We start from the raw sequence: 57,671 nt of genomic DNA, 5'->3' as shown, positions 1-57,671 counted from the left end.
AGTTGATATAAAGATTAATATCTTCATCAGGATTTTCCGCTTCAAGGAATAATAATTGAGCAACAATTAAGTTAGCCATATTATCCTCTACTTGACCGTTCAGAAAAATTACACGTTCTTTAAGCAAGCGAGAATAAATATCGAAAGCACGTTCACCACGAGCAGTTTGTTCGACAACCATTGGAACTAATGCCATATTTTCTCCTATTTTGTAGCTAATCTTTTTAATCGTAAAAAGAATAGAAAAAGTGCGGTATAAAGATTAACCGCACTTGATGAATGTAGAATAATTTTGTGTTATAGCGCTATTTTCAAATAGTGCTATAGCCTATTCATTATGCACGAGGAGTGTTCATAATGTCGTCAAAAGATTTTTCAACTTCTGACACTTGCGCTTTAGCAAGAATTGCATCAACAGCTTGATCTTCTAATACAACGTTACGGATGTTGTTGGAAAGTTCTTTATTGCTACTGTAATAATTAATCACTTCTTCAGGTTGCTCATAAGCAGAAGCAATACTTGCGATCATTGATTTAACACGATCTTCATCTACTTTTAAGTCATTACCTGAGATAACTTTGCTAAGTAATAAACCGACTTTAACACGACGTTTAGCCTGTTCTTCAAAAATTTCACGTGGTAATTCAAGCGCTTGTTTAGCATTACCACCAAAACGTTGTGCTGCTTGTTGACGTAATACGTTGATTTCTTCATCAACCGCTGCATTCGGAACATCGATATTATTTTGCTCAAGCAAACCATCAAGAACTTGCTGTTTGATGTTTGCAGTTACTGCATTATCAAGTTCACGTTGCATATTTTTTTCAATTTCTGCACGAAGATCAGCTACAGTTTTGGTATTTGGTCCGAATTTAGCCACAAACTCATCTGTTAATTCAGGAAGTACCATTTTTTCTACTTTTTTCAAGGTAATAGCAAATTTAGCAGGTTTACCTTTTAAATTTTCAGCGTGATATTCGGCTGGGAAAGTTACATCAATGTCAAATTGTTCACCGGCTTTATGACCTACAATACCATCTTCAAAACCTGGGATCATACGCCCTTGTCCCATAAAGAGAATGAAGTCATTCGCTTTTCCGCCTTCAAATTCTTCACCATCAATAGAACCAACGAAATCTAAAGTTACACGACTGTCAGCCGCTGCTGCTTCAGTGGTTTCTTCCCAAGTTGCTTGTTGTTTACGTAATGTATCAACCATTTTATCAATATCTGCTTCATTGATTTTTACAACTGGCTTTTCAACTTTGATATTTTCTAAACCTTTGATTTCTATTTCAGGATAAACTTCAAAAGTTGCAGAGAAAGTTAAATCTTCACCAACCTTGTATTTTTCCGGTGTGAAAGTTGGACGGCTTGCCAAATTGATTTTTTCCTGCATTACTGCATCAAAAAAGTGACGCTGCATTACATCACCTAAAACATCCTGACGGGCAGAAGCTCCAAAGCGTTTTTCAATGATGCTTGGCGGCACTTTACCTTTACGGAAACCATCAATACGAGCAGTTTTAGCTACTCTTTTTAATTCTTCACGAACAGCTTGTTCGATCTCGTCTGCCGGTACAGTAATGCTAATACGGCGTTCTAATCCTTGAGTTGTTTCTACTGAAATTTGCATTTATGCTACCTCAAAAAAATAATTGTACTCGGCACTTTCTATTGCTACCGAACACGCAAAAAATACCTATTATTTAAAAGTAATACAAGCGTATTAAAAAGAACGCCCGATTATAGCCTATTCATTGGTAATATGTCGAGAAAGCGAACGATAAAAACGGATAGTTGTTTATTGTTCACTCAATTTAATTGCTTTTACTTCTTCCCTTGTGCTAAATAATTTAATTTTAAGCTCACATCAGATAACAAGAACATCTTATAGATCATTGACAAACCTTCAATGACTTATTTTTCTATCTACATTAGGGTAGATGACAGAGAACAATAGAAGATATTTGTAATATTGGAGTATTTTTAATTTGAGATTTTTATTAAATCAAAGACCCAGTTTTGAACTAGGTTTTTATCATTATTTTTAATCTTTATTAAAACTAAATTTAGTTTTTATTAAAGAAGATACTCCGCTGCTCTCACAACAATTTTCACCGCATTTTCTTCTGTCGCTTTCATTGTTGCCTCATTAGGAATTTCCTGTTGTGTGCGGTTAACAATTGCACCTGCAACCATACCAGCTCGTAACCCTAACGCTGAACACATTGTAAACAGCGTTGCCGATTCCATTTCAAAATTCATTACATTAAGTTCCTGCCACTGTTTCAAAGAGCCAGCAAACTTACGCCAAACTTTACCACTGTAAGTGTCATAACGCTCTTGCCCAGGATAGAAAGTATCCGATGAAGCCGTAATGCCGACATAAGTTTTGTTCGGATTTAACTCTTGTGCTGCACGATAAAGTGCTGTGGTACATTCAAAATTCGCCACTGCTGGATACTCTAACGGCGCAAAGTGTTGGCTTGCGCCATCCAAACGTACCGCACCGGTTGTGATCAGAACATCACCGACATTAATATGCGGTTGAATCGCTCCCGTTGTGCCGATACGTAAAAAGGTACGCACACCAAGCTGTGCCAACTCTTCAACAGCAATGGATACCGATGGGCCGCCAATACCGGTAGAACAAACAACCACGGCTTTACCGTGCAAATAGCCTAGCCACGAAGTAAATTCACGTGTAGATACTAAAAATTTAGGATTATCCAACAGCTTGGCAATAACCGGTACTTTTTCTGGTGCTCCCGGCACAATTGCAAGAGTAGCCCCATCTAAATCAGTTTTCTTTAAACCCAAATGGAACACATCAGACATACAGCCTCCTTATCTTATTTTTGTACGTTATGGTTTTATATCTCGGAGAATAGGATTTTGCATTGAGATCAAAGTTTCAGTTGATTGGATCTCATCAATTAGTTGAATTTTCGTTGCCAACACGTGATGCAATTCTTCGATAGTATGTGTCATCACCTTGATAAATATTGAATAATTTCCGGTTGTGTAATAAGCCTCTACCACTTCATCAAAATCTTTCAGCTTTGCGATCACTTTTTCATAATCTTTTGCACTTTTCAGGATAATGCCGATAAAACAACAAACATCATAGCCTAAACGTCTTTCATTAATTTTGACTTTTGTACCTTCAATAATGCCGGACTGTCGCATTTTTTCGACTCTAACGTGAATAGTTCCCGGACTGACACCGAAATTTTTCGCCATTTCCGCATACGGAGTACGAGCGTCTTGCGTTAACACACGTAAAATCTGTTGATCTAAATGATCAATATTGGTAACTGGTTGCATATTCAGCCTTATAAGTAATGAAATAATTAGATAATATATAATTTATCGATATGAAAAATAAATTTCTTCTAATGGTAAGAGAGTTACTAATTTGTTTCAAGGCAAAATCCATTTTTTTATCATTCTTCCAATAAAAATGTGAAGCAGATCAAAATTTCAAGCTAAATCAAAGAGATTTAACTGTCTAACTCGTTGTGGTAAATCCCCACTTAATCCGGTTGCTTGCTGAATAAATTGTTGCTTAATCGGCGAGAGTTGATTGGTTAATGATAACCCTACCCCTCGTATTAATTTTTTTAACGGTTGCTCACCGGCAAAAAGATCTTTAAAACCCTGCATTGCTGTCAATATTTTTAATGCCTCCGCCTTACGCCAACGTTCATAATGACGTAAATGACGATAACTGCCGATATCTTTATCCTGTGCTAAATGTTTATCCACCTCTTCCGCCAATGCCAACGCATCCATAAACCCTAAATTCACGCCTAAACCGGCAAGTGGATGAATAGTGTGTGCCGCATCGCCAACCAAAGCAATGCGCTGTGAGGCAAATTGTCGAGCAAATCGTGCTGTAAGTGGATAAACACTACGTTGCGTTACCAGCTTGCATAACCCCAATCTATTATCAAACGCTGTAGTTAAATAGCGATTAAACTGTTGCGGTTCACAACTCTTCATAGCCTCTGCCTGCACCGGATCCTGCGACCAGACTATCGAGCTTAAATTTGACTGATGTAACGGCAAAAAAGCTAAAATTGCGTTCGGGGAAAAAATTTGTCGACAAATTTGTTGGTGAGGTTCTTCTGTTTCCACATTACATACTAAAGCTGAATGTTGATAATCACGGAAAACCAGTGGAATATTTGCCTGTTGGCGTAACCACGAATTCGCACCGTCCGCGCCAACCACCAATTTTGCGACTAAAATTTCACCGTTTTCCAAGCCTAAAATCGCATTGTCCTGATTGACACCCAACGACACCGGTCTGCTCACAATCACTTCAGCATTTTCTTGAGCGACAACCGCTTGATATAACGCTTGTCTAATCAATTGGTTCTCCACAATATGCCCTAGATGCTCAACTCCAAGTTGATCAGTATTAAGATCTATTCGTCCAAAGCTATCCTTTTCCCATACCTGCATTTCTGCATAGGCAGTTACTCGCCACGATTTTAACTGTCGCCAAACATCAAATTGTCGCAACATTGCTTCAGAAGAAAGATTTAATGCGCTTACTCTATAACCAACATCAGAGAAGTCAAATACCGCATTATTTGCCTCAATCACAGCTATCGAACAGGCACTCTGTTTTAGAGCCTGTGCAAATGCCAAACCAACCATTCCGCCACCAATGACGACAATATCGAACGTTTTCATTAAACTCTTCCCAAAGTAGGTTGTACAAAACGATTTCGTAATAAAGCGCAGCTACTTAATCCAATTAAACCCAAATTGCGCAAAATTTGTAACGGTAACAATGAATTACTAAAAATTTGCACTAAATTATCTGTTAAGCCAATAATATGCTGTTGATCGGCAAGGCGCTGCTGCTGATACTGTTGCAACATTGCTGCCGAACCGATCTCATCTGCTTCCGCCACGATTTTCGCTAATGCAAAAACATCACGAATTCCTAAATTAAAGCCTTGCCCTGCCACAGGGTGCAGTGTTTGTGCTGCATTTCCGACTAACGCAATACGATCTCCGACAAAAGATGTCGCCCGTTTTAACATTAATGGATAGGCATAACGGCGACTAACAGCCTGAAACGCACCTAAACGCCAACCGAACTGCTGTTGTAAATGCGATATGAATTGTTCATCATTCATATTAAGTAGCTGTTCCGGCGCTTTCGTACAAAACACTAATGACATCATTTTGTCCGCTAACGGCAATAATGCAATTGGCCCTTGTGTCGTAAAGCGTTCAAAAGCTCGCCCGTTATGTGAGCTGGAAATTCTCACATTAGCAATGATCGCTGTTTGTTGGTAATTATGCACCGTTTCGGTGGCAATCTTTGCCAATTCAGCAATTTTTGAATCACTGCCATCCGCTGCGACCAGTAATTTTGCACTTAGCTGTTGTCCACTTTGTAATAATACGGAAATCTGTTGTTTTGATGTTTGTAACTCAACAATGCTATCCGGACAAATAAAATCAATATTCTGTTGAGCCTTTAACGCTTGGCTAAACATTAACCCCATTTCGCTTAATGGAACAACCGCACCGACTTGCGACAAATGCAACTCTTGAGCATTAATTTCGACAATGCCTGAATGGTGCTGCTCAGAAATATGCACTTGTTTAATCGGTTCCGCAAATGAACATATTTTATCCCACAATGAATAGTGGTCGGAAAAAGGAATTTTGGCTAACTTACGACAAGTCCCATCAGATAAAGCAACACAACGAGTATCAAACCCAACTCCTTGTTGCTCCTGCTGCAACCGTTTTTCAACCACAGCAATTTTTAATCGCTGCAATGAAAAGTGGGATAACGCCAACGCAAGCGTCAAACCATTCATTGCACCACCACCAATGATCACGTCGTAGTGTTGTTGCATAATCAATCCTTGTTAGTAGCTGCCATTAAGGCTTCGATTTCATCTATCTCTTTTGGTACAGCAGCAGTTAACACTTTATTACCATACTCTGTAATCAGAAGATCATCTTCAATACGAACGCCAATTCCTCGATAAGCTTGCGGAATATCTTCCTCATTAGGAATGTATAACCCCGGCTCAACTGTTATTACCATTCCTGGTTCTAGCTTACGACTACGATTTTCACCATATTCACCAACATCGTGAACGTCCAATCCAAGCCAATGACCTAAACCGTGCATATAAAAGCGCAAATAGGCTTTTTCGGCAATTAACTGCTCTACATCACCGGATAAAATACCTAATTTAACCAAGCCAGCAACCTTAATTTTCAACACTTCATCATTCGCTTGTTTGATGGAATTACCATTAACTAACAACGCTATCGCTCGCTTTTCTGCTTCAAGCACAATTTGATAAATATCTCGCTGTGCTTGACTGAATTTGCCATTTACTGGAAAAGTTCTACTAATATCACCTGCATACATAGCAAATTCACAACCGGCATCAATTAACACTAAATCACCGTCCTGCATTAAGCGATCATTTTCTGTATAGTGCAAAATACAGGCATTATCACCACTCGCAACAATTGAACCAAAAGATTCATATCTCGCACCGAAACGGTTAAACTCGTGCAACAATTCACTTGCCAATTCATATTCAAACCGCTGTGGACGAGCCTGCTTCATTGCACGCATATGTGCCAATGCCGAAATTTGCCCTGCTTGCTGCATTAAACGAATTTCGTTTTCTGACTTAAATAAACGCATTTCATCTAAAATTGGACGCCAGCAAATTTGTGTCAATGGTGCGCGCAATCCCTGACGCTGTTTAGCACGCATTAAAGACAATGTCTGACGCACAACTTCATCACCCCAAGTCTGAACTTCTTGCGCATAATAGAGTGTTTGCGTGCCGTTTAATAACAGCGGTAATTGTTGTTGCAAATCTTCAATCGAAAAAGCGACATCCAAATTTAGTTCTGTTGTTGCCTTCTCTACGCCCAAACGGCGACCATTCCAAGTTTCCATTAAGGGATCGGACGGACGCAAAAACAGAATAGTGTGCTGTTCTTTATTACTCTTTTTCAGTAATAGCACTGAATCCGGTTCGTTAAATCCGGTTAAATACCAAAAATAACTATCTTGGCGAAATGGATAGGTAGTATCCGCATTGCGCTTACACTCCAAACTTGAAAACAGAATAAGAGCGCTGTTATCCGACATTTGTTCCAATACACGCTGACGCCGTTGCTGAAACTCTTCTTTCGGCATTTCTGCCATATAACTTAAATCCATCAAATTCTTCCTTAATGCACAGTTTGGTGCATTGTTACCTGAGCCTGACCAAAATGGGAATAGAACAGCATTGCAATCGTTCTTAAATACTCAACAATCTCTTCAAAAGCTTGTTCCAGCCCCTCTTCATCATCACCGTCTTCATAGCCAAGTTGGCAAATTTCACGTAAATCAGATATTGCTTCAATAATATCTTCTTGTTTTTCTTGCTGTAAATTTGGTTGAGCTAATCCTAAGCCGAGTAAAAAATGATTACTCCATTCACTTAATGCATTGATATTTTGGAAAACATCGCCTGACTCGCCTAAATCAAGATCAAACTCAAATTCTGTAATATCAGCTAAATTTTTCTGTAGTGCTTGATAAAGTTCCGTGATCTTTGTTAATAATTGAATAGGGTAAGCGTGATCATCATTAGTAAATTTATAAAGCAAGGTTTTCCAACTTTCATCTCTAATACCGCCACAGATAAATCCGCTTAAAAGCCCGTGTAATTCAACACCGTTTAAGGCTATGCCTGCCTGTTTTAATTCATTGTTCAGTTGTTGAGCTGTTATTGCAACCATTCTATATTCCATCTGATCGTAAATGTTGTCATTCTATCACCAACCTTATATATCCACCAATAATCTATGACGAAACTTATTTGCTATGGCATAATACCGCCATTTCTATAATTTTATTATTTATCTAAGAGGTCTTTTATGTCTAAAAATATTGATTTGTATATTTTTGGTCAAAATCTGCGTTTAAGCTGCCCGGAAGATCAACAACAGGCATTAAGAGAAGCAGCTGAGGTTTTAGAAAAAAAGGTTTCTGAATTAAAAAATCGCACCGGAATTATTCAATTGGATAAAGCGCTCACTATTGTTGGTTTAAATTTATGCTATGAATTATTAACTCAGCAACAGCAAAATTCTGAACGAGAATATTTAATCAACAATAAAATTGAACAAATAGAACATTCTTTAAGCACTATTTTATCTAATATGCCTACCAGAAAATAAAATCTGATTTAAAACAAGAAATTCTAATCTCTGACTAGGCAAATTAAAAAATTTAAGGTACTATTATTCTCAACCTGGGGTGTTCGACAATGGGTTACGTCCCTGAGCCGATACTGATATTTTTTAGAGTTGGTTACCTACAGTCGGTGAGCATGCTTGTTATCAAGAAGCCTAATGATTGTAAGACTGACTCCCTTGAACCGTAGGGTTCAAGGACCGATCACCCACACCGGCACCTTGGGTTTCTAATTAAATTGAAACAAACAATGACTCTTCAATCCTCTATTGATATATCTGCAAATAAATCATATCAACGACAACAGTTGAGAAGATTTATTCGTCAAAGACGTTCCTCATTAACTTTACAACAACAGACAATGGCTGAACAGAAAGTTGCAAAAGTTGCTATGGATTTTCTAGCGCCTTTAAACGTAAAAAATATTGCAGTTTATTTATCTTTTGATGGGGAAATCTCAACGAGTTATTTAATTAAAACATTATGGCAGCAGGGTTACTGTCTCTATTTACCGGTATTACACCCTTTTAGCAAAGGGAATCTATTATTTCTTTCTTACACGCCAACAACAAAACTTGTTAAAAATAAATTTAATATTCTTGAACCGGAATTAGATGTCAGACAAGTTTTACCCCCTGATCGATTGGATATTATTTTTACCCCTTTAGTCGCTTTTGATCTGAAAAAAAATCGTCTTGGAATGGGAGGCGGTTTTTATGATAGAACTCTTGAAAATTGGCAAAATAAACCTTTTCTACCGATAGGATTAGCTCACCATTGCCAACAAGTTGAACATATTCCGACCGAAGATTGGGATATGCCTTTATTTGAAATTTTAGCCGTTTAATTCATTTCTTAATTTTCTATCCAAATAAAAAAGCCATACAAGCGACAAACTTGTATGGCTCTATGATTTTTCTGATTATCTATTCAGCTTTTGCTTGTGTCGGCTCCACAGTAGCGTGATCAATAGCAGTATGATAGCCTGCTGCGCCACGACCTCTAAAGCTATAACGTGAACCTTTCCATTCAACAATATTTAATAGCATCATTGGCAACTCATCAGCCTGCGCTAATGTCATCTCTGCCTTAATATGATGTACCGCTGAAAATGTACCTAAACGACCATCAAATCGATAATCAGACAAATAAGGCTTTATCTTATCTTCTTTTTTCTCCTCTGAAACAGCAGATGATTGCTCCATTGCCCCATATCGAACTGCTGCCTGTTCGGCTTGCATCGCTTGATTAATGCTGCTGTTTGGTTTTGATTTTGCTTCCTTACCGTTCGCTTCCATTGTCAACACAGCTTCCAACGGACGAGGGTTGCTTTCTCTACTCTCCACTGCTGAAATTACTGGTACTAAAGTGTCATTTTTATGTTGTTTTTGCTGTTCAAGCATTTCATCAACAGAAACAAAGTTATTATTTTTCTCTTTTTCTATGCGGTTCACAAATGGTAAATGAATTTTTCCACTTGCTAATTCCGGTGAGGCTACCGCCATAAACAATGGCATTGGGGAAACAGTTTCTTGATAATGACGACGTCTGCGACTGTTCATTCGTAAATGACGCGGTAAACGACGGGTACGATTATTTTCACGATGACAGATTTCATTCTCTTCCGCATCCTCTGTATGGGCATTTTCCGCTACCGTTTCACTCTTCTCTTCTAAAAGCTGAGATTGTATTTTTTGCTTATCGTCTTGTATCTGCTCATTTTTTTCTTGTATAACTGTTGTTACGCCACTATTTTCCTTAACAACCTCAGTGACATTGTTTATTTCTATTTTTTCAATAGAAACTTGAGAAACATCCTCCGATTCAACCGTTTTTTCAACACTATTTCCTTCTCTATTAGCATTAAGCTGCGGATTATTTTCAGATAAACGAACTTTCTTACGTAAATCACGGCGTTGACGACGCGAAGCTACCTGCTGTTCTTTACTGCTTTCCTTTGCTTCATCCACTTTCTTCGTGACAGAAACAGATTCATTCAGATCTTCCGCCACCTTGCGGTTAGCCCGTTTTGTGCGCTTAAGATCTTCTTTATTTGCAACATTAGCAGAATCTTTTGCTCGACGCTCTTCATTACGTCTGTCTTTCTGACGATTATTTTCTTTATCACTACGACGATGGCGTTTATTACCAGTACGGCTTCGATTCTGTTTCTCTTTTTCCTCTTGCGTATTATCAGCAAAAAACGCTTTTAATTTTTTCCATATGCGTGCTAATAAAGAATCTTTAATTTCTTCTTTTTTCACTAATGGTGCCGGCTCAGAAATAGTAATCTCCACCGCAGCCACTTCAGCTGCCGGATTAGCTGTCGTACTATTGGAAAGATCAATTGTACGATTGAGCAATGATTCTTCACTATCTGCATCTTCTTGAATATCGTGAAGTTTCGCCAAGTTATAACTTAAAGTGTGATTATCTTCCCCATCACGCAAGCGGAACACCGAGAAATGAGGAGTTTCCATTTGTTCGTGAGGCACTACAACAATTTGAACATTGTGGCGTTTTTCGATATCAGTAATTGCTTTACGTTTTTCGTTTAACAAATAAGTTGCAATTTTTACAGGTACAATTGTATGCACTTGTTTAGTATGTTCTTTTAACGCTTCTTCTTCCAACAAACGTAAAATAGAGAGTGACAACGATTCATTATCACGCACCTTACCTGTACCCTGACAACGAGGACAAATATGATGTGTCGATTCATTAAGCGAAGGACTTAAACGCTGACGAGACATTTCCAATAATCCAAAACGAGAAATACGGCTAATTTGGATTCTGGCACGATCTTGGCGCACTGCCTCACGCATTCTATTTTCCACTTCACGTTGATGACGAGCCGGTGTCATATCAATGAAATCAATAACAATTAAGCCACCTAAATCACGCAAACGCAACTGACGTGCGATCTCATCGGCTGCTTCCAAGTTTGTATTCAATGCTGTTTCTTCAATATCTCCGCCTCGAGTAGAACGGGCAGAATTAATATCAATTGCTGTCAATGCCTCTGTTACATCAATAACAATGGAACCGCCTGAAGGCAATTGTACTTCTCGTTGGAATGCTGATTCAATTTGAGACTCAATCTGGAAATGACTAAATAAAGGCACTTCTCCCTGATAAAGTTTAACGCGATTGATAAAATCAGGACGAACTAATTTAATATGTTCTTTGACTTTATCGAAAACCTTACGGCTATCAATTAAAATTTCACCAATATCACGACGCAAATAATCTCGAATCGCACGCACAATCACATCGCTTTCCTGATGGATCAAGAACGGTGCAGGACGAGATTCCGAAGCCTGTTTAATGGCTTCCCAATGATGAAGCAGCACGTGCAAATCCCATTGCAACTCTTCTGGAGAACGCCCCACTCCAGCAGTACGGACGATAAGCCCGACACCTTCCGGTACTTCTAAAGAACTCAGTGATTCTTTAAGTTCTAAACGCTCATCACCTTCAATACGACGAGAAATACCACCGGCTCGTGGATTATTCGGCATAATCACCAAATAACTACCCGCCAAAGATACAAAAGTCGTTAAAGCTGCGCCTTTATTTCCTCGCTCTTCTTTACTGACTTGAACAATAACTTCCTGCCCTTCCTGCAAAATATCACGAATATTCGGTCTTCCTTGATAAACATAACCTTCCGGAAAATATTCTCGAGCAATTTCTTTGAGAGGAAGGAAACCGTGCCTTTCTGCACCATAATCAACAAATGCAGCTTCTAAACTAGGTTCAACACGAGTAATTCTCCCCTTATAGATATTAGCTTTCTTTTGTTCGTGTCCAGGTGATTCAATATCTAGGTCAAACAGTCGCTGACCATCAACTAAAGCGACACGCAACTCTTCTTTTTGCGTGGCGTTAATTAACATTCTTTTCATCGTTATTTCTCTATTCTTGTTATAGCTTTATCAATACGATGTTATACCAACACTTTATTCTGTCGTTGCAGGTTATGCCAATCTCTCGACTCTCATTATTTGCATAGAATACCAACCGGCAATCATTGGTCTATATCACTTACCGACTGACTTCTGTTGAATTTATTGAATCATGTTCTGTATAACATCAACAATATTGGCGTCTTACGCCTACCGCAGCACCAAAAAATCTGTTTTATTCGACAACTCTTTGCAAATACAACTACAAAAATTCAGTAGCATCTGATTTACAAAAATGCTCTCTATTATTCCATTTTCTCTGACTTTTGGAAAGCTAAAGATAGTGCAATTAACCACAGCTCAACAGAATATTTTCGCAACTTAAAACGCTTAATGATATGATACGCACAAATTTTAAGGTTAGAGTACTTATGAATAAATCCAAAGACAAAGTGGTTAATACCTCTGTACAACTTATTACCATTGAAGCGGGGGAAGAGCTGCAACGCATTGATAATTATCTGCTTACCAAATTAAAAGGCGTACCAAAAAGCTTAATTTATCGTATTATTCGCAAAGGTGAAGTGCGCGTCAATAAAGGCAGAATTAAACCTGAATATAAATTACAGGTCGGCGATGTTGTCCGTATTCCACCGGTACGCATCAGTGAAAAAAGTAATACTGCACCAATTTCAACAAAATTAAATAAAGTAAATACGCTGGAACAACAAATTTTATTTGAAGATGATCAACTATTAATTATCAATAAACCTTCGGGTATTGCTGTACACGGTGGTAGCGGTCTAAGTTTCGGTGTTATTGAAGCACTTCGTGCTTTGCGTCCTCAAGCCAAATTTTTAGAGTTAGTACACCGTTTAGATCGAGATACTTCTGGTATTTTATTAGTCGCTAAGAAACGCTCCGCTTTGCGCAATTTGCACGAACAACTTCGTGAAAAAACAATACAAAAAGATTATTTAGCATTAGTACGTGGCGAATGGCAATCGCATTGTAAAGTTGTCAAAGCACCTTTATTAAAAAATGAATTATCCAGTGGTGAGCGGATAGTAAAAGTAAGTGATCAAGGAAAACCTTCGGAAACAAGATTTAAGGTTGAAGAACGTTTTAAAATCGCAACCTTAGTAAAAGCCTCACCTGTTACCGGCAGAACTCATCAAATTCGTGTTCATACGCAATATGCTGGGCATCCAATTGCGTTCGACACTAAGTATGGCAGTAAAGAGTTTGATCAACAGTTGGCATCGCTCGGATTGCAACGTCTTTTTCTACACGCCGCAAGTATCCGTTTTACCCACCCAAAAAGTGGTGAACAAATGGTTATTGCTGCACCGTTAGATCAACAGTGCAAACAATTGTTAGCAAAGCTGCGCAGTTAATATTCCGCTTGGGGAATTATTCTAAAGGCAATAATTCCCCATTCAATAATTGAAATCTACTCCCCTCCTGCCAATAAGGTTGCTGTAATTGTTCTACAGTAATAGCTGTAATAATCACCTGAGAATGGCTCTCTTTTAAGCGTTGTGCCAATAAAGCCCGTTTATTCGGATCAAGTTCCGAAGCAAAATCATCAATTAAAAAAATACAGTGTCGTTGCTGCTTCCGCATTAAATGCTCTCCCTGTGCTAATCGCAACGCACACATTAACAATTTTAATTGTCCTCTTGAAAGGATATCTTCTGCCGGCATTCCATTCGCCTTAAATTTAAAATCAGCACGTTGTGGACCGGACATCGTATAACCGAGGCTTCTATCGCGTTGGAAATTTTCAATTAAAATATCAGCATAATCACTCTCTTTATTCCAGCCTTGATAAAAATGAACATCTATTTCCACTTCTGGCAAAAATAATCGACAAGTCTGTGTGATTTCCTTCTTCAGTTCGTCTGCATAATGTTGTCGCCAGTCACTAATTTGTTGTGCTAGTTGACATAATGACTGATCCCAAATTTTTAACAATGCATAATCCTCCGTTTGTTGCAATGCTGCATTACGTTGCTTTAACAAACGATTCATCGCTGACCATTGATAATGAAATTGAGGTTCAAGATGAAATAAGCCCCAATCAAGAAAAGCACGTCGATAACTCGGCCCACCATTAATCAACGTTAACCCTTCCGGTGTAATAAGCTGCATTGGTAATAAATGGGCAAGTTCGGAAATCTTATGACCATCTTTACCATTAATCCGAATAATATTTTCACCTTGCCGTGTTTTCTGTAAACCCAATGTCCACGCTTGTTGCTGTTGTTCTACTTTAGCAAATAGAGTAAATTCAGGTTGATCGTATTGAATAATACGATTCACTACCGAGCTTTTAAACGAACGCCCATGTCCAAGAAAATAGATAGCTTCCAACAGGCTGGTTTTACCGCTGCCGTTATGCCCAATCAAAAAATTAAAGCCTGAATTTAAGGCTAAATTCACGGCTTTAATATTTCTAAAATGTTGAATATTGAGTTGAGATAAAGCCATAACTATAAACGCATCGGCATAATCACATATTCGGCATTACTCTGTTCACAATCTTCAATTAAGCAACTTGAAGTTGCATCGGTTAAACGCATTCTTACTGACTGGCATTTCAACGCATTCAACACATCCAAAATATAGCTAACATTAAAACCGACTTCCATTGGTTCGCCTTGATAATTCACATCAATAACTTCTTCAGCTTCTTCCTGATCTGGATTCTGCGCTAAAATTTTTAGCTGATTAGCTTCAATAATCAAACGCACTCCACGAAAACGTTCATTAGATAAAATAGCTGCACGAACACACGCCTGTTTTAATGAATTCCAATCCACTTCCAAAATTCGATCCGCATTTTTCGGCAAGACACGGCGATAATCAGGAAAACGTCCGTCAATCAATTTTGAGGTAAAAATCACATTATTGAGGTGTACTTGGATATTACTTTGCCCCATTCGGATATAAGCATTCTCACTATTACTATCAAGCAAACGCATCAATTCAATTACACCTTTACGCGGTACAATAATCGCATAATCAGGAACACCCTGTTGCAATTGGATACCACAAACTGCTAATCGATGTCCATCAGTTGCCACTGTTCTTAATACATTATTTTCAGTTTCAAACTTCATTCCATTTAAAAAATAACGAGCATCCTGATTTGCCATTGAGAATTGAGTGGCTTCCATCACACGGCGTAATACAGATTGCTCAATATTTAATTCAACATCAAAATCTAATTGTGTTAAATTTGGATAACTCTCCGCTGGCAATGTTGCCAAGTTAAATTTACTGCGTTCAGCCGTAACCAAAACACGATCATTTTCGTAATTCACAGTAATTTGAGCATCCTCATTTAAGGAACGACAAATATCCAAAAATTTACGTGCAGGAATGGTAAATGTTCCGTTTTCACTGGATGACACTAATTGCACAAAAGTGGAAAGCTCAACCTCAAGATCAGAACCAGTTAAGGTTAAACGATCACCGTCTATCTGAACTAAAATATTATTTAACACAGGTAAAGATGGACGATTATTCAACACTCCACACACCTGCTGTAAAGGTTTTAATAAATTTTCTCTTGCGACAATAAATTGCATAATGCCCACCTTTAAGTTGATAACGTTCTAATAAGATTTGAATAATCTTCACTGATATTATTGTCTGAATCACGCAATTCAGCAATTTTCCGACAAGCGTGTAATACAGTAGTATGATCACGATCACCAAAAGCACGACCGATTTCAGGCAAACTATGATTTGTTAACTCTTTTGACAATGCCATTGCCATTTGGCGAGGACGAACTACTGATCGTGCTTTACTTTTCGATTTTAAATCAGCCACTTTAATGCGATAACGTTCTGCCACAACACGTTGAATATTATCTAATGTTACAGAACGATCGTGTACTGCCAGCATATCTTTCAACGTTTCACGTACAAAATCAATAGTAATGGGCTGACCAGTAAAATTTGCATTGGCACTGACACGATTTAAAGCACCTTCCAATTCACGCACATTAGTACGTAATTTCTGACCAATAAAAAAAGCGACCTCTTCAGGTAAAACAATATTGCTCTCTTCCGCTTTTTTCAACAAAATTGCCACCCTTGTTTCTAATTCAGGTGGTTCGATTGCAACACTTAATCCCCAATTAAAGCGAGATTTTAAACGTTCCTCTATTTTATCAATCTCTTTAGGATAACGATCAGATGTCAAAATGATCTGTCGTCCCCCTTCAAATAGACTGTTGAAAGTATGGAAAAACTCCTCCTGTGATCCTTCTTTACCAGCAAAAAATTGAATATCATCAATCAATAATGCATCTAAAGAACGATAAAACTTCTTAAATTTTTCAATAGTTTCCGACTTTAATGCTTTTACTAATTCTTGAACAAAACGTTCAGAATGAATATAAACCACTCTTGCATTCGGTTTATTCTTCAAAATACCGTTACCAATAGCGTGCAATAAGTGTGTTTTACCTAAGCCCGTTCCACCATAAAGAAATAGCGGATTATAGCCTTCATCACCTATCTTTTCTGCAACTTTTTGCGCAACTACTCTTGCCAGTTGATTAGATTTACCTTGCACAAAATTATGAAATTCATATTTAGGATTAAGGTTGGTTTTAAATTTATGCGTTGGCTGTATTTGCTCCGTATTCGTTTCAGTAACAGTAATAGACATCTCTTCTGCTACCTGAGTCGCTTCCCTGACCGGACGCGTTCCCTCTCGAACACGCACAACAAATTGCGGATTTTCCGTTAAAAAACGAACAATTTCCTCTATTTGAGATACATATTTATCCTGAACCCAATCACGAACAAATCGATTCGGAGCATATAAAATCATTGTAGTATCTGAAATATCCGCCTGTAGTGGACGTAACCAAGTACTAAAATCTATCTCGGAAGTCTTATCTTGCAATTGTAATAGGCAACTTTGCCATAAAGAAGAAAATCTATGCTGTTCCATAGGTCTGGTCTATTGATGGTTATCTATTCTATATGAATTCATTTAAAATCGATGTGTATCATACAATAAACTCAAGTTAAGATCTTCACTAAAGATCAATTTTTAGTTTTATTTCTAATGTCATTCAAATCTCTAATCATAGAATTACCCGTTGAGGCAAATGAAAAACTACTTTTTTACCTTTAATATTTGACGAACAGCAAAATTATGATTAGAATTGCGACCTCTTTTTATTGTAACTTTTTGTTTTAATAAAATGGTGCTGTTTAGATTTGCAGTAACAGGTTCACATTTTGAATATTAAAACTTTATTTATTAGGTAGATAAGAAAATGAAACGTACTTTCCAACCTTCTGTATTAAAACGTAGCCGCACCCATGGTTTCCGTGCTCGTATGGCAACTAAAAAAGGTCGCCAAGTTTTAGCTCGTCGTCGTGCTAAAGGTCGTGCGCGTTTAAGTGCATAATCTAATTATCGAGTGTCTAAGCTAGGTTTTTCAAGGGAGTTACGTTTACTAACTCCCTCTCAATTTAATTTTGTTTTCCAACAACCTTTCAGAGCTTCTTTGCCTGAAATCTCCATTATCGCTCGTCCCAATAGTTTGCAACATCCTCGATTAGGTTTAACTGTTGCCAAAAAATATGCAAAACGCGCCAATCAACGTAATCGTATTAAAAGGATTTGTCGTGAAAGCTTTCGTTTACAACAGCATTTATTACCTAATTATGATTTTATTATCATTGCAAGAAAAGGCATTAGTGACATAGATAATATGTTGTTATTCAAAATGTTAGATAAATTATGGCAACGACATCTACGCTTTTCAAAAAAATCTTCATCGGCATAATCCGCTTTTATCAGATTGCAATTAGCCCTTTAATTGGTCCGCGTTGTCGCTTCACCCCGACTTGTTCTCAGTATGGGATTGAAGCAATTCAAACACACGGAGTGATAAAAGGGGGTTGGCTTACACTGAAGCGTATATTAAAATGTCATCCTTTTGGTTCATCAGGCTATGATCCTGTACCGCCACATATTGATAATCATAAACCACAGAGAAAAAAATAATGGATTCAAGACGTAGTTTACTCGTAATTGCTTTGCTCTTTATCTCATTTTTGATTTACCAACAATGGGAAATAGACAACAATCCTCAACCGGCGCAGACTGCAACCCAAACTCAAGTTGATAAGAGTGAAGTGCCGACCACGGTCAGTACAGCAGCCAACACCACCATTGATAACAATCAACAGCAAGGTAAAATCATCACCTTACAAAGTGATGTCTTGCGTTTAAAAATTGATACCTTAGGCGGTGATATTGTCGAAGCCCAATTATTAAAATATGGTGCTGAATTACACTCTGAAACCCCTTTTGCTTTGCTGGAAAATACAGCAAAACACGTTTATATTGCTCAAAGTGGGCTAATTGGTGCCAATGGTAGCGATACTGTTGCTGGGCGTGCTGATTATCAAGTAGACGGCGATAATTTCACTTTAGCAGAAGGTCAAAATGAACTTAGCATTCCGTTTACATTTACCAAAGATGGTGTTACCTACCGCAAAATTTTTACATTAAACCGAAACAGTTATGATGTAAAAGTGAATTTTGAAGTAACCAATAACAGTGGTTCAACTATTCAAGTCCAACCATATGGTCAGCTTAAACATACTTTAGTAGAAAGTTCTGGAAACATTGCAATGCCGACTTATACCGGTGGTGCATACTCTTCATCAGAAACCAATTACAAAAAGTACTCTTTTGAAGATATGCAAAAAGACAATCTTGCAATTAAAACTAAACAAGGTTGGGCTGCAATTCTTCAGCACTATTTCGTATCCGCGTGGATTCCAAATCAAGATGCCGATAATCAACTATATACTTCAACACAAGGTGATTTCGCTTACATCGGTTATCGCGGTCCAATCACATCCATTGCCAACGGAGCCACTGATACTATTACCAGCCAACTTTGGGTTGGGCCAAAATTACAAAATGAAATGGAAACCGTCGCTCCACACTTGGATTTAACTGTTGACTATGGTTGGGCTTGGTTTATTGCAAAACCACTCTTCTGGTTATTGCAGTTTATTCAAAGCCTTGTTCACAACTGGGGCTTGGCAATTATAGGTGTTACTATTGTTGTAAAAGCCATTCTTTATCCGCTTACTAAAGCTCAATATACTTCAATGGCAAAAATGCGTATGTTACAACCGAAAATTCAAGAAATGCGTGAACGTTTCGGTGATGATCGTCAACGTATGAGCCAAGAAATGATGAAACTTTATAAAGAAGAAAAAGTGAATCCTCTTGGTGGATGTCTACCAATTTTGCTGCAAATGCCAATTTTTATCGCACTATATTGGACATTCTTAGAAGCGGTTGAATTACGACATGCACCATTCTTTGGTTGGATTCAGGATTTATCAGCACAAGATCCATATTACATTTTGCCATTGTTAATGGGAGCATCAATGTTCTTATTACAAAAAATGTCACCAACTCCTGTTGCCGATCCAATGCAACAAAAAGTAATGATGTTTATGCCTGTGATGTTCACTTTCTTCTTCCTATGGTTCCCTTCAGGCTTAGTGCTTTATTGGTTGGTGTCTAACATCATTACCATTATTCAACAGCAACTAATTTATCGGGGCTTAGAGAAAAAAGGATTACACTCTCGTCATAAATAAATTTCCAAAATAACAGAAAGGCATCTTAATTAAGATGCCTTAAATTTATATAGAAACAAGAGAAAAATATGATAGAAAAAGAAACGATTGTCGCTCAAGCAACCCCTCCTGGTCGAGGAGGAGTAGGCATTTTGCGGGTTTCCGGCCCACTTTCTGAACAAGTTGCCAAAGAGGTGTTGGGAAAAACATTAAAACCTCGCTTTGCTAACTATCTTCCTTTTAAAGACATTGACGGCTCTGTACTTGATCAAGGCATTGCCCTCTTTTTCAAAGCACCCAATTCCTTTACCGGAGAAGATGTTTTGGAATTGCAAGGTCACGGCGGGCAGGTTATTTTGGATCTGCTCTTAAAACGCATTCTACAGATTAAAGGTGTTCGTTTAGCCAGACCAGGAGAGTTTTCAGAACAGGCTTTTTTAAACGATAAAATTGATTTAACTCAGGCTGAAGCAATTGCTGATTTGATTGATGCTAGTTCGGAGCAGGCAGCACGTTCAGCTTTAAAATCACTACAAGGCGAATTTTCCACCAAAGTTCACCAATTAGTAGACGAATTGATCTATCTACGAACCTATGTTGAAGCAGCAATTGATTTTCCGGATGAAGAAATTGATTTTCTTGCCGATGGCAAAATCGAAGCACATTTAAATCAAATTATAGCCAAAGTGGCAGAAGTTCAATCTCAAGCAAAACAAGGTTCTTTACTTAGAGAAGGGATGAAAGTGGTGATTGCCGGTCGTCCGAATGCTGGCAAATCAAGCCTGTTGAATGCATTCGCTGGTCGTGATGCTGCCATTGTTACTGATATTGCCGGTACAACTCGTGATGTATTGCGGGAACATATTCACTTGGATGGGATGCCGTTACATATTATTGATACCGCCGGTTTGCGTACAGCTACGGATGAAGTGGAGCGTATTGGAATAGAACGTGCTTGGCAAGAAATTGATCAAGCCGATCGTGTATTATTTATGCTCGACAGCACGACAACGGATGAAACGCTGCCGGAAAAAATTTGGCCGGAGTTTATGTCCAGATTGCCACCATCAATCCCTGTTACGATTATTCGTAATAAAGCAGATATTAGCGGCGAAGCAGAAGGCATTCGCACTGAAAATGGTTATACCACCATTACCCTTTCAGCTAAAACGCAGCAAGGTATTCAATTATTGAAAGCGCATCTCAAAGAGAGTATCGGCTATCAAACCGTTACCGAAGGAGGCTTTTTAGCTCGCCGTCGCCATTTGGAAGCATTAGAACAAGCGGCACAACATTTGCAGCAAGGGCATATCCAATTAACTCAATTCTATGCCGGTGAACTGTTGGCAGAAGAATTGAAAATGGCACAGAACGCACTCAGCGAGATCACCGGACAATTCACGTCTGATGATTTACTTGGTAATATCTTCAGCTCTTTCTGTATCGGAAAATAAAATGCGTGCTAAGCACGCATTTTTAGCATCAATTATAACTTTCACTCAACTTGCCATTTTCTGCTATCTCTTCATCTCGATCCTTAGCAGAAATTTGCAGACGAGCAAAATAGTCCTGTGTTTCGGCTATAATCACTTTGCGCAAGCCAATCAATGCAATTAAATTAGGAATTGCCATTAATCCATTAACAATATCAGCCAAACTCCAAATAATATCCAATTTAATAAATGCGCCGCACGCAATCAGTAAAATAAAGCAGCTACGGAAAATTTTAATACCCCTAATGCCGATTAAATAAACAAAACAACGTTCACCATAATAACACCAGCCAAGCATCGTGGTAAAAGCGAAGAACAATAAACCGATTGTCACAATAGTTGCACCGATACTGCTTCCTAAACCTTGAGCAAAAGCAAGATTAGTAACCGCTGCCCCTTCTACTCCTGATTGCCAAACACCACTGATAACAATGACTAGACCGGTCATAGTACAAACAATGATAGTATCAAAAAAAGTTCCTGTCATTGAAATTAATCCTTGGCGTACCGGTTCCTGTGTTTGTGCTGCTGCTGCTACGATCGGCGCACTTCCCAAGCCAGATTCATTAGAGAAAATACCTCTCGCCATTCCTGATTGAATCGCTTTAAGCACAGTAAAACCAACTGCTCCACCTAGTGCCGCTTGAGGGTTAAAAGCGCTTTCAATAATTAATGCTAACGCTTGTGGCACAACACTCCAATTAATTAATAAAATAAATAGCGAAGTACCAACATACAGTACTGCCATAAATGGCACAATAAATGAAGATACTACAGCAATACGGTTAACACCTCCAAGAATAATCATCGCCACCAACAGCGTCATTACAATAGCACTAATCACTGTTGATACACCGAACGTATCCTGCATAGCATGTGTAATAGCATTAACTTGTGGAAATGTCCCGATACCGAAAAAAGCAACCAACACACCAAATACTGCGAATAACTTAGCCAACCATTTTATGCCTAGACCACGTTCTATGTAATACATCGGCCCACCAGCCATAAAACCATTTTTATCTTTCACACGATATTTTACTGCCAACAGACATTCCGCATACTTAGTCGCCATTCCAAAAAAAGCAACAATCCACATCCAAAAAATCGCTCCGGGTCCCCCAGCTTGAATTGCTGTAGCAACACCAACAATATTACCGGTACCGATAGTCGCAGAAAGTGCGGTACACAACGCAGCAAATGCAGAAACATCGCCCTCACCGGAATTACCTTTTTGAAACAAATATCTTAATGCTCGTGGTAATGCTTTAATTTGTAAAAAACCTAAGCGAATACTGAAATAAATACCGGTTCCCGCTAATAAAATGAGTAATGGCGGCCCCCAGATAAAGCTGTCAATTTCAGCTAAAATTTGATTGAAATTCATTGACTTCCTCGTAAATAAAAAAGCTAAATACAAGGAGTAGAAAAGAAAAAAGAAATATCCAGAACTGATATTTGAAAAAAGATTATCTTTCCTGCCCCTGTCCTTTTGCCTGAGCGTTTCAAAAATCTAAGATTTTTTTGCGCCTTCGGCGTCCACTTAACGTGGATCTCTCCAAGGGTTCGTCCAGTAACAGTCCATGCTGTAAAACAGCGCCTGAAAGAGTTTACCTCGTCGGCGTAGAGTTAATTCTCTACTCTCCAGCTACCTTCATCCGAACTTGATGTTTATTACTAAGAATAAAAACGTTACGAATTTTAGCAAGTTATACTTCCTTGCTCAAGTGATGATCTCCTTACTACAATAATTTCACTAAGCGATTTAAATCTGCCTGAATCGCACCGGCAGTCATTTTTACGCCAGCACTTGGACCGTGAATCACCAATGGATTATCACGATACCAAAGACTACGAATTAAGAATAAATTCTCTCCCGGCAAAGCACGCGCAATCGGATCATCAGCATTACACACCTCTAAACCAATTTTTGACTGTCCATTCGCTAAAAAGCGAACCACATAACGTAATACCCCACGCTCTTCCTCAGCATCGTGATAACGCTCATAAATTAGCGGCTCAAGCTCATCCAATTTTTCAAAAAAGTCAGATAATGGCAAATCAATCATATCTTCCGTAATCAAAGATTCCACCTTAATCTCGGAACGATCTAAATCATAACCTGCGGTACGTGCCACAATTAATAGCTTACGCAACGCATCCAATCCTCTTAAATCTTCTCGCGGATCACGTTCTGTCATTCCTTGTTGCCACGCTTGCTCTAATAGCATTGAAAACGGTACAGAACCATCATATTGGTAAAATAACCACGCTAATGTACTGGAAAATGTCCCCTCAATCGACAAAATCGTGTCGCCGCTCTCTACCAAGTCGTGTACGATTGGATTAATAGGTAAACCACCACCTACTGTAGCGTTATACAACCAATAACTTCCAGATTGCAAAAAAGCGTTCTCTATTTGATGATATTTATCTAAATCAAAAGCAGCCGCACGTTTATTGGCACTAATCACGTGAAAACCATATTTTGCATAGTCTTCATAATGTGCCGCCACCTCATCGCTATTGGTAAAATCCAACACTACCAATTCATCAAACGGATGTAGACTCAACCATTGCAATAATTCCTCTGGCACCAATTCTCGACCATATTCTTCAAACTGTTGATCCCAATTATTTTCACTTAAATGTGCCAAAATACCTTGGTAATCTAACCACGCTTTTTGACTTGAAACCAAACCGATTAAAGAAAAATCAAAATGACTACGTGCCGCGATCTTCTCCTGCTCCTGTTTAAACAGGCTGATCCAGGTTTTTGAAACCTCTCCTTTACCTAATACCACTAAGCCAACCGTTTTATGCGCACGAAATAGATCATCGTGAACGTTGCGTAATAATTCTCGACTCACGGCTTGACGCAAAATCGCCACTACGCTGATTTTATCTTCAGATTGCCATACAAATTCTAGCGGCTGTGTTTTTAGCATTTGTGAAAAGCGTAACATTTGTAAAGAATTTTGGCATACTCCAGCCCCCACAATAGCCAACAAAGCCAAATCATAGCGAATAGAAATGGAATCAGTAATTAATGGCAATTTTTTAAACTGCATAAATGCCGTATCAATATACTCGTTGGTATAGATCAAACGCAGTGTACGTGATTGCTCAATAAATTGCTCTACCAACGGTTCCAACTGATGCTCCTGTAACCACGATTGCAAACGTTGTTTCCAACTATCTAACACTTGATTTTGCGGAATCACCAATTCGATCCAACCGATATGGTTATGAGATGTCACAATTTTACCTTGCGCTGAAGAAGAATAAATATGTTCAATACGACTCGTACCTTCATTGGGTTTCAAACTGCTGCGTAACTGCAATTTTAATTGAAACTCTTTAACAGGTTCTAGTGTGCGACTATGCAGCACAGGCGCGCCAAGACGTGCCAATTCATTTGCCTCATCCCAACGTAATAGTGGCAATAATGTAGCATTTTTTACGTGACGAGGATCCGCAGAATAAACTCCAGCTACATCACTCCAGATAGTAACATTCTCAATACCAGCTAACCCTGCTATTTGGGTTGCAGAATAATCGGAGCCGTTTCTTCCCAATAATACGGTTTCGCCTTTTGTATTTCGGCTGATAAAACCAGTAACAATCAAACGTTTATTGGGATTAGCATCTAAAATAGGTTGTAATCGACGCTGGCTTTGTGCAACCTGTACCTTAGGTAAAACGGTTCGCTCCGCCACCATAAAATCACGGGCATCAACAAAAATGGAAGGAATAGCTTGTTGATTCAGATAAGCGCTAACCAGCCGTGCCGACCAAATCTCTCCGTGTCCGACCACTTCGGAATAAATCGCTTCACTGAATGGTTTATCTAACAATGCGGAAAACTGATGAATATCATCAATGAAGGCTTGAGCAACCGGCTCCGGCTGTATAAGTAATGCATTAACCATTGACAGATACTGATGGCGAAGATTCTGCAAAATACGGTTAGCTCCCACTGTATCTTTATGTGAAGCTTCCACCCATTCAATCAATAAATTTGTGGTTTTACCAATTGCAGATACCACAATAACATCATTCTCTTTACTGTAATTCTGAATAATCGAAGCAACGCCTTTGATACATTCAACATTTGCTAAACTACTACCGCCAAATTTATGTAATTGATGACGAACAACCTGCTGCATCATAAACCTCCGCCTATATCAATACAAAGACGCGATATTTTAGCACGAATATATATAATCAAATAAAGAAATCTAGATGTCTTTAAGGCTAGATTGTCATTAGAATAAATTTTGATTAAAATACCACAACTTGTGTGGATTTGAAGGAAATAACTATGGCTGATTGGGATGGGAAATATATTAGTCCCTATGCGGAACACGGCAAAAAAAGTGAACAGGTAAAAAAAATTACTGTATCAATTCCAATTAAAGTATTAGAAATACTCACTAACGAGCGCACTCGTCGCCAAATTCGCAATTTACGTCACGCAACCAATAGTGAATTGCTCTGTGAGGCATTCTTACACGCTTTTACCGGTCAACCTTTACCGACCGATGAAGATTTGTTAAAAGAACGTCACGATGAGATTCCGGAAGAGGCTAAAGTATTAATGCGACAAAAAGGTATAGATCCAGACACTTGGGAATATTAATTTATCTATCCTTCATATTACTTTTTATCTAAACCAAAGGATAAGCCTTTTTTTCAGCTTATCCTCCCTCTTACTCTCTTACTAATATTGATATATATCAAATTTTATTCAGTCATTGTTCGCTAAAATGTTGCCACGAATATTATTAGGAATATTTCTTATTTAGATTAAAATAGGCTATTCCATTTTAGAAGTAAGGAAATCATTATGTCAGTATGTCCTCTTCATCAATTACCCAAACACCAAGAAGCCTACATTAAAGATATTATCGCCAATCCGGCATTCGGATCCCAAGATAATTCCGTTAGCCGGCGTTTAGCAGATCTCGGTTTTTCCTCCCATCGTCCGGTTACCATTATTGCTAAAGGATTATTAGGTCGTGGGCCTTATGTCGTTCGTTTGGATCATCACTCTCAATTTTCATTACGTAAAGCAGAAGCAGAAAAGATTCTCTGCTATTTAAAATAACTCTATGAATAATCAACTTAAATTTGCCCTAATCGGGCCACCCAATTGTGGTAAAACCGTACTATTTAATGCTTTAACTGGATCGAATGCTAGAATTGCCAACTATCCCGGAGTAACGGTTGATCGCCGTGAAGGAACTTTACTCGGACACACTAATATCACTATTCTCGATCTACCGGGAACTTACAGCTTACATACAACAAGCCCAGACGAGGAAGTTTCTCGTAATGTTTTACTAGGTCATCTTGGCGACATTCCGGATGCTATTATTGCCGTTGCTGATGCTACCAATCTGCGAATGACTCTGCGAATGGCTCTAGAATTAAAAGCACTTGGTTTGCCAATGGTGATCTCAATTAATCTGTTTGACATTGCTAATGCACGCGGACTGCAAATTGATACCAATAAAATGTCGGAGTTACTAGGTGTACCTGTCATAGGAACAGTTGCAGTGAGTAAAAAAGGGCAACAGAAAATTAAACAAGCCGTGGAACAACTTGCCGGACAAGTATCAACACATCAAAAAACATCTCAACAATTGGAGCAGATTACAAATCAACTCGATAGTGAACAACTTTTCCAACAAGTTGATCATATTCTTGAACAAAGTGTACACAATATCAATTTTTTGCCGCGTTGGCACCAAAGGCTAGATCATATTTTCTTACATCCCATTTGGGGCATACTTACTCTAATTATCGTGATGTTACTAATGTTCCAAGCTGTTTACGCTTGGGCTGCTCCATTTATGGATGGTATTGAAACCGGTTTTAGTCTTTTGTCTGAATGGCTAGCATCTGTTCTACCAGACGGTATTCTTAAGGATCTATTGATTGATGGTATTGTTGCCGGTGTAAGTAGTGTTCTAGTTTTCTTACCACAAATTGCGATTTTATTTGCATTGTTACTTATCCTGGAAGATTCCGGATATTTGCCTAGGGCTGCTTATTTACTAGATAGCTTCTTAGCGAAAAGTGGTTTATCTGGGCGCTCCTTTATCCCTTTACTCTCCGGTTTTGCTTGTGCCGTACCGGCAATTATGTCAGCACGCACCATTACCGACCCAAGAGAGCGTTTAGTTACTATAGCAATCGCACCTCTATTAACTTGTTCTGCAAGATTGCCAGTATATACTTTAATCATTGCAGCAGTTATTCCAGATCAACAAGTCTGGGGAATTTTTAATCTACAAGGTTTAACATTATTCGCACTATATACTATTGGAGTGCTTTCTGCCGGCTTTATTGCTTTCATTCTAAAATTATTCGCTAAACATAAAGGTAAAATTCAGCAATTTCCATTATTGATGGAGTTGCCTACTTATCGTATGCCTAATTTTAGACACATTGTCATCACTTTATGGGAACGTGTCAGCGCATTTTTAAAACGTGCCGGAACGATTATCTTCGCATTAAGTATCATTTTATGGGTGCTTGTTAGCTTTCCTGCTGCGCCTGAAAATGCCGTTTCACCACCAATCGATTACAGTTTTGCTGGTGCGTTGGGGCATCTAATTGAGCCAATTTTCCGCCCATTAGGCTTTACTTGGGAAATGTGTATTGCAATGGTACCCGGCATTGCCGCTAGAGAAGTGGTAGTTGCTGCGTTAGGGACAGTCTATGCCGTCAGTTCAACCAATGAAGAAGCCGCTCAACAAATGCTTATTCCATTGATACGCGATAGCTGGGGTTTGGCTACTGCATTCTCTTTCCTTGCTTGGTACGTTTATGCCCCAATGTGTATGGCAACGCTTGCCGTTATTAAGCGCGAAACCAAATCAGCTAAGCAGACTTTACTAATTACGTGCTATTTAACCGCATTAGCTTATCTATTTGCTTATATCGTTTATCATATCGCACGAGGAGCAGGATTATGATTCAATATTTAATTGTTATAGCTTTATTTATCGGCGCTGTCGGCTACCTTATCGCAAACTTACGCAAAAAACGACAAAGCGGATGTGGAGATTGCTGCCGTTGCGGATCTGCTTCTAAAACACAAAAATCTTGTCATTAAGCATTGTATAGGAGTTGAAAACCTTCAACTCCTATCTTCCTTTTTACACTTCAATTTAAGAAAAAATTACATTAATTACTTCAAAAGAATTAATTTTCTTTTTTCGAGAATTATTTATCAAAATATTGTTCAATAAGCACACACAAATATGACATTTCTCACATTTTTATTAATTTTTTATTAAATTTTTGAGAAAGAGATCAACTTTTTAAAAAAATCTACTTTACTAAATTTTAGCATTTACATAGTCTTATCTGTGCATTCACATATATCATTCATACACAAGAAGAGGATCAAACTTATGAAATTCAAACAAAATATGTTCAAAATACTCGCTACTGTTACTGCATTAGGATCACTATTATCATTCAATGCTTTGGCTGCTGATCCTATTGTGATCAAGTTTTCTCACGTGGTAGCGGAAGATACACCTAAAGGTCAAGGTGCATTAATGTTTAAAAAATTGGCTGAAGAAAAATTCCCAGGCAAAGTGGTCGTTGAAGTTTACCCTAACTCATCTCTTTACGGTGACGGCAAAGAAATGGAAGCATTATTATTAAATAATGTACAAATGCTTGCGCCATCTTTGGCTAAATTCGATAAATATACGCCAAAAATCCAATTATTCGATCTACCGTTCCTATTTGACGATATTGAAGCCGTTCAACGTTTTGAAAAAAGCGAAGCCGGTAAAAGCCTGCTTAACAGTATGAAAGATAAAGGCATCACCGGTATCGGCTACTGGAATAATGACTTAAAACAACTTTCCGCCAACAAAAAATTGGTACTGCCGAAAGATGCACGCGGATTAAAATTCCGTGTACAAAATTCCGAAGTACTTGATGCTCAGTTTAAACAATTAAAAGCTGTTCCTCGTAAAATGGCTTTCGGTGAAATGTATCAAGGGTTACAAACCGGCGTAGTAAACGGTGCAGAAAACCCATACTCAAATATCTATTCACAGAAGATCAACGAAGTACAAAAATACATTACTGAGTCCAACCACGGTTTACTTTCTTATATGGTTATCGTAAACACCAAATTCTGGGAAGGTTTGCCTGAAGATATCCGTAAAGGTTTGATGGAAGTAATGGATGTTGTCAGTGATAATGTCAATAAAAAATCTCACGAATTCAACCTTGCTGATAAACAACGCATTCTTGATGCCAAAACAACAGAAATTACTACTTTAACTCCTGAACAAAGAAAAGAATGGCGTGAAGCTATGCGTCCTGTTTGGAAAAAATTTGAAGATGCTATCGGTGCTGATTTAATTAAAGCTGCCGAAGAGTCTAACAACAAATAATTTTCAAATCTCAAAGTGCGATAGGCTGACTATCGCACTCTCATCGCTCAAGTCGGTTAAGGAGCAATTATGCAACACTTTAATTATCTCTGGGGAAAACTCGAAGAATTTATGATCGGTTTTTCTCTAGCGTTAATGACATTAGTAACTTTTGTCTATGTAATGTTCAATAATCTTTATAATCCTTTCTACGATTTAGCCGATGCTTATCCGAGCCTTGAATTTATTTTCGAGCCTATCGCTACTTTTTGTATGACAGTAGCACAAGAAATGACTTGGAGTGTCGCACTGACTAAATTATTTTTTGCAATGCTCATCTTTTTCGGTGCATCTTATGGTGTTCGTACTGCCGGACATATTGGTATTGACGCATTAGTGAAAAAATTTAGTACTCCAGTGCAACGCTATATCAGTATCTTTGCCTGTCTTACTTGTCTTATTTATTCAGGGATTATTTTTATTGCGAGTTATGATTGGGTTCAAGCTTTATTCATTGCTAAAGTCGGTGCAGAAGACCTACAGCAATTTGGCATCAAACTTTGGCATCTCGGTCTGATTATTCCTATCGGTTATATTATGATTTTCGCCCGTTTTGTTGAGATATTTATCCGTTTATTACAAGGAAAACAAAATGATCTTGGCTTGGCTGATGAAGCAAAAGATGCAGTAAAACTACAAGAATCTGAAGCACATAAGGAGTAATTTATGACTATTGTTTTCTTATTTGCCTGTTTATTCTTTTTAATGTTTATTGGAGTGCCCATTTCCGTTGCATTAGGATTATCCGGTTCTCTTGTAATAATTCTCTTCAGCCAGGATTCCATCAGCTCGGTTGCGATTAAACTTTTTGAAACTTCTGAACACTATACTTTATTAGCAATTCCATTCTTCTTGCTTGCCGGTGCATTTATGACCACTGGTGGCGTGGCTCGCCGATTGATCGATTTCGCTAATGCAACCGTTGGACACATACGTGGTGGATTGGCAATTGCATCTGTTCTTTCCTGTATGCTTTTCGCCGCACTTTCCGGCTCAAGTCCTGCAACCGTGGCAGCTGTCGGCTCCATTGCAATTGCAGGAATGGTTCGTTCTGGTTATCCGCAAGCATTCGGAACAGGCATTATCTGTAATGCAGGTACATTGGGTATTCTTATCCCTCCTTCTGTGGTAATGGTGGTTTATGCAGCGGCAACCGAATCATCCGTCGGTCGACTCTTTATGGCTGGCGTTATGCCCGGCTTATTATTAGGTGTTGCCTTAATGATCGGTATTTATGTTATCGCTCGCATTAAAAATTTGCCGGCATTACCGCGTGCCAGTGTGAAAGAGTGGTTCAAAGCGGCTCGCCGTGCATTATGGGGTTTAATCCTGATGGTGATTATTCTCGGCGGTATCTATAGCGGAGCGTTTACGCCAACGGAAGCTGCTGCCGTAGCAGCGGTTTACTCTTTCTTCGTCGCCGTTTTTGTCTATAAAGATATTAAATTGAAAGAGTGTCCGAAAGTCCTATTGGAAGCCGGTAAACTCAGCATTATGCTGATGTTTATTATCGCTAACGCAATGCTCTTCGCTCACGTCCTAACAACCGAACAGATTCCGCAGCAATTAACCGCCTTAGTGGTAGAAATGGATTTGCACGCTTGGCAGTTCCTCATTATCGTCAATATTATCCTGTTGATTGCCGGTGCATTTATGGAACCTTCCGCTATCATTCTGATTTTAGTACCTATTCTGTTTCCTATCGCTACTCAATTGGGTATTGATCCGATTCATCTTGGGGTCATTATGGTAGTAAATATGGAAATCGGTATGATTACACCGCCTGTCGGACTTAACTTATTCGTAGCATCTGCTATCACTGGCTTAACTCTACCACAAGTCATCAGAGCAGCACTACCTTGGTTAATGCTAATGCTAGCATTCTTGATCGCCATTACTTACATTCCTGCAATCTCCTTGGCTTTACCGAACTGGATTGCAATGAATTAAAACTGACACTGAAAAACAGGGCTAAACATAAATTTAGCCTTGTTTTTATTCTTAAAATTTAAAAATCATTTTAGGAGAAGAACAAAAAAGAAACCCAGCATTAATACTGGGTTTCAGCTTAATTAAATATCACTATTTTCTTTTCGCATCATACTCTTTTAAAATAGCGTACATTTCATCTTTCAAACGAAGTTTAATTTTTTTCAAGTTTTCTATCTCTTCCGGCGTACCGAATTCAATTTTCTCCAACATATTATGAATCTTATGATCCAATTCATTATGTTCTTCGAATAAACGAGCAAAATGTTTATCTTCATTTTTTAACACACTGATCAAATCACGATATTCTGGAAACATAACTATTCTCCTCTATATTATTATTACACATTGTTAATATAGCTTTTTTCCATTTCTTCTGCTGTGAACAACGTCACATTTTGCTTATTTTCTGTTTAACTTTTTGCAACAAAGCATCACAACAGCGATCTAGCAAATGGTAAGTTTCATTAAAATTGTGTGTGTACCAAGGATCAGGAATATGATCTTTTTCTAAATCTGGGCATAGCTGAGTAATTTTAAAAATTTGTTGTGGGTGTTTGCCGAAAAAACACTCCAAATCCTCTAAATTGCTGTCATCCATCGCAATAATATAATCAAAATTTGCCAAATCCTGTTTTCTGATTTGACGGCTACAAAAACCGTTACTGTCTATTTTGTGTAGCTCCAACATATCCGCTGTACCACAATGCATTCCCTCACCACTATGCCAACCGGCAGTACCAGCACTATCTACATTAACCAACTCAGACAAATCTGCCTGCTGTAATTTATGTTTAAAAATAAATTCCGTCATTGGTGAACGGCAAATGTTACCTAAACAAACAAATAAAACACTAAACGTCTGCATCATTCTGCTCTCTTTTTGGTTAAAAGCACTTATCATAAACAAAGAAAAGGCGGTAAACAATTACCGCCTAATTCGTGATAAAAATAAGTTTTAACTTAACCATCCCATCTGATAAACAATAAATAATAAGGTAAATACGGTGAGATATAATAGACCAATAAGAGAAAGCCACAACAGTCCGCCCTTCACTTTATGTTCGCCTTTTAATACCAATAACAAATTCAAAGTGGAAAACACTGGAGTGGTGACAAATGAAGCTATCATTGCAAATTTAAGCATTGGTCCTAATGCATTATTAAAGAAGAAAATAATCAATGCTCCGGAAATAGATGCCGCAACGAATGCAATATTCAAATAACTGGCTCTTGTGCCTTTCTTCTTCAACAAAATGCGCAAACTTTCGATATTGGAACGAGAGTAACCATCAATAACAGTAAGTGTTGTTCCAAACATACATAGGAAAGCAATCAATGCAATTAATCCCCTAGCCCAATCGCCAATAGTTGTAGCATACATACCAATTAATTGGGCAATATATTTTCCTCCCACCATTTCAACTGGTATGCCTGAACCATATTGAACCAAAGCACCTAATGCCAAAAATACTAAAGCCAATAATGCAGTACCAATATAACCCACATTAAAATCAAAAATACCATCTCGATAAGAAACTTTGGTTATGCGTTTTTTCGCTACCACCCACATTGAATTGATAGCAGAAATTTCAATCGGTGCCGGCATCCATCCCATTAACGCCACAATAAACGCTAATGCACCTAACTGCCACGGGCTTTCACCCACATAACCTGCCGGAGCAACCGCACCACGAGAAGCAGCAATCGCAACCGCTAACACAGTAGCTAAAGTAAGGCAAATCATCACGAACTTGGATAAGCCATCCAAAAGTCGATATTGCCCGAATAAAAGAATCGCAGTACTCACCACTAATACTGTTAAACTTAACGTTGGCACAGGTAATGGTACAACAAAAGATAAAATAACAGCGGACAATAAAGATACAGCGGCCGTGTTAATTACTGTAGAAAAAACATTCAATAAAAAAAAGATGAATAAATAAGCTGTTCCTTTCTCTTTATAGCCTTCAAGCAAGGTCTTATTTGTATCTAGCGTATACTGCACACCAAAACGGAAAAACGGATACTTAAACAGATTTGCTAAAATAATAATTATCGCTAACTGCCAACCATAAATTGCACCCGCTTGTGTTGAAGCAATAAGGTGAGAACCGCCTACCGCAGCAGAAGCCATTAAAATTCCTGGACCTAGTGCAGAAAGACGACTTTTTAATGTAGAGGACTGCTCTTCAGTCGTTATTGATGCTGTCATAAATTAGTCTCTTTTTTAATATAAATGAAACAGTTTTGTAATATCATCACAAATGTTTTTTGAAAGCAACAGGAAGAGATAATTAAAATAGTCAGCTATTTTTATATAAAATTCTAAATTATTATTTATTTTTAGTATAAAAAACTAACTTATAATCATAACAAGAGGTTTGTTTTTAAACCAAAATAATTATTAGCGTTTAATTTTTTTAAAATTTAATGCTCCCTATTATTTTATTTGACTATCTTTTATACATAAAAACTTTTTACCAATAAACTCAATAAACAAAACTAACGAAATGGTAGAGTTTCTAGTACAATCTTCCATACTGAATCATCGTTCAATAAGATTATGCTACTCACCATTCTCTATTTAATTGGAATTACTGCCGAATCAATCACCGGCGCTTTAGCTGCCGGCAGAGAAAAAATGGATATTTTCGGCGTTATTATTATTGCCTCCGTTACCGCTATTGGTGGTGGTTCTGTTAGGGATGTTCTCTTAGGTCATTATCCATTAGGTTGGGTAAAACACCCGGAATATATCGTTATCGTTGCCGGTGCAGCGGTATTGACCGTGATTATTGCACCATTAATGCGTTATTTAAAAGCGGTCTTCTTAATTTTGGATGCGCTAGGTTTAATCGTATTTTCCATTATTGGCGCACAAGTTGCTCTCACTATGGGGCATGGTTTTATTATCGCTTCTGTTGCCGCTATCATCACAGGCGCATTTGGCGGTGTGCTGCGGGATCTACTTTGCAACCGTATTCCATTGGTTTTTCAAAAAGAACTTTATGCCAGTATCGCTTTTCTTGCTACCGCTATTTATATAGGACTACAACATATCAATATCTCACAAGATATTGTGATTTTAATCACGTTAGTGACCGGTTTCTTATTACGTTTGCTAGCTATCCGATTTGGCTTAGGCCTCCCTGTTTTTGATTATCAGGAAGATAAAAACTGGTCGTGGGTAGAAAAGCTACCAAAAAGGAAAAAATAATGATGGAAATCACTTTTTATCAATGCTTTAGAGAGAACATACTTAATGGTAGTAAAACCATTACTATTCGTGATAATAGTGAAAAAGATTTTAAAATCGGCAGTATCATTGATGTTTTTACGTTTGAACAACATCAGTGGTTCGCCAAAATCAAAATCCTTTCTGTAACACCAATTCAATTTTCACAACTAACAGAAAAACACGCACAGCAGGAAAATATGACACTAACCGAGCTAAAAAAAGTAATTCGTCAAATTTATCCTGATGCCGAACAACTTTTTGTTATTCATTATCAATTAGTTTCAACAGACGACATTGACGAACGTTGACGCCAATAAGTAGCAAATTTTGGTTTACCGTTTTTGGTTAACCCCCGATATTTATAAGTAATTATCGAACCAATCGCCGGCGGATTAGCTCGATCAGCTAAACTGAAACCAGAACCAATTTTAAATTGACCGCGTTCATTTTCACAAGTCAGTGAACCCATCACATTATGAAATTGTCCTTTTCCTTTATGGTGAGCTATCACAGTACACTCTTCATCTTGATGACGTTTCAACTTTAAAATTTGGCTACTTCTCCCTACGATATAATTCGCTTTCGGATTTCTTACCACAACCCCTTCTCCACCTAAACTTTCTACTTGATCAAGAAACTGATAAACAGCTTGTTTATTCTCTATCGGCATCTGCGGTAAGATTTCAATATAAGGTGTTGGATGTTGTAACAAATATTTCCTAAGTACATCTAATCTTTGTAATAAATCCCCTTTTTCTTTTGGTACATCAAATACATATAATTTTAATTTATGCCAACCTTTATCTTTTGTAGAACGAGTAATACTTGTTATTTCCTCAAATTTGCCTCGCTCACTGAATAGCTCCCCATCAATCGCAAATGGTGGAAAATCTTTAATAAAATAACCCGGAGGATTCAAAAGATTATCCTGACGAGTAAACAATTTTTCTCCATCCCAATATCCTCTTACACCATCTAGTTTTTCGCTCATCACCCAACCTTGTAAATCTTGATCTTTATACTCCTGCAATAACATTACCGACTCTTTTGCCATCACAGAAAAAGAAATTAAACCTAAAAATAGATATAGATAGTACATTTATGCTCTCCTTTGAATATCAGGTGTTCAGCATAAAGTATTTGACGGGTATATAAGCAAAAAAAGAGAAAAAATGTGGAGCAGATCGCAAAAATCAAAAAGGTTGATTGCCTTTCACAACCAACCTTTTCGTTACTAAAAAATTTTAAGATTTATGTTTCATTGCTGGGAATAAAATCACATCACGGATTGATTCCGCATTAGCAAACAACATCGCCAAACGGTCGATTCCCAAGCCTTCACCTGCTGTTGGTGGCAAACCGTGTTCCAACGCCACCACGAAATCTTCATCTTTAAACATTGCTTCATCATCACCTGCTTCTTTCGCTGCTACTTGTGCATTAAAACGTTCATTTTGATCTTCCGCATCGTTCAACTCAGAGAAACCGTTACCAATTTCACGTCCACCAATAAATAATTCAAAACGATCCGTAACTTCTGGATTTTCATCATTACGACGAGCCAACGGTGAAATTTCAGCAGGGTGAGCCATTAAGAAAGTTGGTTGAATGAGGTGATGTTCTGCTACTTCTTCAAAAATCGCATTAACTAAACTTCCCAAGCCCCAAGACTTTTGAATTTCAATGCCAAGTTTTTGAGCTACCACTTTAGCTCGTTCAAAGTCATAAAGATCTTCTTTAACAATGCCTTTATCTGCACCATATTTCAATACGGCATCGTGCATTGTAATACGTTCAAACGGTTTACCGAAATCAAATTCATATTCACCATAAGGCACAATAGTTGTACCTAAAATATCCAAAGCTAATTTGCGTAACAATTCTTCGGTATTATCCATTAAATCGTGATAATCTGCATAGGCTTGATAGTATTCAATCATCGTAAACTCAGGATTATGACGTACAGAAACCCCTTCATTCCGGAAGTTACGGTTTAGCTCAAATACACGCTCAAAACCGCCCACGACAAGGCGTTTCAAATAAAGTTCCGGAGCAATACGAAGATACATATCAATATCAAGCGCATTATGGTGAGTAATAAACGGACGTGCCGCCGCCCCACCCGGAATCACTTGCAACATTGGGGTTTCGACTTCGATAAAACCTTTGCCGATAAAATATTCACGAATACCTGCAATCACTTTTGAACGAATAATAAAAGTGCGACGAGATTCTTCATTAGAAATAAGATCCAAATAGCGTTGGCGGTAACGCATTTCTTGATCTGCTAAACCGTGGAATTTATCCGGTAATGGTCTCAACGCTTTGGTCAACAATTCAAGAGCAGTACAACGTACAGTCAATTCATTAGTTTTAGTTTTGAATAGCGTTCCTTTTGCTCCAACAATATCGCCAAGATCAAGCATCGCCATAATTTCTTCATAAACACCTTCCGGTAATAAATCCCTAGCGACATACAGTTGGATTTTTCCACTCATATCCTGCAACGTGATAAAACTAGCTTTTCCCATTTTACGTCGTGTCATAATACGCCCTGCTACGCTGACAGGAATGGCTTTCTCTTTTAATACTTCACCATCTTCATTTTCATATTGTTGATGAAGATCACCGGCTAAACTGTCTCGGCGGAATGTATTCGGAAATGCATTGCCTTTTTGGCGTAAGGTTGCCAATTTTTCACGGCGAGCAAGCATTTCTCCATTTAAATCTAACTCTTGAGTATGTTCTGTCATTTTTTTACCTTTAATTTTTTAATGCATATTCTTGCAAATCGTTATTCAATTCTTACTAAAATCAGTCAATTTTATTTACTAAACAAACCTTGCATAGCTATAGTCCAGCTTTCAAACTTGCTTCAATAAATCTGTCTAAGTCACCATCCAATACAGCTTGTGTATTGCGGTTTTCAACGCCAGTGCGTAAATCTTTAATACGTGCATCATCCAACACATAAGAGCGAATCTGACTGCCCCAACCAATATCCGACTTACTCTCTTCTAATGCCTGTTTTTCAGCATTTTTCTTTTTCAATTCAAGCTCATACAATTTAGCTTTTAACTGCTTCATCGCCTGATCTTTATTTTTATGCTGAGAACGATCATTTTGACACTGCACTACAATACCGGTCGGGATATGAGTAATTCGCACTGCACTCTCGGTTCTGTTAACGTGTTGCCCGCCAGCACCAGATGCACGATAAACATCAATGCGTAAATCCGCCGGATTGATTTCAATATCAATATCATCATTAATTTCAGGATAAACAAATACCGCACTAAAGGAGGTATGGCGACGATTATTAGAATCAAATGGGCTTTTACGCACCAGACGATGAATACCAGTTTCTGTTCGCAACCAACCAAAAGCATATTCACCACTAACACGAATGGTTGCTGATTTAATGCCAGCAACATCACCATCGGACACTTCCATTAATTCAGTTTTAAATCCTTTACTCTCTGCCCAACGTAAATACATCCGTAACAACATTTCTGTCCAGTCTTGAGCTTCAGTACCACCTGAACCAGCTTGCAAATCTACATAGCAATCAGCGGCATCATTGGCGCCACTGAACATTCTTCTAAATTCAAGTTTAGCCAAACTTTGTTCCAGCTGTTCCAGTTCGGCAACAGCTTCATCAAATGTTGCCTGATCATCTGCTTCAATTGCTAATTCTAATAATCCTTCAACATCATCTAAACCTTGTTGCAAAGATTTAATGGTATTTACCACTGATTCTAATGAAGAACGTTCTTTTCCTAATGCTTGTGCTTTTTCCGGATTATTCCATACATCCGGCTGCTCCAATTCAGCGCTGACCTCCTCTAATCGTTCAACTTTATTGTCGAAGTCAAAGATACCCCCTAAGTGCCAAGGTTCTTTCACTAATATCACTGATTTTATTTTTTACAGGATTAATTTCAAACATATCTTTTCATTTATTCTTTCTGTTTCAAGAACGCGTGATTATAAAATATTCCGTTGTTTTAGCCTAGTTTCTTTAACAAGAAAATTAGGTGTGATTTTTGCATTATGTTAAGATATGCACCCTATTTTTTAGATAGTTTTCGCTATTATTTTTATAATTTTTAACTAAAAAGGAAACGCAATGAAATCAGAATTAGATACTTCAACCCTTTCCTATCGAGATAAAATGGCGATTGAGGAATATGAACGTCTTAGTCCACGATTATTATATGAAATTATTCGACAGGATGGCATTGAAGAGCTAACTCGTCCAACAAAAGCACTTATCTTTTCCGGTATTACTGCCGGTTTAGTAGTAACATTCTCGTTTGTTTTTAAAGCAATTTTTACCGCCTATTTGCCTAACGAAAGCTGGTCACCTTTGGTCACTAATATGGGATATACTGTCGGCTTTCTACTTGTGATTCTCGGACGAATGCAATTGTTTACGGAAAATACTATCACAACTGTTGTACCGCTGTTTAATCCATTGACTTGGCGTAAAGTCGCAGCAGTCGCACGTTTATGGTCTATTGTGCTTATTTCAAACTTAATAGGCACAGCATTAGCCGCACTATTTTTACAAAATCATCAGGCATTTAACCCTGAGTTTGTCAATGCAATGCACGAAATTGCAATGCACGTTAAACAGATGACTGTTTCCGAAAATATTTTAAAGGGAATCCCTGCTGGGATACTGATTGCTTCTATCGTTTGGATGATGCCATCAGTCAACAGTGGAAAATTTATTATGATTTTCTTCTTTATTTATCTGATAGCTCTTGGTGATTTTGCACACGTTATTGTCGGTTCAGCGGAAATTGCCTATCTTGTATTCCAAGGTGAAGCCTCACTTTATGACTACTTCATCACTTTCTTATTACCAACCTGTTTCGGCAATATTCTGGGTGGAACAGTTGTCTTTACGATGATGATTTATGGTCAGGTTAATCAAGAAATAGAAATTCAAGCGAAAAAATAAGTAATTAAGTAATAAAGAAAAAACGGTAGGCTCTTAAACCTACCGTTTTTTACCTAGATTCTTGCGTGGTTACGCAGCCAAAATACGACGTATTTCTTCCGCACTGAGGTGGTATTCGTGTGGACAACTACGCCAAACAGCCAACATTTTTTGATATTTTTCTGCCATACAGATTTGCGCATCATTATCATCGGCATAAAATTCAACATCGGCGTAAAGCTTTTCACTTTCCCGCAAAAATTTCACATATTGGCAATATTTTTTCTCTCTAATCGCACAATAACCAATAAATTTAATTTGGTTAGCGCTGATAGCAGGTTTATCCGGCAAATTGTTATAGCAAACCTGTAATGCGTGATACATCTCTAAAGTATCTCGTACAGCATCACATTCCGCTTCACCCAAATAGGAGAAGCCTTTATCCAATTCTTGCAATTCTTTTGCAAAACCTGACTGTACAATTGTTTTCAACCGACGAAAATGCACTGCCTGTTCTGGATTTAATAATGCCATTAATTCATACTGGTTAGCCAAAATTAAACGTTGAATGGATGTCATTTCCATATTTTTATCCTTTTCTAAATCAAAAATTAAACTGCCAACTACTGTAAAGGATTCTTCGACTGTAGTTATTAATTTCAATCAATAAAATTAAAGATTAATCTATTTCATCTAAAATATTTTTATCCAGCTCACTTGTCTTCGTTTCTGACTTACCATCACTCACTTTAAATTTAAGGTTTTGGAAATAAGCCTCACGATAAGTAACATATGGATCTTGTGATCGTTGTAATAGAACATCTTGATCTAATACTCTAGAACGACTATCAATACCCTGAACTCCCCATTTCAAAAGCCCCCAAGGTCCAAGAAAAGACAACATTGGATAAGTCATATCAACTAAATGCCCTAAGTCCTGGCGTGGTGTCGCAGCACCATACCCTGGCACCATCACATAAGCACCAGTACCAACACCATAATGCCCCAACATATCACCAAATTCACGCTTTTCCTGCTTTTTTAATGGTTCACTTGCACTGGCAAGATCAATAAAGCCTCCTAAACCAAAAATCGTATTAATCCAAAAACGGTCAAAATGCACCATTGCTTGTTTAAAATTACCTTCCAATAATCGATTAACAAAGCTCATAGGCTCATCTAAATTATCTGCAAAATTAATAATTCCAGTTTTCACTGGTTGTGGCACATAATCACGCCAACCTTTAGCCATAGGACGTACAATATAGGGATCAAGATAATTATAATTTACGTTCCACATTGTACGATTAACCCCCTGTAATGGGTCACTGCGTTCTCCATTATCCTGATGGCTTGAGCAACCACCAACCAGAATTATTACCATTGCAGTAAATAATGTTTTTTTCAATTGTCTTACCATAGTCATTCCCATTTTATTTTTCTCTAAACTTTATTTATTCTAATCAAATTTCAGGCTGAAAAAAATCGTTAAATCAAAAATACCGCTTGCCTTAAATGAATAAATATTCAAAAATATTGCATATTATTTCATAAAGTACACTACAACATTAACAATTAAACAAGATTGTTAGCGGTTGAAACATTGTATTTAATCGTTTGCTCAATTAAAATAATGCGATTTTTTCGGTTTTAGCGAAAACTTTCAGGCACAATTTAGCCAAAAGCGTAAATCGCCATTTGATCTAAGTTGTGGTTAATGAGCATTCGTAAGTGTTCAACCTAACACATAAAATTATTTAGGAGTAATTGATGTCTGAACAAGCTATCCTCGTCCTCGCTGACGGTTCTGTTTTCCGAGGTAAAGCCATTGGCGCACTAGGACATACCATAGGTGAAGTGGTTTTTAATACTTCAATGACTGGTTATCAGGAAATCCTCACTGATCCTTCATACACAAAACAAATTGTTACCTTAACCTATCCACATATCGGCAATACCGGTGCCAACAGCGAAGATGTAGAATCCGATGCAGTTTACGCTGCTGGCTTAATTATTCGTGATCTGCCACTCTTACACAGTAACTTCCGCAGTGAAATGTCTTTGCATCAATATTTACTGCAAAATAATGTGGTCGCAATTGCAGATATTGATACTCGCCGCTTAACTCGTCTATTACGAGACAAAGGTGCAATGTCTGGTTGCATTATGGCAGGTGAAATTGATGAGCAAAAAGCATTAACTCTAGCACAAAGTTTCGGTTCAATGGCAGGTAAAGACCTCGCTAAAGAGGTAACTTGTAAAAATAGTTATGAATGGACTGAATGTGTTTGGCAGCTTGGCATAGGTTATCCTCAACAACAACATTACCGTTTTCACGTTGTCGCTTATGATTTCGGCGTTAAACGGAATATTCTCAGAATGTTGGCGGAACGTGGTTGTCATATTACGGTTGTTCCTGCAGATACCCAAGCTAGTGAAGTGCTAGCACTTAATCCGGATGGCATTTTTCTTTCTAACGGCCCTGGCGATCCTGAACCTTGTGAATACGCCATTATTGCTATCCGTCAATTATTAGCAAGTAAAAAACCTATTTTCGGTATCTGTTTAGGACATCAATTACTCGGTTTAGCTGTTGGTGGGAAAACAAAAAAAATGGCATTTGGTCATCACGGCGGAAACCATCCTGTTGAAGATTTAGATAGCAAAAAAGTGTTAATTACCAGTCAAAATCACGGTTTTGAAGTGGATGCTGATAGCTTGCCACAGAATGTTCGTATCACACATCGCTCTCTATTCGATGGTTCGGTTCAAGGAATTGAACTGACAACACAATCCGCATTTTCGTTCCAAGGGCATCCGGAAGCCAGTCCGGGACCGCACGATGTTGCTTATCTTTTTGATAAATTTATCCACGAAATGGATATAGCAAGCCATACCCAAACAGCAACTTCTTATGTGGCACGTTAATCAGTAAAGTGAGTGAAAAATAATTATGCCAAAACGCACAGACATTAAAACAATATTAATTATCGGTGCCGGTCCAATCGTTATCGGGCAGGCGTGTGAATTCGACTATTCCGGTGCGCAAGCCTGTAAAGCCTTGCGTGAAGAGGGATATAAAGTCATCCTGGTGAACTCAAATCCGGCGACCATTATGACTGACCCGAATATGGCTGATGTTACCTATATTGAGCCAATTCGGTGGCAAACGGTGGAACAAATTATCGCCAAAGAGCGCCCTGATGCCATTTTGCCGACAATGGGCGGACAAACTGCATTGAACTGCGCATTAGATCTTTCCAAAAACGGTATCTTACAAAAATATAATGTGGAATTAATCGGTGCGACTGAAGATGCGATTGATAAAGCGGAAGATCGTGGTCGATTCAAAGAGGCAATGGCAAAAATCGGCTTACATACACCGAAATCTTTCGTTTGCCATACCTTTGCCGAAGCGTGGCAAGCTCAAGAGCAAGTCGGCTTTCCAACCTTAATTCGTCCTTCTTTCACGATGGGGGGCTCCGGTGGCGGTATTGCCTATAACCGAGAAGAATTCCAAGCCATTTGTGAACGTGGTTTCGATGCCTCCCCGACTCACGAATTATTAATTGAACAATCGGTGCTGGGCTGGAAAGAGTATGAAATGGAAGTAGTACGTGATAAAGCCGATAACTGTATCATTGTCTGCTCCATTGAAAACCTTGATCCAATGGGTGTACACACCGGCGATTCTATCACTGTTGCGCCGGCACAAACATTAACCGATAAAGAATACCAAATTATGCGTAATGCCAGCCTTGCAGTATTGCGTGAAATCGGTGTTGATACCGGTGGTTCAAATGTGCAATTTGCTATCAATCCTGAAAACGGCGAAATGATCGTGATCGAAATGAATCCTCGCGTCAGTCGTTCTTCTGCACTTGCGTCAAAAGCAACAGGATTCCCGATTGCCAAAGTAGCGGCTAAATTAGCGGTCGGTTACACATTAAACGAGTTACGCAATGACATCACTGACGGATTAATTCCGTCATCATTTGAGCCTTCAATTGATTATGTTGTTACTAAAGTACCACGTTTCGCCTTTGAAAAATTCCCACAAGCGGATGACCGTTTAACCACGCAAATGAAATCTGTCGGTGAAGTGATGGCAATGGGTCGGACTTTCCAAGAAAGTTTGCAAAAAGCCTTGCGCGGTTTGGAAACCGGCATTTGTGGTTTCAATTTGCGTTCAGAAGATAATGAAAAATTACGTCACGAAATTTCTAATCCCGGCCCTGAACGCCTACTCTATGTTGCCGACGCTTTTGGTTTAGGTTGGTCGTTGGATGAAGTTTATCGTTACACTAAAATTGATCCTTGGTTCTTACGCCAAATTCAAGATCTGGTACAAGAAGAGTTGGCATTGGAACAAAAAACGTTGGATCAGTTGGATTACGCTGAGTTGCGCCGTTTAAAACGAAAAGGTTTCTCCGACAAACGTATCGGACAATTAACCAAAACCAGTGAAAGTGAAGTGCGCGCACGTCGTAATCAATTTAATCTGCATCCGGTTTATAAACGTGTCGATACCTGTGCCGGGGAATTTAATTCAGATACCGCTTATCTCTACTCTTGTTATGAAGAGGAGTGTGAAGCCAACCCATCAGATCGTAAAAAAATTATGATTTTAGGTGGCGGTCCAAATCGTATCGGTCAAGGAATCGAATTCGATTACTGCTGCGTGCACGCTGCGCTTGCTTTGCGTGAAAGCGGTTTTGAAACCATTATGGTTAACTGCAATCCGGAAACCGTTTCTACTGATTTTGATACTTCCGATCGTCTCTATTTTGAACCGCTAACACTTGAAGATGTGTTAGAGATTATTCATATCGAAAATCCGTATGGCGTCATTGTGCATTACGGTGGTCAAACGCCGTTGAAACTGGCCAATAAATTGCAAGAAAACGGCGTCAATATTATCGGTACTTCAGCCGACAGCATCGATGCCGCAGAGGATAGACAGCGTTTCCAACAGATCTTAAATGATCTTAAATTGAAACAACCGTCCAATCGTACTGCCAAAAATGCCGAAGAAGCGGTGAAATTAGCTGATGAAGTCGGTTATCCGTTGGTGGTGCGTCCATCTTATGTTTTAGGCGGTCGGGCAATGCAGATTGTTTATAATGTGGATGAACTTAACAAATATATGCGCGAAGCCGTACAGGTTTCCGAAGACAGCCCGATCTTATTGGATCACTTCCTTGATAACGCTATCGAAGTCGATGTTGACTGTATTTGTGATGGTAAACAGGTTGTGATCGGCGGTATTATGCAGCACGTTGAGCAAGCAGGTATCCATAGCGGCGACTCAGCTTGTTCTCTTCCGGCATATTCATTAAGTCAACAAATTCAGGATGAAATCCGCCGTCAAACCACTGAAATGGCATTCGCATTAAAAGTGGTTGGTTTGATGAACGTGCAATTTGCCGTTAAAGGCGACACAGTTTATGTGCTTGAAGTCAATCCGCGCGCCTCTCGTACCGTGCCTTTCGTCAGCAAAGCTACCGGTGTGCCTTTAGCAAAAATCGCCGCACGCGTGATGGCTGGAATTTCTTTAGCCGAACAAGGTGTCAACAAAGAGGTGATTCCGGAAAAATTTGCGGTTAAAGAAGCGGTATTCCCATTCATTAAATTCCCGGGTGTCGATACCATTTTAGGCCCTGAAATGCGTTCTACCGGTGAAGTAATGGGCGTAGGAGAAACTTTTGCTGAAGCCTTTATCAAAGCACAACTTGGTGCCGGCGAACATATTCCACACGGTGGCAAAGTGTTCCTCTCTGTTGCCGATCAAGATAAACAACGTTTATTGGATGTCGTCAAACAGTTACAAGCTCTCGGCTTCGGTTTATGTGCAACTTACGGTACAGCTAAATTCCTTGCCGAACAAGGCATTATTGTTCAACACGTGAATAAAGTTCGTGAAGGTCGCCCGCACATTGTTGATGCAATTAAGAACGGTGAAATTGCACTGGTTATCAACACTGTTGACGGCAAACCGGAATCTGTTGCTGATAGCCATTCTATTCGTCGTAGCGCTTTGCAGCATAAAGTGATGGTGTTGACCACAATGAACGGTGCTGCCGCTTTGGCAAACGGCTTACACAAACTTGATCAATTAAATATCTATTCATTACAGGGCTAGAATCAATAACGCCTTACCTTGCTTACTTTAGCGGGTAAGGCGTTTTATTTCTAAAAAAACGCAAACGTTTGCATTTTTTAATAGTAGATTGTCGCCGACTCAGGTAAAATTCTTCCCCTATTTTCCTTTCGTTATAATTTAAGGTATCTCAATGTCTAATATGCTTGAACAGCGTTTTGAACTCTCCGCCCGCAAAAGTTCTTTACGCCAAGAAATTATTGCTGGGCTCACAACATTCTTGGCAATGGTTTATTCCGTTATTGTTGTGCCGGGAATGTTAAGTAACGCCGGTTTTTCCGCTGAATCCGTCTTTATTGCGACCTGTTTAGTAACAGGTTTAGGTTCAATTCTTATCGGTTTTTGGGCAAATGCACCGATGGCTATCGGCGTGGCAATCTCATTAACCGCCTTTACCGCTTTTAGCTTAGTGCTTGGGCAACAAGTCAGTATTCCGGTAGCATTGGGTGCCGTTTTCTTAATGGGGGTTGTCTTTACATTAATTTCCGCCACCGGTATTCGTGCTTGGATTTTACGCAATCTACCAGCCAGTATCGCACACGGTGCCGGTATCGGAATCGGTCTATTCCTGCTTTTGATTGCTGCGAACGGTGTAGGTTTGGTGGTCGGTAATGATGCCGGTTTACCGGTTAAATTAGGTGATTTCACCTCTTTCCCAGTAATGATGGCTTTGATCGGTCTTGCCGCCATTATCGGTTTGGAACGTTTGAAAGTAAAAGGTGGCATTCTGTTAGTGATTATCGCCATCACCATTATCGGTTTAATTTTCGATCCTAATGTTAAATTTTCCGGTCAATTTTTCAAACTGCCATCTTTCGGTGAAACCTCTCATTTCTTACAGTTGGATATCACCGGTGCATTGCAACCAATGGTTTTACCGGCAGTGTTCGCCTTAGTAATGACAGCTGTTTTTGATGCAACCGGTACCATTCGAGCTGTTGCCGGTCAAGCCAATCTTTTGGATAAAGATGGGCAAATCATTAACGGTGGCAAAGCCTTGACGTCAGACTCATTAAGCAGTTTGTTCTCCGGCTTATTCGGCACCGCACCTGCAGCCGTTTATATTGAATCAGCAGCCGGTACTGCTGCCGGCGGTAAAACCGGAATCACCGCCATTGTTGTCGGGTTGTTATTCTTATTAATGTTGTTCTTCCAACCGTTAGCAGCTTTAGTGCCGGGCTATGCCACTGCACCGGCATTGATGTACGTTGGCTTATTAATGTTGAGCAATGTCGCTAAATTGGATTTCGATGATTTCGTTGCCGCAATGAGCGGTTTAATCTGTGCGGTATTTATCGTACTGACCGCCAATATCGTTACCGGCATTATGTTAGGTTTCGCCTCTTTAGTTATCGGACGAATCATTGCCGGTGAATGGCGTAAACTCAACCTTGGTACAGTCATTATTGCGATCATTTTAGTGATATTCTATGCCGGCCACTGGGCTATCTAATCTGAACTATTAGGTTTTGTCATTTCGACAAAACCTAATTTTCTTTGAAAAATAGGTTTTCAATGTGCGTTAACGCTAATTTTATGCTATTTTTAACTCTGTTCTATCCTAATTAGAAGGTTACTTTATTTATGGAAAAAGTGATTATCGATGAAAGCCAGTTTTTTCGTACGATCTCACGTATCTCCCATGAAATTATTGAAAAACACCAAACATTGGATGATTTAATCATCGTGGGTATTCGCCGTAGAGGCGCTGAAATTGCCGATCTTTTACGGCAGAAAATTGCGCAGCTGACCGGCGTAATCCTGCCCTATATGGAACTGGACATCACTTTTTATCGCGATGATTTGCAATATGCTGAATCGAGCGAATCTCCGGTTTATCACGGTGCTTCAGAAGCCATTAATATTCAAAATAAAAAAGTTATCCTAGTGGATGATGTATTATTCACTGGTCGAACTATTCGTGCGGCATTGGATGCACTGATTGATTTCGGTAGGGCTGCAAAAATCGAACTGGTGATTTTTGTCGATCGGGGACATCGTGAATTGCCTATTCGCGCCGATTATGTTGGTAAGAATATCCCAACTTCAAGGCAAGAACAGGTGCAAGTGAAAACAATGAAATATGATGGCTGTTATCAAGTGGATTTAATAAGGAACGATTAAGAACCTTTTTTTCATTTTGTCATCTAATGTGAAACGTAACATAGTACAAAACATAGCAAATAGGACAATAGGTTATGAAAACGAAATGGATCAAATTTTTACTGTTAGCAGGTTGTTTATCGTTAGCGACAACAGGTTATGCCGTAGAAAAGGTAGTGGCAACCGTTAATGGAACGCCAATCTTAAACAGCCAAGTCAAACAGGCTCTAGGTAAACGTGCCGACACTGCGGCTAACCGAGCGGCAGCATTGGATGATGTTATCGATGATATGTTGGTACAAAAAGCGATTAAAGATGCCAAAATCAGTGTTTCTCAACAACAAATTCAACAAATTATGCATCAAATCGCTAATGAAAACGGCTTAACCTATGGTCAATTCTTGGATGCGTTGGATTATCAAGGCATAGGTGAAGCCAAATTCCGTCAACAGATTGCTCACCAAATTATTATGGGGCAGGTTCGCAATAAGGCGATAAGTGAAAGTATCTCGGTTTCACGCGAACAAATCGAGAAATTAGGTAAGCAGATGTACAACGAAGCGAAACAAAAAGGTACGCTGAAAACAGTAAAATCGTCGCAATATCTTGTCAGTCATATCTTGATCAAAACTAATCCGCTGTTAAATGATGCTCAGGCGAAAAAACAGTTGTCTAGTTTGCGCAGTGATATTATCGCCGGTAAAACAACTTTCGCAGCAGCGGCTAAAACTTACTCCAAAGACTACCTTTCCGGTGCTAACGGTGGCAGCTTAGGTTGGAATTTCCCTGAAGTGTATGAACCGGAATTCCAATCAATGGTGAAAAACAGCAAAAAAGGTGTGATTTCTCAACCATTTAAAACGAAATATGGTTGGCATATTTTAGAAGTGGTTGATAAACGTGATGGTGATAAAACGAAAGAAGCCTATATGCAAAAAGCCTATCAGCAAGTGGTTAATCAGCAAGCAATGGAAGCCTCTAAAGATTGGGTGAAAACGTTGAGAAAATCAGCCGATATTAAGATTTTACAAAAATAATTGCTCGGTTATTCAACATTAAACGATTTAGTTATAATAGCGACCGCACACACTGTGTGCGGTTATTTTTTCTAGAAAAGAACTTGCTAAAACAACAATAAATACATTCTGTCGCCACCAACAGCAAGATTCCAACTATTGAGGAGATTTTGATGAATTCAAAAACACATTTAGGACATACGGCACGAAAACGTTTCGGGCAAAACTTTTTACACGATGATCAAATTATTCAAAGTATTGTTGCTGCGATTAATCCGCAAGCAAATGATTTTCTCATCGAAATTGGTCCCGGTCTCGGTGCCTTAACCGAACCGGTTGCTGAACAAATTGAACATTTAACCGTGATCGAATTGGATCGTGATTTAGCAGAAAGATTACGCCACCATCCGTTTTTACATCAAAAATTGACCGTTATTGAGCAAGACGTAATGCGTTTTGATTTTCAACAATTAGCACAGCAGTCAGACAAACCATTACGAATTTTCGGCAATTTACCTTATAACATTTCAACACCTTTGATGTTTCACCTTTTTCAAGATCACGATGTCATTCAAGATATGCATTTTATGCTGCAAAAAGAGGTAGTAAACCGTTTATGCGCCGGTCCGAATAGTAAAGCATACGGTCGTTTAACCATTATGGCGCAATATTTCTGCCAAGTAATTCCGGTATTGGAAGTGCCGCCATCGGCGTTCAAACCGGCACCGAAAGTGGATTCTGCTGTAGTTCGTTTGGTGCCGCATAAGGTTTTGCCTTATCCGGTAAAAGATCTCTACTGGCTAAATCGCATTTGTACTCAAGCCTTTAATCAACGCCGTAAAACATTAAGAAATTCATTGATGGATCTGTTTACGGCAGAACAACTGGTTGAATTAGAGATTAAACTGACCGATCGTGCAGAAAATCTCACTATTGCCGATTACGCTCGCCTCGCCAATTGGCTTGCCGATAATCCACCGCTTGTCGATGCCGGAACTGTCAATCAAGATGAGGAAGAATAATGGAATATATTACGTTATTGATCGGCATTGTCGGCATTCTTTGGGGTGCTGATCGTTTCACTGATGGCGCTATTGCCGTTGCTCGCCGTTTTCAAATTAATGAGTTAATTATTGGTTTAACCATTGTTGCTTTCGGTACTTCACTGCCTGAATTCATTACCAGCTTCTGGGGGGCATTAAAAGGTAATTCCGGTGTTTCTGTCGGCAATATTATTGGCAGCAACCTGTTTAATACTTTGGTTATTGTCGGTGCCAGTGCGCTCGCCTCACCTATTATGATCAAAGCAAGTTCGGTTAAAAAGGAGATTCCTTTTGCGCTGTTAGCCTCGTTAGCTTTCATTTTTCTCTGTTTTGATCGTTTACTAAACAATCAAGCGATAGACTTTATTTCGCGTGGTGATGGCTTAATTTTATTGCTGTTTTTCGCTATTTTCCTAAGTTATACCTTTGCTAATGCCAAGCAGGATCAATCAGAGGAAAGTGAACAGGATGAAACTACACCGCTCTCTTCATTAAAAATTGCATTCTACCTGCTGATTGGTCTAGCGGTATTAATTATCGGCGGCGATTTCTTTGTTTCCGGCGCGATTCAAATCGCACAAAATTTCGGGGTCAGTGATGCTGTCATCGGTTTAACCATTGTTGCCGGCGGTACTTCACTTCCTGAATTGGCTACATCTGTTTTTGCTGCTAAAAAAGGAAGTTCCGATCTGGCAATTGGTAACGTTGTCGGCAGCAATATTTTCAATATTTTCTTTGTAATGGGTGCCTGTTCAAGCGTATTTCCGCTTGCTGTCGGTGATATTTCTTATCTTGATTTCGCAATACTGATTATCAGTATGCTCTTACTTTGGCTATTTGCGGCAACAGGCAGAAAAATATCCCGAAGTGAAGGTGCGATACTGCTCGCAACTTATTTTATCTACCTCGCTTATTTACTCATTACACTATAAAGAGAAGGGGGAATTTATGGCGACCTATATTGTTGGTGATTTACAAGGTTGTTTTGATGAACTGCAACTGCTGTTACAACAAGTTCATTTTAATCCGGCACAGGATAAACTCTATCTGGTCGGTGATCTGGTCGCTCGCGGCGATAAATCGCTCGAATGCCTACGTTTTGTCAAAGCATTGGGTAAATCAGCACAAACCGTGTTGGGCAATCACGATCTGCATTTGCTTTCTACCGCTTTTGGCATTAAGAAAATCAAAGCAAAAGATCACGTTGATGCTATTTTTTCCGCACCGGATTTTAAAGACTTGATTGATTGGCTACGTCATCAGCCTTTACTGATTGATCGTTCCGATCTTGGTTTCGTCATTACTCACGCCGGTATCTGTCCGCAATGGAATTTGGCAACGGCGAAACAGTGTGCTGCGGAAGTTGAACAGGTATTGCAACAAGGTGATTATCTACAATTATTACGTGAAATGTATCAAAACTCACCGGATCTCTGGTCTGAAGATTTAAGCGGCATTGAACGTTTGCGTTACAGCATTAATGTTTTTACGCGTATGCGTTACTGCTATCCGGACAATCGCTTAGAATTTGCGTGTAAATTACCGCCAAATGAAGCGCCGGCACCATTAAAACCTTGGTTTGAATTAGAAAACCCATTGTATCAACAAACAGCAATTTTATTCGGGCACTGGGCAAGTCTGGTTGATTATCCAACACCAAAAAATATTTATGCGTTAGATACCGGCTGTGTTTGGGGTAATAGATTAACGATGTTACGTTGGGAAGATAAACAGTTATTTACTCAACAGGCTGTGAAAGCCTATTTTTAGGCATTAAAAAAGTCGCTATTACAAAAAATAGCGACTTTTTTTACGCTGGAATTATTTTACAGCGTCTTTTAAAGCTTTACCGGAAACAAATGCAGGCACTTTAGTTGCTGGGATTTTGATTTCTTTACCGGTTTGAGGATTACGTCCTGTACGTTCTTGGCGTTGGTTAACTTTAAATGTACCGAAACCAATTAATTGTACTGCGTCACCTGCTTTAAGGCTTTCAGTAATTGCTTCCAATGCTGCTTCCAATGCTGCCTTAGAATCCTTTTTACTTAACTTAGTTTTTTCTGCAATTACGTCCACTAATTCAGTTTTGTTCATAAATATTACCCTCTATATTTTACTGTGGTTTAGAAATTGAATAGATTCTCTTTCAATTTTCTTGAAAAAGCCGAGATAGCCTCGTTGGTGAACATCCCTTGATCCACCCCAGCTCAAGCCTTGTCTTGAGTGAACAGATTAATCTAACTTTAATCATATTAAAAGAGATTTATTACTAAAATTAGAAAAAAGTCACATTAATTGCTTAATTCAACTCCGATATTACTCATTTTTGTGGCACGGATCTCATTTTTCAAACCGTTAATCACCTCAATATCACGTTTTTCCAGTTCATTGAGTGTACGATAAATCGCCCATTGAATATCTAACTCATCAATAATTAACTCATTATTTTTCAATTCATCATCACTAAAATGGCGATTTTCTTCCGTTTCCAATAATGACACAATGGTTTGCAAAGATAACAAACTAATTCTTATTGCTTGCTCTAAACTTTCTCCACCAATTAGCGCGTGTAACAAATTAGATAATGCTTCACAAGCATCCACCGCCGGAACAATACCGAAAAAATCGTAGTCATTAATATTCGGGATAACTTGCTCAAACTTCTCCAACTGGTGTTCAAAATTAATATTTGCATTTTTAATAGTTAAATGTTCCCAAACAAGGTTCATAATATTATGGTAAACCTTTGCCTGCTGCGGTTGTTCGGTAATATTGCAAAACATCACAAAATTAGGATACATTCGTTCACACAAACAGGCCATAAAAACACACTGTTGCCAACTTTCCAAATTTGCCAAACGTTTTTGAATCGGGTTCCTCATATCTACCTCTTAGGCTGTCTTATACACTTTTGAAAAACGATGAATCGCATCAACAAACACTTTAGGACTTTCAACCGGCACATCTTGGTGAATGCCGTGTCCTAAATTAAAGACGTGTCCATAACCTTTACCATATCCAGCTAAAATGGCTTTAACTTCCTGTTCAATACGTTCTGCTGGCGCATATAAAACACTAGGATCCATATTTCCCTGCAACGCTACCTTATCACCAACACGCTCTTTTGCTTGCGCAATATCAATCGTCCAATCCAAACCTATTGCATCACATCCGGTATCTGCGATTGCTTCCAACCACAAACCACCACCTTTAGTAAATAAAGTAACCGGTACAATCCGCCCTTCAGATTCCCTAATCAAACCCTTAACAATTTTTTCCATATAACGCAATGAAAATTCACGATATTGTTGGTGAGCTAACACACCACCCCACGTATCAAAGACCATTACTGCCTGCGCGCCTGCTTTAATCTGTGCATTAAGATATAAAATCACACTATCTGCTAATTTATCCAATAAAGCGTGTAACAATGCTGGTTCGCTATAGAGCATTTTCTTAATCTTGGTAAACGCTTTGCTTGATCCGCCTTCTACCATATAAGTCGCTAATGTCCACGGACTACCTGAAAAACCAATTAATGGCACTTCACCATTCAATTCACGACGAATTGTTCTTACCGCATTCATCACATAGCCCAACTCCTGCTCCGGATCGGGAATCGGTAATTGATCTATATCCTCTTTACAATTAATTGGTTTTGCAAATTTAGGCCCTTCTCCTGCACCAAAACTCAAACCTAATCCCATTGCATCTGGAATGGTTAAAATATCAGAAAATAGAATTGCTGCATCGAGATCATATCTACGCAATGGTTGCAAGGTTACTTCACACGCCAACTCTGCATTACGACATAATGACATAAAATCACCGGCTTTCGCCCGAGTCGCCTTATATTCTGGCAAATAACGCCCTGCTTGACGCATCATCCAAACCGGTGTCATATCAACCGGTTGCCGTAATAAAGCGCGTAAATAACGATCATTTTTTAATTGGGTCATAAATTATTAATCCTCTGCACAAAGTGCCAATGTTGTTTTAATCAATTTGCGTGCAATTGTCCCCTCCTCCGGCAATAGAGGAAGCTCATCATCATAACGAAACCATTTTGCATCGTGAATTTCACTATTCTGTAAACGAATCTCACCACTGTCATAATCAGCCAAAAAACCAACCATTAATGAATTTGGAAATGCCCAAGGTTGACTACCAAAATAACGAATATTCTTTACTTTTAAACCAACTTCTTCGAAAATCTCTCGCTCAACAGTTTGCTCCAATGCTTCCCCCTCTTCGACAAAGCCTGCCAATGTGGTGTAAATTCCGCCGATATGGCGTTGATGATTTGCCAATAAAATCTCTTTTCCTCTTCTAATAGAAACAATAATTGAAGGGCAAATCACCGGATAATGACGATAGCCACATTTAGGACATTCCACAGCAAATTCACCAGTTGTCAAATAGGTTTTCTCGCCACATTTTCCACAATAACGGTGTGTTTTAAAGAAATAATTCAACGCCACACCTCGATTTAATAGATTAAATTCCTCTTCTTTACGATAAAGCTGTGAACGCAACGATACATACTCGCGTTGCTCATCATTAGGAATCTCTTCCACCAACCATAATGGGTGTTGGTGATATTCACCAATTACACAACCAAATAACCCTTCTACTCCATATAATGCTGCCTCTCCATAAGGCAACTCTCCCTGCTGCAAATAAATTGACGATCCTTGCGTTAATAACCAATATCCTTGATCCTGTTTGTGAATAGCCTGCATCATTATTTACACCTCTTTAATGATTGAACTTCGACCTTTCTCCAATTTTTACAGGCTATTATAGCGAAATTCCGTCTATTCCGTTGTTTTTTTACTTTGAGGTAAACAAGGAAAAGAATTGATGGAAGCGTATAGTACATACAACGATAATAACTAAGAATTTAAGGATACGATTATTTACAAATATTTAGCACAACACTGTTTAAATTTTCTTCCTGAATGACAGAAACAGGGCTCTTTTAATCCCCATTTAGTGGCAACTGTCGGATCTAAAAAATACCATTGTTGCGCAATCCGCACAAAAACAGATAATTCGTGGTGTGTCATTCGTTTCTTTTGGTGCAGAAAAAAAGCTTTAAATTCGACCAGTGCGTGATGATTATCCATTTCCGGTACGACCTTCACGATCTCCAATCCGTCCCATTGGGTATTTAACGCCCATTGATGTAACGCTTTGCTATTTAGTAGTGATTGCTGTACTGGTGCTGTCGTCTTTACAATATAATCAATCTCTGCCAATACAAATGCCGAATAGCGGGAACGCATTAATTGTTCTGCAGTTGCTGCTTTTTTTTGATATAGATGTAATGGCTGACAACAGTCTTGATATTCAAATCCAGATTGGCAAGGACATTGCATATTATGGTTTCCTTTCATTGTTCTAATCTCTTTTATGTTTCCGTATAGCAGAACACGATGCATTTACAAACATCAAATGTTAAAAAAACTTACATTTTATATCATTATTATTCACATAACGGCAAAAGTGTTATAAAAAATGCAAGTTTTTTTTCAGTTTATCGATCAACCTCACATAATCCATTTTTTTATCATAAAAACGTTTCTAAATAAAAATTTTTATTGATATATTTTCTATGCAATCGTTACCGATAGTGCAATTTTTGTTTAAATTACATCAACTATAGGTGAATTATTATGATTCTGCAAACGTATACAGGAAGAAACACTGACGAAGTATCTAGAATTATGGGAGAGTTAGTTGGGACGGTCGTAATAAAGAGTCTATTTAACGGCTATGGCATTTTCAAAGATTCTCATATGTTTGCTATCTATAGAAATAATGTTGTTTATATTCGAGCTGTTGGAGAATTAGCAAAACTTATCATTCAACTTGGAGGTGTTCCCTATCCATATACATCACCTTCAAATATGTATTTCTATCTACCTAAAGAAATTACTGAAGATAAGCAAAAATATCGTTCATTGATATTACTTTCTATAGAACAAGTCAAACAGAAAAAACAGCAAACTAAGAAAAAACGCCAATCTCGTATTAAGGATCTACCAAACCTTAATTTCAAACACGAGTTGTTATTGAATCGTGTTGATATAAAAAATGTCCGTACACTAAGACAGATAGGGGCGATAGAAACTTATATTCGGATCAGAAAATTGATTGGTAATGTCCATCTAGATCTATTTTGGAAACTCATTGGCGCATTGCAGCACAGATATTATTCACTTATTACGTATGAGGAGCGATTACAACTATTACAGGAACTCAATTTCGCACTAAAAAATGCGAATTTATCTGAAGAATCAATGAAATTCAGGAGGTAACTTTGTGTCTTAATAAGACTTAATCTGGAATTGCAAAATTCAACAAAATATTGGGTGTACTAGTCGGTAATATTATAATGTTAAATACCTGTTGATACATTTATTAACAGGTATTTAATTTTTTCATCACACCACAGTTGCATTAAAGCCATCTTACTCTTTTCGTCTGTGGAAACCGCTGAACTGGAAACGTATGTCAATGAAAAAAACAAGCTACCGCACCACCGGTGTAAAACTCGGTGATCAGCTGTTTACTGCCTACAAAAGCTTTGATTATCACGCCGGTCGCAGTGTTTATAGCCGCATTTAGATAATTACCCTGAAGTCTTAGCCCATCAATTTGCCAAACAGGAAAATGGGTGAAGAAAGTTTTAAATTAGATTTTGCAAAATTTGAACGTGAGTTCACAGTAGGTAAAAAAGCATTAGGATTGACAAGTAAATACCCGTTAGGATAATGATTATGCAATGGTCGGCACTAATCTGCATTACGCCGCACTACATCACTTTGGCAGCACAATCAAAGCAAAACGGTCAAAACACCTGAAATTTAGGGGCGGTACAAAAAACAGGTTAATATTCCAGCTCGTCCATTAGCTTCATCTAATGAAGAATAACCGCCTTTTAACATCCATTCATATTTAAAACTCCTAAACCAGCGTTCCATCGGTGCATTATCTCAACAATTTCCCCGACGACTCATACTTTGTATCAAACCGTGCCGTTTTACACATTGGATAAATGCCTCACTTCCATAAATACTGCCTTACTCTGAGTGAAATAACATCCTCTCCGTTCTTTCCGTTGTTAGCATTGTATGATTTAATGCATCAACCACTAACGTTGCATCATGCTGTTTCTGCAATCGCCAACCCACGACTTGACGTTGTGCTAAATTCATCACTATCGCTAAATAATGCCATTCCCCCTGCACTTTGAGATAAGTAGTATCACCACATAACACCGTTGTCTCTGAGTGGGGACTAAATTGCCGATTTAACACATTATTAAACAATGTGGACGCTTTCTCTGATGTGCCCGAACGCCAACGCTTTCGTGGCTGTTTACTGACTAA

General features: G+C 38.6%; 54 protein-coding genes, 1 other RNA gene, 1 pseudogene and 1 riboswitch (1 of these 57 running past the window's edge). Of the genes and pseudogenes, 28 read left to right on the top strand and 28 right to left on the bottom strand.

Translation table 11 applies throughout. The annotated features are described in order from the left end of the window. The 8 genes from clpP to P375_RS05315 all read right to left on the bottom strand — a co-directional run. Nucleotides 1-196, bottom strand: partial view of an ATP-dependent Clp endopeptidase proteolytic subunit ClpP gene (gene clpP / locus P375_RS05350; RefSeq protein WP_013745609.1) — the 5' end (the start) only. 392 nt of this gene lie to the left of the window's left edge; 196 of the gene's 588 nt are visible here — the first part of the coding sequence; the start codon lies at nt 194-196; its stop codon lies beyond the left edge, outside the window. A 139-nt stretch (nt 197-335) separates the two neighbouring features. After that, entirely contained in the window at nt 336-1,637 is a 1,302-nt protein-coding gene (gene tig, locus P375_RS05345; RefSeq protein ID WP_039135223.1) for a trigger factor, read from the bottom strand. Between the two features lie 446 nt (nt 1,638-2,083). Beyond that, nucleotides 2,084-2,842, bottom strand: coding sequence for a uridine phosphorylase (udp, locus tag P375_RS05340; RefSeq protein ID WP_039135221.1), 759 nt, complete (start codon nt 2,840-2,842; stop codon nt 2,084-2,086). Between the two features lie 27 nt (nt 2,843-2,869). Further along, the gene (asnC, locus tag P375_RS05335) at nt 2,870-3,331 is read right to left on the bottom strand and encodes a transcriptional regulator AsnC (protein WP_013745649.1); all 462 of its coding nucleotides are present in this window, start codon (nt 3,329-3,331) and stop codon (nt 2,870-2,872) included. A gap of 156 nt (nt 3,332-3,487) precedes the next feature. Further along, on the bottom strand, nt 3,488-4,708 hold the full coding sequence (locus tag P375_RS05330) for an FAD-dependent monooxygenase (RefSeq protein WP_039135218.1): 1,221 nt from the start codon (nt 4,706-4,708) through the stop codon (nt 3,488-3,490). Continuing rightward, complete coding sequence (ubiH, locus tag P375_RS05325) at nt 4,708-5,895, bottom strand: 2-octaprenyl-6-methoxyphenyl hydroxylase (RefSeq protein ID WP_039135215.1); 1,188 nt, start codon at nt 5,893-5,895, stop codon at nt 4,708-4,710. Before ubiH ends, P375_RS05330 begins: the two co-directional genes overlap by 1 nt. A 2-nt stretch (nt 5,896-5,897) precedes the next feature. Beyond that, nucleotides 5,898-7,235 carry a Xaa-Pro aminopeptidase gene (pepP, locus tag P375_RS05320; protein WP_039135212.1) on the bottom strand — a complete coding sequence of 446 codons (1,338 nt, stop codon included), beginning with the start codon at nt 7,233-7,235 and terminating at the stop codon, nt 5,898-5,900. Between the two features lie 11 nt (nt 7,236-7,246). After that, entirely contained in the window at nt 7,247-7,801 is a 555-nt protein-coding gene (locus P375_RS05315; RefSeq protein ID WP_039135209.1) for a UPF0149 family protein, read from the bottom strand. A 138-nt stretch (nt 7,802-7,939) separates the two neighbouring features. On the opposite strand from P375_RS05315, the gene P375_RS05310 reads away from it, so the two are divergent. The 3 genes from P375_RS05310 (at nt 7,940) to P375_RS05305 (ending at nt 9,105) form a co-directional block, all read left to right on the top strand. Beyond that, complete coding sequence (locus P375_RS05310; protein WP_013745654.1) at nt 7,940-8,242, top strand: cell division protein ZapA; 303 nt, start codon at nt 7,940-7,942, stop codon at nt 8,240-8,242. A 68-nt stretch (nt 8,243-8,310) separates the two neighbouring features. Then, nucleotides 8,311-8,490: non-coding RNA, 6S RNA (ssrS, locus tag P375_RS12140), on the top strand. 18 nt (nt 8,491-8,508) lie between these two features. Continuing rightward, nucleotides 8,509-9,105 carry a 5-formyltetrahydrofolate cyclo-ligase gene (locus P375_RS05305; protein ID WP_039135206.1) on the top strand — a complete coding sequence of 199 codons (597 nt, stop codon included), beginning with the start codon at nt 8,509-8,511 and terminating at the stop codon, nt 9,103-9,105. Nucleotides 9,106-9,184: 79 nt separating this feature from the next. Here P375_RS05305 and rne read toward each other — a convergent pair whose 3' ends face one another. Continuing rightward, nucleotides 9,185-12,166 (bottom strand): ribonuclease E, encoded by a 2,982-nt coding sequence (gene rne, locus P375_RS05300; RefSeq protein WP_039135203.1) that lies wholly within the window; start codon nt 12,164-12,166, stop codon nt 9,185-9,187. A gap of 431 nt (nt 12,167-12,597) precedes the next feature. Between rne and rluC the strand changes: the two genes are divergently transcribed. Beyond that, the gene (rluC, locus tag P375_RS05295; RefSeq protein WP_039135200.1) at nt 12,598-13,563 is read left to right on the top strand and encodes a 23S rRNA pseudouridine(955/2504/2580) synthase RluC; all 966 of its coding nucleotides are present in this window, start codon (nt 12,598-12,600) and stop codon (nt 13,561-13,563) included. 16 nt (nt 13,564-13,579) lie between these two features. Here rluC and recF read toward each other — a convergent pair whose 3' ends face one another. The 3 genes from recF to dnaA are packed head-to-tail and all read right to left on the bottom strand — an operon-like array spanning nt 13,580 to nt 17,141. Continuing rightward, nucleotides 13,580-14,659, bottom strand: a complete 1,080-nt coding sequence (gene recF / locus P375_RS05290) for a DNA replication/repair protein RecF (RefSeq protein ID WP_039135197.1) — start codon at nt 14,657-14,659, stop codon at nt 13,580-13,582. Nucleotides 14,660-14,661: 2 nt separating this feature from the next. Further along, on the bottom strand, nt 14,662-15,762 hold the full coding sequence (gene dnaN / locus P375_RS05285; protein ID WP_039135195.1) for a DNA polymerase III subunit beta: 1,101 nt from the start codon (nt 15,760-15,762) through the stop codon (nt 14,662-14,664). Between the two features lie 11 nt (nt 15,763-15,773). After that, nucleotides 15,774-17,141, bottom strand: coding sequence for a chromosomal replication initiator protein DnaA (dnaA, locus tag P375_RS05280; protein WP_039135194.1), 1,368 nt, complete (start codon nt 17,139-17,141; stop codon nt 15,774-15,776). Between the two features lie 331 nt (nt 17,142-17,472). On the opposite strand from dnaA, the gene rpmH reads away from it, so the two are divergent. The 5 genes from rpmH (at nt 17,473) to mnmE (ending at nt 21,264) form a co-directional block, all read left to right on the top strand. After that, on the top strand, nt 17,473-17,607 hold the full coding sequence (rpmH, locus tag P375_RS05275) for a 50S ribosomal protein L34 (protein ID WP_013745661.1): 135 nt from the start codon (nt 17,473-17,475) through the stop codon (nt 17,605-17,607). 12 nt (nt 17,608-17,619) lie between these two features. Continuing rightward, nucleotides 17,620-17,988, top strand: a complete 369-nt coding sequence (gene rnpA / locus P375_RS05270) for a ribonuclease P protein component (protein ID WP_039135191.1) — start codon at nt 17,620-17,622, stop codon at nt 17,986-17,988. Then, nucleotides 17,943-18,209 (top strand): membrane protein insertion efficiency factor YidD, encoded by a 267-nt coding sequence (gene yidD, locus P375_RS12135; RefSeq protein ID WP_021461367.1) that lies wholly within the window; start codon nt 17,943-17,945, stop codon nt 18,207-18,209. Before rnpA ends, yidD begins: the two co-directional genes overlap by 46 nt. Further along, nucleotides 18,209-19,831: a membrane protein insertase YidC gene (yidC, locus tag P375_RS05265; protein WP_039135188.1), complete on the top strand. Its 1,623-nt coding sequence runs from the start codon at nt 18,209-18,211 to the stop codon at nt 19,829-19,831. Before yidD ends, yidC begins: the two co-directional genes overlap by 1 nt. A gap of 71 nt (nt 19,832-19,902) precedes the next feature. Next, the gene (mnmE, locus tag P375_RS05260) at nt 19,903-21,264 is read left to right on the top strand and encodes a tRNA uridine-5-carboxymethylaminomethyl(34) synthesis GTPase MnmE (protein WP_209434460.1); all 1,362 of its coding nucleotides are present in this window, start codon (nt 19,903-19,905) and stop codon (nt 21,262-21,264) included. A gap of 28 nt (nt 21,265-21,292) precedes the next feature. Here the strand turns inward: mnmE and P375_RS05255 are convergent, their stop codons facing one another. Both P375_RS05255 and metL read right to left on the bottom strand, forming a co-directional pair. After that, a complete protein-coding gene (locus tag P375_RS05255; protein ID WP_039135182.1) occupies nt 21,293-22,690 on the bottom strand; it encodes an alanine/glycine:cation symporter family protein in 1,398 nt (465 codons plus the stop codon). An 87-nt stretch (nt 22,691-22,777) separates the two neighbouring features. Further along, nucleotides 22,778-22,875, bottom strand: a riboswitch (glycine riboswitch). Between the two features lie 170 nt (nt 22,876-23,045). Further along, the gene (gene metL, locus P375_RS05250) at nt 23,046-25,475 is read right to left on the bottom strand and encodes a bifunctional aspartate kinase/homoserine dehydrogenase II (RefSeq protein ID WP_039135179.1); all 2,430 of its coding nucleotides are present in this window, start codon (nt 25,473-25,475) and stop codon (nt 23,046-23,048) included. 152 nt (nt 25,476-25,627) lie between these two features. Here metL and metJ point away from each other — a divergent pair, with 152 nt between their 5' ends. From metJ to P375_RS05220, 7 genes are all read left to right on the top strand, one after another. Continuing rightward, complete coding sequence (gene metJ / locus P375_RS05245) at nt 25,628-25,945, top strand: met regulon transcriptional regulator MetJ (RefSeq protein WP_039135177.1); 318 nt, start codon at nt 25,628-25,630, stop codon at nt 25,943-25,945. 207 nt (nt 25,946-26,152) lie between these two features. Further along, complete coding sequence (locus P375_RS05240; protein WP_039135174.1) at nt 26,153-26,413, top strand: FeoA family protein; 261 nt, start codon at nt 26,153-26,155, stop codon at nt 26,411-26,413. Between the two features lie 4 nt (nt 26,414-26,417). Further along, complete coding sequence (gene feoB / locus P375_RS05235) at nt 26,418-28,289, top strand: ferrous iron transport protein B (RefSeq protein WP_039135170.1); 1,872 nt, start codon at nt 26,418-26,420, stop codon at nt 28,287-28,289. After that, the gene (locus P375_RS12130) at nt 28,286-28,429 is read left to right on the top strand and encodes a FeoB-associated Cys-rich membrane protein (protein ID WP_084598492.1); all 144 of its coding nucleotides are present in this window, start codon (nt 28,286-28,288) and stop codon (nt 28,427-28,429) included. The genes feoB and P375_RS12130 overlap by 4 nt, the downstream gene beginning before the upstream one ends. Nucleotides 28,430-28,748: 319 nt before the next feature. Next, nucleotides 28,749-29,735 carry a TRAP transporter substrate-binding protein gene (locus P375_RS05230; protein ID WP_039135253.1) on the top strand — a complete coding sequence of 329 codons (987 nt, stop codon included), beginning with the start codon at nt 28,749-28,751 and terminating at the stop codon, nt 29,733-29,735. 69 nt (nt 29,736-29,804) lie between these two features. Continuing rightward, the gene (locus tag P375_RS05225) at nt 29,805-30,437 is read left to right on the top strand and encodes a TRAP transporter small permease (protein WP_039135167.1); all 633 of its coding nucleotides are present in this window, start codon (nt 29,805-29,807) and stop codon (nt 30,435-30,437) included. Nucleotides 30,438-30,440: 3 nt separating this feature from the next. Continuing rightward, the gene (locus tag P375_RS05220) at nt 30,441-31,724 is read left to right on the top strand and encodes a TRAP transporter large permease (RefSeq protein ID WP_039135164.1); all 1,284 of its coding nucleotides are present in this window, start codon (nt 30,441-30,443) and stop codon (nt 31,722-31,724) included. A gap of 132 nt (nt 31,725-31,856) precedes the next feature. On the opposite strand, the gene P375_RS05215 is transcribed toward P375_RS05220, so the two are convergent. From P375_RS05215 to P375_RS05205, 3 genes are all read right to left on the bottom strand, one after another. Next, entirely contained in the window at nt 31,857-32,081 is a 225-nt protein-coding gene (locus P375_RS05215; protein ID WP_039135161.1) for a YdcH family protein, read from the bottom strand. A 73-nt stretch (nt 32,082-32,154) separates the two neighbouring features. After that, nucleotides 32,155-32,631 (bottom strand): low molecular weight protein-tyrosine-phosphatase, encoded by a 477-nt coding sequence (locus tag P375_RS05210; protein ID WP_039135251.1) that lies wholly within the window; start codon nt 32,629-32,631, stop codon nt 32,155-32,157. Between the two features lie 90 nt (nt 32,632-32,721). Beyond that, nucleotides 32,722-33,978 (bottom strand): NRAMP family divalent metal transporter, encoded by a 1,257-nt coding sequence (locus P375_RS05205; protein ID WP_039135158.1) that lies wholly within the window; start codon nt 33,976-33,978, stop codon nt 32,722-32,724. A gap of 351 nt (nt 33,979-34,329) precedes the next feature. On the opposite strand from P375_RS05205, the gene P375_RS05200 reads away from it, so the two are divergent. Together P375_RS05200 and yqfB are read left to right on the top strand one after the other, a co-directional pair. Then, a complete protein-coding gene (locus P375_RS05200) occupies nt 34,330-34,983 on the top strand; it encodes a trimeric intracellular cation channel family protein (protein WP_039135155.1) in 654 nt (217 codons plus the stop codon). Continuing rightward, nucleotides 34,983-35,312 carry a N(4)-acetylcytidine aminohydrolase gene (gene yqfB / locus P375_RS05195; RefSeq protein ID WP_039135152.1) on the top strand — a complete coding sequence of 110 codons (330 nt, stop codon included), beginning with the start codon at nt 34,983-34,985 and terminating at the stop codon, nt 35,310-35,312. The genes P375_RS05200 and yqfB overlap by 1 nt, the downstream gene beginning before the upstream one ends. On the opposite strand, the gene P375_RS05190 is transcribed toward yqfB, so the two are convergent. The 3 genes from P375_RS05190 to prfB all read right to left on the bottom strand — a co-directional run bounded on the left by P375_RS05190 (nt 35,276) and on the right by prfB (nt 38,953). After that, entirely contained in the window at nt 35,276-36,103 is an 828-nt protein-coding gene (locus tag P375_RS05190) for a DNA ligase (protein WP_039135149.1), read from the bottom strand. The genes yqfB and P375_RS05190 overlap by 37 nt on opposite strands. A gap of 145 nt (nt 36,104-36,248) precedes the next feature. After that, nucleotides 36,249-37,757: a lysine--tRNA ligase gene (gene lysS / locus P375_RS05185; protein WP_039135146.1), complete on the bottom strand. Its 1,509-nt coding sequence runs from the start codon at nt 37,755-37,757 to the stop codon at nt 36,249-36,251. 97 nt (nt 37,758-37,854) lie between these two features. Further along, a protein-coding gene (prfB, locus tag P375_RS05180) for a peptide chain release factor 2 (protein WP_155275452.1) occupies nt 37,855-38,953 on the bottom strand; the annotation gives its coding sequence in 2 pieces (ribosomal slippage) (nt 37,855-38,877 and nt 38,879-38,953; 1,098 coding nt in all). Nucleotides 38,954-39,133: 180 nt separating this feature from the next. On the opposite strand from prfB, the gene P375_RS05175 reads away from it, so the two are divergent. Then, nucleotides 39,134-39,973: a formate/nitrite transporter family protein gene (locus tag P375_RS05175; protein ID WP_039135144.1), complete on the top strand. Its 840-nt coding sequence runs from the start codon at nt 39,134-39,136 to the stop codon at nt 39,971-39,973. 69 nt (nt 39,974-40,042) lie between these two features. On the opposite strand, the gene P375_RS05170 is transcribed toward P375_RS05175, so the two are convergent. After that, nucleotides 40,043-40,537, bottom strand: a complete 495-nt coding sequence (locus P375_RS05170) for a YfbU family protein (RefSeq protein WP_039135142.1) — start codon at nt 40,535-40,537, stop codon at nt 40,043-40,045. A 94-nt stretch (nt 40,538-40,631) separates the two neighbouring features. Then, complete coding sequence (locus tag P375_RS05165) at nt 40,632-41,372, bottom strand: MlaA family lipoprotein (RefSeq protein WP_039135140.1); 741 nt, start codon at nt 41,370-41,372, stop codon at nt 40,632-40,634. A gap of 350 nt (nt 41,373-41,722) precedes the next feature. Between P375_RS05165 and carA the strand changes: the two genes are divergently transcribed. The 8 genes from carA to apaH all read left to right on the top strand — a co-directional run bounded on the left by carA (nt 41,723) and on the right by apaH (nt 52,044). Next, nucleotides 41,723-42,880: a glutamine-hydrolyzing carbamoyl-phosphate synthase small subunit gene (gene carA, locus P375_RS05160; protein ID WP_039135138.1), complete on the top strand. Its 1,158-nt coding sequence runs from the start codon at nt 41,723-41,725 to the stop codon at nt 42,878-42,880. A gap of 25 nt (nt 42,881-42,905) precedes the next feature. Next, nucleotides 42,906-46,094, top strand: coding sequence for a carbamoyl-phosphate synthase large subunit (gene carB / locus P375_RS05155; RefSeq protein ID WP_039135136.1), 3,189 nt, complete (start codon nt 42,906-42,908; stop codon nt 46,092-46,094). Nucleotides 46,095-46,245: 151 nt separating this feature from the next. Beyond that, nucleotides 46,246-47,565, top strand: a complete 1,320-nt coding sequence (locus tag P375_RS05150) for an NCS2 family permease (RefSeq protein WP_021461383.1) — start codon at nt 46,246-46,248, stop codon at nt 47,563-47,565. A 131-nt stretch (nt 47,566-47,696) separates the two neighbouring features. Beyond that, a complete protein-coding gene (pyrR, locus tag P375_RS05145; RefSeq protein WP_039135132.1) occupies nt 47,697-48,236 on the top strand; it encodes a bifunctional pyr operon transcriptional regulator/uracil phosphoribosyltransferase PyrR in 540 nt (179 codons plus the stop codon). Between the two features lie 74 nt (nt 48,237-48,310). Beyond that, the gene (locus P375_RS05140; protein WP_039135129.1) at nt 48,311-49,252 is read left to right on the top strand and encodes a peptidylprolyl isomerase; all 942 of its coding nucleotides are present in this window, start codon (nt 48,311-48,313) and stop codon (nt 49,250-49,252) included. Between the two features lie 152 nt (nt 49,253-49,404). Further along, nucleotides 49,405-50,253, top strand: coding sequence for a 16S rRNA (adenine(1518)-N(6)/adenine(1519)-N(6))-dimethyltransferase RsmA (gene rsmA, locus P375_RS05135; RefSeq protein ID WP_039135126.1), 849 nt, complete (start codon nt 49,405-49,407; stop codon nt 50,251-50,253). Beyond that, complete coding sequence (locus tag P375_RS05130; RefSeq protein WP_039089545.1) at nt 50,253-51,206, top strand: calcium/sodium antiporter; 954 nt, start codon at nt 50,253-50,255, stop codon at nt 51,204-51,206. The genes rsmA and P375_RS05130 overlap by 1 nt, the downstream gene beginning before the upstream one ends. A gap of 16 nt (nt 51,207-51,222) precedes the next feature. After that, entirely contained in the window at nt 51,223-52,044 is an 822-nt protein-coding gene (apaH, locus tag P375_RS05125; RefSeq protein WP_039135123.1) for a bis(5'-nucleosyl)-tetraphosphatase (symmetrical) ApaH, read from the top strand. A 51-nt stretch (nt 52,045-52,095) separates the two neighbouring features. Here apaH and hupA read toward each other — a convergent pair whose 3' ends face one another. The 5 genes from hupA to P375_RS05100 form a co-directional block, all read right to left on the bottom strand. Then, the gene (hupA, locus tag P375_RS05120; RefSeq protein WP_013745698.1) at nt 52,096-52,368 is read right to left on the bottom strand and encodes a nucleoid-associated protein HU-alpha; all 273 of its coding nucleotides are present in this window, start codon (nt 52,366-52,368) and stop codon (nt 52,096-52,098) included. Between the two features lie 197 nt (nt 52,369-52,565). Continuing rightward, nucleotides 52,566-53,156, bottom strand: coding sequence for a YjaG family protein (locus tag P375_RS05115; protein WP_039135120.1), 591 nt, complete (start codon nt 53,154-53,156; stop codon nt 52,566-52,568). Nucleotides 53,157-53,165: 9 nt separating this feature from the next. Beyond that, nucleotides 53,166-54,233: a uroporphyrinogen decarboxylase gene (gene hemE / locus P375_RS05110; protein WP_039135117.1), complete on the bottom strand. Its 1,068-nt coding sequence runs from the start codon at nt 54,231-54,233 to the stop codon at nt 53,166-53,168. A 6-nt stretch (nt 54,234-54,239) separates the two neighbouring features. Further along, nucleotides 54,240-55,016 carry an NAD(+) diphosphatase gene (gene nudC / locus P375_RS05105; protein ID WP_209434805.1) on the bottom strand — a complete coding sequence of 259 codons (777 nt, stop codon included), beginning with the start codon at nt 55,014-55,016 and terminating at the stop codon, nt 54,240-54,242. A 177-nt stretch (nt 55,017-55,193) separates the two neighbouring features. Next, nucleotides 55,194-55,673 carry a YchJ family protein gene (locus P375_RS05100; RefSeq protein ID WP_039135113.1) on the bottom strand — a complete coding sequence of 160 codons (480 nt, stop codon included), beginning with the start codon at nt 55,671-55,673 and terminating at the stop codon, nt 55,194-55,196. Nucleotides 55,674-55,952: 279 nt separating this feature from the next. Here P375_RS05100 and P375_RS05095 point away from each other — a divergent pair, with 279 nt between their 5' ends. After that, nucleotides 55,953-56,597, top strand: coding sequence for a TfoX/Sxy family DNA transformation protein (locus tag P375_RS05095; RefSeq protein ID WP_039135111.1), 645 nt, complete (start codon nt 55,953-55,955; stop codon nt 56,595-56,597). Between the two features lie 765 nt (nt 56,598-57,362). On the opposite strand, the pseudogene P375_RS12535 reads toward P375_RS05095, so the two are convergent. After that, nucleotides 57,363-57,671 (bottom strand): annotated as a pseudogene (locus tag P375_RS12535) (IS3 family transposase); the annotation flags it as partial.

This window comes from Gallibacterium genomosp. 2, from assembly GCF_000771895.1.
Taxonomy (GTDB): domain Bacteria; phylum Pseudomonadota; class Gammaproteobacteria; order Enterobacterales; family Pasteurellaceae; genus Gallibacterium.
Note: the sequence above shows the minus strand (reverse complement) of the source record. Positions and strands in the feature narration are given on the sequence as shown.

Excerpts from the sequence above, each read along its gene's own strand:
- P375_RS05130 (WP_039089545.1), top strand. The coding sequence starts at position 50,253 with ATGGAATATATTACGTTATTGATCGGCATTGTCGGCATTCTTTGGGGT.
- recF (WP_039135197.1), bottom strand. The coding sequence starts at position 14,659 with ATGGCTTTATCTCAACTCAATATTCAACATTTTAGAAATATTAAAGCC.
- P375_RS05305 (WP_039135206.1), top strand. The coding sequence starts at position 8,509 with ATGACTCTTCAATCCTCTATTGATATATCTGCAAATAAATCATATCAA.
- feoB (WP_039135170.1), top strand. The coding sequence starts at position 26,418 with ATGAATAATCAACTTAAATTTGCCCTAATCGGGCCACCCAATTGTGGT.
- P375_RS05330 (WP_039135218.1), bottom strand. The coding sequence starts at position 4,708 with ATGAAAACGTTCGATATTGTCGTCATTGGTGGCGGAATGGTTGGTTTG.
- P375_RS05115 (WP_039135120.1), bottom strand. The coding sequence starts at position 53,156 with ATGAGGAACCCGATTCAAAAACGTTTGGCAAATTTGGAAAGTTGGCAA.
- P375_RS05165 (WP_039135140.1), bottom strand. The coding sequence starts at position 41,372 with ATGGTAAGACAATTGAAAAAAACATTATTTACTGCAATGGTAATAATT.
- carA (WP_039135138.1), top strand. The coding sequence starts at position 41,723 with ATGTCTGAACAAGCTATCCTCGTCCTCGCTGACGGTTCTGTTTTCCGA.
- P375_RS05175 (WP_039135144.1), top strand. The coding sequence starts at position 39,134 with ATGAAATCAGAATTAGATACTTCAACCCTTTCCTATCGAGATAAAATG.
- P375_RS05190 (WP_039135149.1), bottom strand. The coding sequence starts at position 36,103 with ATGTACTATCTATATCTATTTTTAGGTTTAATTTCTTTTTCTGTGATG.
- dnaA (WP_039135194.1), bottom strand. The coding sequence starts at position 17,141 with ATGGAACAGCATAGATTTTCTTCTTTATGGCAAAGTTGCCTATTACAA.
- apaH (WP_039135123.1), top strand. The coding sequence starts at position 51,223 with ATGGCGACCTATATTGTTGGTGATTTACAAGGTTGTTTTGATGAACTG.
- lysS (WP_039135146.1), bottom strand. The coding sequence starts at position 37,757 with ATGACAGAACATACTCAAGAGTTAGATTTAAATGGAGAAATGCTTGCT.
- rluC (WP_039135200.1), top strand. The coding sequence starts at position 12,598 with ATGAATAAATCCAAAGACAAAGTGGTTAATACCTCTGTACAACTTATT.
- hemE (WP_039135117.1), bottom strand. The coding sequence starts at position 54,233 with ATGACCCAATTAAAAAATGATCGTTATTTACGCGCTTTATTACGGCAA.
- P375_RS05205 (WP_039135158.1), bottom strand. The coding sequence starts at position 33,978 with ATGACAGCATCAATAACGACTGAAGAGCAGTCCTCTACATTAAAAAGT.
- P375_RS05200 (WP_039135155.1), top strand. The coding sequence starts at position 34,330 with ATGCTACTCACCATTCTCTATTTAATTGGAATTACTGCCGAATCAATC.
- metJ (WP_039135177.1), top strand. The coding sequence starts at position 25,628 with ATGGCTGATTGGGATGGGAAATATATTAGTCCCTATGCGGAACACGGC.
- nudC (WP_209434805.1), bottom strand. The coding sequence starts at position 55,016 with ATGCAGGCTATTCACAAACAGGATCAAGGATATTGGTTATTAACGCAA.
- yqfB (WP_039135152.1), top strand. The coding sequence starts at position 34,983 with ATGATGGAAATCACTTTTTATCAATGCTTTAGAGAGAACATACTTAAT.
- P375_RS05240 (WP_039135174.1), top strand. The coding sequence starts at position 26,153 with ATGTCAGTATGTCCTCTTCATCAATTACCCAAACACCAAGAAGCCTAC.
- P375_RS05225 (WP_039135167.1), top strand. The coding sequence starts at position 29,805 with ATGCAACACTTTAATTATCTCTGGGGAAAACTCGAAGAATTTATGATC.
- P375_RS05210 (WP_039135251.1), bottom strand. The coding sequence starts at position 32,631 with ATGCAGACGTTTAGTGTTTTATTTGTTTGTTTAGGTAACATTTGCCGT.
- P375_RS05100 (WP_039135113.1), bottom strand. The coding sequence starts at position 55,673 with ATGAAAGGAAACCATAATATGCAATGTCCTTGCCAATCTGGATTTGAA.
- ubiH (WP_039135215.1), bottom strand. The coding sequence starts at position 5,895 with ATGCAACAACACTACGACGTGATCATTGGTGGTGGTGCAATGAATGGT.
- yidC (WP_039135188.1), top strand. The coding sequence starts at position 18,209 with ATGGATTCAAGACGTAGTTTACTCGTAATTGCTTTGCTCTTTATCTCA.
- pepP (WP_039135212.1), bottom strand. The coding sequence starts at position 7,235 with ATGGATTTAAGTTATATGGCAGAAATGCCGAAAGAAGAGTTTCAGCAA.
- P375_RS05150 (WP_021461383.1), top strand. The coding sequence starts at position 46,246 with ATGTCTAATATGCTTGAACAGCGTTTTGAACTCTCCGCCCGCAAAAGT.
- P375_RS05255 (WP_039135182.1), bottom strand. The coding sequence starts at position 22,690 with ATGAATTTCAATCAAATTTTAGCTGAAATTGACAGCTTTATCTGGGGG.
- P375_RS05310 (WP_013745654.1), top strand. The coding sequence starts at position 7,940 with ATGTCTAAAAATATTGATTTGTATATTTTTGGTCAAAATCTGCGTTTA.
- P375_RS05095 (WP_039135111.1), top strand. The coding sequence starts at position 55,953 with ATGATTCTGCAAACGTATACAGGAAGAAACACTGACGAAGTATCTAGA.
- rpmH (WP_013745661.1), top strand. The coding sequence starts at position 17,473 with ATGAAACGTACTTTCCAACCTTCTGTATTAAAACGTAGCCGCACCCAT.
- P375_RS05215 (WP_039135161.1), bottom strand. The coding sequence starts at position 32,081 with ATGTTTCCAGAATATCGTGATTTGATCAGTGTGTTAAAAAATGAAGAT.
- pyrR (WP_039135132.1), top strand. The coding sequence starts at position 47,697 with ATGGAAAAAGTGATTATCGATGAAAGCCAGTTTTTTCGTACGATCTCA.
- tig (WP_039135223.1), bottom strand. The coding sequence starts at position 1,637 with ATGCAAATTTCAGTAGAAACAACTCAAGGATTAGAACGCCGTATTAGC.
- dnaN (WP_039135195.1), bottom strand. The coding sequence starts at position 15,762 with ATGCAATTTATTGTCGCAAGAGAAAATTTATTAAAACCTTTACAGCAG.
- P375_RS05230 (WP_039135253.1), top strand. The coding sequence starts at position 28,749 with ATGTTCAAAATACTCGCTACTGTTACTGCATTAGGATCACTATTATCA.
- rsmA (WP_039135126.1), top strand. The coding sequence starts at position 49,405 with ATGAATTCAAAAACACATTTAGGACATACGGCACGAAAACGTTTCGGG.
- carB (WP_039135136.1), top strand. The coding sequence starts at position 42,906 with ATGCCAAAACGCACAGACATTAAAACAATATTAATTATCGGTGCCGGT.
- P375_RS05315 (WP_039135209.1), bottom strand. The coding sequence starts at position 7,801 with ATGGTTGCAATAACAGCTCAACAACTGAACAATGAATTAAAACAGGCA.
- P375_RS05140 (WP_039135129.1), top strand. The coding sequence starts at position 48,311 with ATGAAAACGAAATGGATCAAATTTTTACTGTTAGCAGGTTGTTTATCG.
- metL (WP_039135179.1), bottom strand. The coding sequence starts at position 25,475 with ATGATGCAGCAGGTTGTTCGTCATCAATTACATAAATTTGGCGGTAGT.
- P375_RS12130 (WP_084598492.1), top strand. The coding sequence starts at position 28,286 with ATGATTCAATATTTAATTGTTATAGCTTTATTTATCGGCGCTGTCGGC.
- asnC (WP_013745649.1), bottom strand. The coding sequence starts at position 3,331 with ATGCAACCAGTTACCAATATTGATCATTTAGATCAACAGATTTTACGT.
- rne (WP_039135203.1), bottom strand. The coding sequence starts at position 12,166 with ATGAAAAGAATGTTAATTAACGCCACGCAAAAAGAAGAGTTGCGTGTC.
- hupA (WP_013745698.1), bottom strand. The coding sequence starts at position 52,368 with ATGAACAAAACTGAATTAGTGGACGTAATTGCAGAAAAAACTAAGTTA.
- udp (WP_039135221.1), bottom strand. The coding sequence starts at position 2,842 with ATGTCTGATGTGTTCCATTTGGGTTTAAAGAAAACTGATTTAGATGGG.
- yidD (WP_021461367.1), top strand. The coding sequence starts at position 17,943 with ATGGCAACGACATCTACGCTTTTCAAAAAAATCTTCATCGGCATAATC.
- P375_RS05220 (WP_039135164.1), top strand. The coding sequence starts at position 30,441 with ATGACTATTGTTTTCTTATTTGCCTGTTTATTCTTTTTAATGTTTATT.
- P375_RS05170 (WP_039135142.1), bottom strand. The coding sequence starts at position 40,537 with ATGGAAATGACATCCATTCAACGTTTAATTTTGGCTAACCAGTATGAA.